Raw genomic sequence first — 55,274 nt, 5'->3', positions numbered from 1 at the left:
CAGGACGGCATGAAACTGCTTGGCTATATCGATTGCCACCCAGGTTTGTGGGCGCGCAGTATTGATCTGGTCAACCATCTCGGCATCCTCCATCTGTTCAGGTCGCAACTGAAGGATGCGGAGCCTGACGATGGTTGACCACTATTCTGCAGGTACTACGGCAGCGAATTCATTTCGGTGGCGCTGGATCAATGGGCGTATGAGCACGGAGTGACGCTGGACTTCTCACGCCCCGGCAAACCCACGGATAACGCGTTCATCGAGTCGTTCAACGGGAGTCTGCGTGACGAATGTTTGAACGTGCACTGGTTTCTGTCGTTGGATGATGCGCGTGACAAAATCGAACGATGGCGACAGGATTACAACGAATTCAGGCCGCCCAGTTCGCTGGGCGACCTGACCCCGAGCGAGTTCCGACTCGCCCACCTTGAAGCCGGAAATCTCCAACTTCAACCGCTTGGTTAATTGGGAGGAGGTCATGAAGCCGGAAATCTCCAACTTCGACCGCTCGGTTAATCGGGAGGAGGTCACTTCTCTTTGAGCTTCCGGCGATCACAAGGAGTCGAACGAATGCACATACTCGCTGCACACTACAGATCTGAGTTTTTGGCTACGCCGCAGCTCGTGCGCGTCGATTATGCAAAGGGAGTGGAGGAGTTCGAAGCGACATTACTGTTGAAAGGGAGCACGCTTTTACTGAAGTATATTGTGCTAGGTACGAGCCTACGGCTCCAGTTGGGGCGCGTGAACAATCGTCTCTTCTACGCGCTCACGGTCTACGACGATGTGTTGAAACCCGCAACGCTCTGGTCAGTCGTTGAGAGTGAGTCCGAGGTCAACGCGCTGAAGGGCTTAGTCTCAGGTGAGCCTTGCCCTGTGTTTCTATTCAACGAGCTTGCTCTGAATGTTGCATGGTCCATGGGGAAGACCAATTTTCCCCCTGCGATACAAAACTGGATCAGCTGCGCAACACTTGGGACGATCGAGTACACGGCCATTGCTGAACATGTACATAACCTCTTAGAGCGGGGGTTCGAAGGCACAGCTTCACCAGATGAATTACTTTCTGCAGAGATCGAGATGCTCGAAGTGTGGCATCCGCTTTTCAATCACTTTATTACGAGTCACGGCTTCGATAACCTGATTGACCTATTTAATAGCAACGAGAGCGGTCAGCAGGAGCATCTGGCAGTGTGGCTGACGGACAATTTGCATCCGCGCAGCGTGCACCATAGTCCGCAGATCCCGAAGGGAAAAGGCACGCGGGAGCTGACGGATGTACTTCTCAGTCACGAGTACGGCGCACTACTGATTGAATCGAAAGCGCTCACTTTCTTCAACCGTGACATATTGCCTGATCGCACCAAGCTAGCTAAAGACGTATCACAGCATTTGGAAAAGGCAGTTCGCCAGCTGCGCGGAAGCATCCGACGTCTCAAGGAAGGTGTGCAGGTTACAACGCGAGCCGGCTCCGTAATCGACGTTGAGCGGTCGAAGCCAGCGCACGCCATTGTGCTGATTCCTGAGTTAGCGTTGGTCGAAAATCGGGAGAGTTATGGTCCGGCGTTCATTTCGAGCTTCATGCAGACCACGGGAGGTTTTATCCATATCTTGGATATTGCCGAGTTACTGCGCATAGTCCAAGCAGCCGAAATTATTTCACAAGCAAGCGAGAAGCTCACACCGCTGATGGCATTTGACTATTACTTGATGGAGCGGGCCAAAAAAACGCGGGATGCAGGAACGCTATGCATCGAAGTACTCTTGCGGATGCAGCCGTGAGTAGAAGTACTTCGTCCGTGTGATGCTTAATCGGCAGACAAAGATACTCTTGAATTGCTCCTGTTTCATAACCAGCTGACGGCAGGTTCCAGCATAAAGCAGATTTGAACTGCGGCTCGTCGCATTCGCAGCTTTGGCCGAGTCACGGAAAAATAGGCCCTGATCACGTAACCAGTAGCCAACCCATGAGTGAACAGCAAGGTGGTCGCGAGAAAATGTTCGACAAACTTAACGCTGGGAATTTGGTGACCGCTCTGAAAACCCGACGGACTTCTCAGTCGCCAAGTTGTGAGAAAAAGCATAGCGTTAGCAACGTTCTCTCCGACAGATTTTATTTTCCTTAATCAACGCGGGCTTCCGGTCCCGTCGCCTATTCCACCGTCACCGACTTGGCGAGGTTGCGCGGCTTGTCCACGTCGGTGCCCTTGCGGCAGGCGGTGTGGTAGGCCAGCAGTTGCAGCGGCAGCGTCATGGTCAGCGCGGCCAGGGCGCCGCCGGTCACCGGCACGGTCAGCAGCCGGTGGGCGCCGTCGAACTCGGCTTCGGTGCCCGCTTCGGCCAGCACGAACACCTTGCCGCCGCGTGCCTGCACTTCGCGCACGTTCGACGCCAGCTTGTCCAGCAGCGCGTCGTGGCTGACGCAGACGATCACCGGCATGTGCTCGTCCACCAGCGCCAGCGGGCCGTGCTTCAGTTCGCCGGCGGCGTAGCCCTCGGCGTGGATGTAGGCGATCTCCTTGAGCTTGAGCGCGCCTTCCAGGGCGATGGGGTAGAGGGTGTGGCGGCCGAGGAACAGCGTGTGGTCGTAATGCGCCAGTTCCTGCGCCCAGTGCTCGATGTCCTGCTCCAGCGCCAGCGTCTGGGCGATCTGCGCGGGCAGCGCGGCCAGTTGCCCGCCCAGGCGGTTCAGTTCGGGCTCGGCCAGGGTGGCGCGGGTGCGCGCCAGCGCCAGGGCGAACACGTGCAGCGCCACCAGCTGGGTGAGGAACGCCTTGGTCGAGGCGACGCCGACCTCGATTCCGGCCTGGGTGAGGAACAGCAGGTCGGCTTCGCGGGTGAGGGTGGCGTGGGCGACGTTGCAGATCGCCATCACCCGCACGTCGCCGCGCTCCTTGGCGGCGCGCACGGCGGCCAGCAGGTCGGCGGTCTCGCCCGACTGCGAGATAGCGACCACCAGCGTGCCGTCCTGCTCGCGGCCGTTGCGGTAGCGGTATTCGCTGGCGATGTCGACGCTGACCGGCAGGCCGGTCCATTCCTCGATCCAGTAACGGGCGACCAGGCCGGCGTGGTAGCTGGAGCCGCAGGCGACGATGCGCACGGCGGGCGCGCGGGCGAAAGCGTCGTCGGCGCCGTGGCCGAACAGCTCGGCGCGGCAGCCCAGCTCCAGCGCGCGCGCCAGGGTGTCGGTGACGGCGCCGGGTTGCTCGAAGATCTCCTTCTGCATGAAATGGCGGTACTGGCCCAGCTCGGCGGAATCGGCGGCCACGTCCACGGTGCGCGCCGGGCGCTCGACGCTGGCGCCGTCCTGGTCGACGATGCGGATCGCGTCGCGGGTCAGCTCGGCGATGTCGCCGTCCTCCAGGTGGATCATGCGCTGGGTCAGCGGCAGCAACGCGGCGATGTCGGAGGCGAAGAAGCGCTCGCCGAAGCCCAGCCCCAGCACCAGCGGGCTGCCGCGCCGGGCGCACACCACGCGCTCCGGATGGTCGCGGCAGACCACGCCGATGGCGAAGGCGCCTTGCAGCCGCGCCATGGCGGCGCGCACCGCCGTCGGCAGGTCGTCGGTGTCGCGCAGCGCGTGATGGATCAGGTGGGCGATGGTTTCGCTGTCGGTGTCGGAGGTGAAGCGATAACCCAGGCTGCTCAGTTCGTCGCGCAGCGCGCGATGGTTCTCGATGATGCCGTTGTGCACGATCAGCACGTTGTCGCCGCCCAGGTGCGGATGGGCGTTGGCCTCGTTGGGCTCGCCGTGGGTGGCCCAGCGGGTGTGCGCCACGCCACACCGCCCGCTCAGCGCCTCGGCGCGCTGCGCCAGTTCGGCGACGCGCCCGGCGACGCGCAACCGCGTCATGTCGCTGTTGTCCACCAGCGCCAGGCCGCTGGAATCGTATCCCCGGTACTCCAGGCGGGTCAGCCCGGCCAGCAGCATGGGCACTACATTCCGATCCGAAATTGCACCAACGATTCCACACATGAAAAGCCACTCCGATGTTGCTTCGCACAAAAATCTACGTGTGGAAACCTTGGGTTGTCGTTACAGAAAATCCCCTAAGGGTTGAGCTTCCGCCGAACGTGTTTGTAAGCAAATGACAAATTCTTCACATCCGACCAGTGGCGGCCAATCACCCCCGAAAGCATGGTCTAGATTGGAATTAACGTGAAGCGAGAGAGGAAATACGATGCACGTACTAGCCTTGGGGGTTGTGGGTGTCCGCCTCTATGCCAGAATATTGACGTCAGATTCGGATAAGCCTGATGAATTGGCCGACAATCTGGTGGACGAGATCAACTGCTACATGCCTCGGGCCACCCCCGCCGAGCAGCAGTTGCTGTTCCAGCTCGCGTGCGAGGTGCACGAGGTGTTCGGCGAGTCGTTCGAACGCGTCGACGAGCTGTCGTATCGCCTGCAGGCCGTCGATCTGGTCAACGACCTGCTGAGCAAGGCCCGCGAATTGCCCCAGCTGGGGTTGTGACGCGTCGCGGGCCGTGAACGGAGACCGGACCGGCGCCTAGGGTGAATCGGCCTTCGCACCTGCGGTTGAAGGTCGATTCGCCCTAGCCCGGGGGCGGTTCCGCCCCCTGGCGCAACAGGCGATCGACCGCGTGCCGCCGCTCGCGCTCGCGCAACTGGCGGCTGCGGTCGTCTTCGTTCAGCGCCTTGTACAGCGCCACGCACAAGCCCACCATCACCACCGCGAACGGCAGCGCGGCGACGATCGACAGTGTCTGCAACGCCTTCAGCCCACCGGTGAACAGCAGCACGATGGCCATGGCCGCCATCACCACGCCCCAGATCACCTTGGTCCGCGCCGGCGGGTTGTGATTGCCCCGCGCCGACAACATCCCCAGCACGAAGGTGGCCGAATCGGCCGAGGTCACGAAGAAGCACGCGATCAGCACCAGTGCCACCCCGCTGGCGAGATGCCGTAGCGGCAGCTGCTGCAACAGTGCGAACAGGGTTTCGGAGTAGTCGTGCGCCTGCACCGCCAGCAGGTCCACGCTGTGGAACATCTGCTGGTGCAGCGCGGTGCCGCCGAAGGCGGCGAACCAGATGAAGCTGAACAGGGTGGGCGCCAGCAGCACGCCCATCACGAATTCGCGGATGGTGCGACCCTTGGACACGCGTGCGATGAAGATGCCCACGAACGGCGCCCAGGTGATCCACCACGCCCAGTAGAACAGCGTCCAGTCCGCCACCCAGGTGCCCTGGCTGAACGGTGTCAGGCGCAGGCTCATGCCGGCCAGGTTGTGCAGGTAGCTGCCGAGGGTGGTGGTCATCGATTCGACGATGAACAGCGTCGGCCCGCAGGCGACGACGAAGGCCAGCAGCAGCAACGCCAGCGCGACGTTGGCGTTGGACAGCCACTTGATGCCGCGCTCCACGCCGGTCAGCGACGACAGCAGCGCGGCGCCGACCGCCACCAGGATGATGACCACGTGCAGCAGATCGCTGTCGGGCAGGCCGAACAGGTTGCGCAGGCCGCCGGCGATCTGCAGGGTGCCCAGCCCCAGCGAGGTGACCACGCCGCAGGCGGTGGCCAGCACCGCCAGCACGTCGATGGCGCGCCCCAGGCTGCCGCTCACCCGCTGGCCGAACAGGGGACGGAACGCCTCGCTGATCAGCACCGGCAGGTTGCGGTTGAAGCTGAAGTACGCAATCGCCAGCCCCATCACGCCGTAGATGGCCCACGGATGCAGCCCCCAGTGGAAGAAGGTGAAGCGCAACGCGTTGCGTGCGGCGTCGGGCGTCAGGGCTTCGCCCACCGGCGGCGTGGCGTAGTGCGCCAGCGGTTCGGCCGCGCCCCAGAACACCAGGCCGATGCCCATGCCGGCGGCGAACAGCATCGAGAACCACGACAGCCGCGAGAACTGCGGCTCGGCATCCTCGCCGCCCAGGCGGATGCTGCCGAAGCGGCCGAACGCCAGGTAGATGGCGAACAGCAGGAAGCCGAACACCGCCAGCAGGTAGAACCAGCCGAAGTGCGTGATGGTGAACCCCAGCATCGACTGGGTGGCCGCGCTCATCGCATCGGGCCATAACGCGCCCCAGGCGACGAACAATGCGGCGATCAGGACCGCGATCATGAAAACCATAAGCTATGCCTCGATGTCGGGAAACGGGCGATGCCGAAGCGGCCGCGCCAGGCGCGCGGACAGGAATCGGCGGGCGGCGGCGCAGGGCTGCGCCGCGAGGGGCCGGGCAACCGTCCGAAGACGGGCACGCCGTCGGGCATGGCCGCGCCGGGCGTGGCGGAGGATGGCGTCGGTCGCATGGATGGCGCTGCCATCCCGGCCCCTGTCACCGCTTTCCGGTGGTGGGAATCGTCCTAGGATACCGGCGATGAAGCCGGCATAAGCCGGTCAAGTGAAATATTTTTGGGCAAATGCATATGCGCCGGGCGCCTCGGCCAGTGCGTCGCGCCATGCCTGCCAGCAGCGGCCGGCCTGCTGCAACTGCGCATCGCTGGCGGCGTGGTGCAGGCCGCGCAACTGTCCGTCCCGATCGAGCTGCACCGCGTGGCAGGCGGGGTAATCGCGCACTCGCAAGGTCGGGTCGATGCCCATGAAGAACGCCAGGGTGGGGCGTTCGAAGCCGGCGGCCAGGTGGAGTGGCGCGCTGTCGGTGGCGACCACCAGCGCGGCGCCGGCCACCGTGGCCAGCAAGTGAGTCAGGTCGCACGACCAGGTGGCGATGTCGCGATAACCCGGCACCGGCAGCGGGCCAAAGCCCAGCACCGCGTGACCTTGCGCCAGCAGGGCGCGCGCGAGGTCGGCGGCCACGGTGTCGGGCATGCGCCGCAGCGGCGAGCTGGCGCCGGGGCACAGCAGCACGTAGCGCTGCGGCCAGTCGGCGGGGCGCTGGGGCAGGGCGATGTCGCGCAGCCAGCGGTTGGTCTTGTCGGCGGCCGGCATCGCGGCCGGGCCCAGGCCCAGGCTGTCGAGAAAGAAGTCCACCATCGGCAGCCGGTCGAACGCGGGGCGGTACATGAAGTCGGCCAGGTCGATCACTAGCCCGTCGTCCAGCGCGGACAGGGGTTGCGGCAGGTAGTGGACGGTCAGCCAGGGGGCGAGTGCATAGAGCTGCTCGACGTAGGCCGGCGCGTGCGGGGAGCGGTACAGGTGCAACGCGCAGTCCGGCCGGGCGCGATGCAGCCAGTGCAGCACCGACAGGCCGATCACCGAATCGCCCAGCGCCACGCCCATGCCGTTCACCAGGTGCAGCGCGCGCCCGGGATGATGATCCAGGCGGAACGGTGCGCGGTCGGCGTTGAGCGCGGGGCGCACCTGGCTCAACGGGACAAAGCGCGCGGGCGGTTCGTCCAGGAACGCCAGATCGTAGGGCAGCCACAGCGCGCCCGAGGCGTGGACCAGTGCTTGCCCGGTCAGCGCCGGCGGCAGGGGGGATGATGGCGGCATGGCGCGATTGTAGCCGCGTGCGCCGCGCCAACGACAACCCCGGCCGGAGCCGGGGTCGTCATCAGGGCGAATCGACTTTCAAACGCGGGTGCGAAGGTCGATTCGCCCTCGCACCTGGAAGGGTCGCGCAGATCAGTACTGCACGATGTCGTTGCCGCTGGCGCGGACGCGGTCGCCCTGGGCGAACGGCGGCTGTTGCTGGTAGCTGTAGGTGCGGCTGCTGCCGTCCTCGAAGGCGACGTCCACTTCATAGACGGTGGTCTTGCGCACCTGCTTCTCGATCTGGTGGCCGGCGACCGCGCCGCCGATGGCGCCGAGCACGGTGGCGACATCCTTGCCGCGCCCCTTGCCGACCTGGTGGCCCAGCACACCGCCGACCACGCCACCGGCGACGGCGCCGCCACCGCTGGCCTCGCCGGCCTGTTCCACCGCGCGCACCGCGACCACGCGGCCGCACTCATAGCAGACCTGTTTGGTCGGTTCGGGCGCCGGCTGCACCGGGGCCGATTCGGGGCGCGGCGTGACCTTGGGCTTCTTGGGCTTCGGCGTCGGGGTGGGCGTCGGCGTGGGCTGCGGTGTCGGCGTCGCGGTGGGTTCGGGCGTCGGGCTGGGCGTCGGCTCCAGCGTGGGGGTGAGGGTCACCGGCGCGGACGGCGCGACGCTGGCCGGGATGCTGGCGACCGGCATGGGGGCGTCGGGCTTGCCGATGAAACCCAGCCAGTGCGCGGTCGCGGCGGCGGCGGCGACGATGACGGCCACGGCGGCGGCCAGTACCAGCGGATGGGGTTTGTTCGAAGTCGGGGTGGTCATGTCGTTTCTCCTTGCTCTGTCTCTGTTATATCCGCCCCACTGGGCGTTATGGACGTTAACAATGTCACCCGGATGCGGATGACAGGCCAGTGATAGCCGGCACAACGACGGAGGCATTTTTCACGGGCGACACGAAACGGCCCGGCGCGAAGGCCGGGCCGGGCGGGGAAACGCACGGGAAGCCGCTCAGGGCTGCGCCACTGCCTCCAGGTTGGCCGGGTCGAGCACCACGCGGTTGTCCGCCCAGCGCCGCAGGCCGAGGATGCGCTGGCCCAGCTCGCTCAGCGTGGCACGCGGGTAACGGGTCTGCTCCCACTGGCGCGGATCGCCCGGGAAGGCGTAGCCCTGCGCCGGCTCGCGGCGATACCAGCTGCCGATGCGCCAGTCGCGCAGGGCGTGGTTGCCCTCGTTGGCCGGGGTGAACGAAATGTACTGCGCCAGGCGGGCGCGGTCGGTGGAGGTATTCGGCCGGATGCCGTGCGCCAGCAGGCTGTTGAAGATCAGCAGGTCGCCGGCCTGCATCGGGATGAACTGCACCGGCCAGGGCACGCTGTCCAGGTCGGGGCGCCACGGGTTGCGGTCGGCCGGGGCGCTGGCACGCCAGCTTTCCAGGTGTTCGAACAGTTCGGGGATGCACTGGAAGCCGCCGCCTTGCTCGCTGGTGTCCGACAGTGCGAGCACGCCCTGCACGTTGACCGGCAGCGGGGTGAGCGAGGTGTCGGCGTCCCAGTGGATGAAGCCGCCGAACTTGCGCGCGCCGTGGTTGGGGGTGTTGAGGTTGGCGCGGTCGATGGTCACCCACAGGTCTTCGCGGTCCCAGATGTCGACGAAGGCGTCGTAGACGCGCTGGGTCTGGCGGTTGTCCCACAGCGTCTGGTTCTGGTAGGTCTCGACCATGCCCGAGCCGTTCAGCTCGCGCATCTCGTTGTCGCGCAACTGCGGACGGTTCCAGGCGGCCGGGTCGTTCGGGTCCAGCTCCTGGAATTCCCAGAGGAAGGCGGCGGTGCGTGCCGCCTGTTCGGCGGGCACCGCGTGCTTGACCACCACGTAGCCGTAGCGCTGCCAGTGCGCGAAATCGGCCTCGCTGAGCACGCGCAGCGGCAGGTGTTTCTTCAGGGTGTGCAGCGGGGGCTGTTCCAGGTAGGCGACCGAGGGGTTGCCGGGGCGGTTGTCGCCGTAGCCGTATCGATTGTCCATCGTGTTGATCTCCAGGATGCCGTCATCAGCGCGGCAGTACGGCGATTGTGGACACCGCCCGCCCGGGCGATTTCACCGTCAGCGACCAGCATTGATACGATCGTGACGTGTTTTGTCGTGATTGAGGTCAGGATGCGCCCGCAATTCGAACATGTCGCCGTGCCGGCCGGGCAGTCGTGGGCGCTGTTGTGGCGCGAGCTGCCCGACCTGCCGTTCCTGTGGCACTACCATCCCGAGTTCGAGCTGACGCTTACCCTCAATGCGCGCGGTCAGCGCTACGTGGGCGACGACCTGGCCGACTTCGACGACGGTGACCTGGTGCTGGTCGGGCCGAACCTGCCGCACACCTGGTCGGCGCAGCAGCGGCTGGACGAAGCGCGGCCGATGCTGGCCATCGTGGTCTGGTTCAGTCGCGACTGGCTGGCCGGATTGATCCGCGCGCTGCCCGAACTGGCGCCGTTGTGGGCGCTGGCCACGGGGGCCGGTCGCGGCCTGTGCTTTTCGCCATCGACGGCGCGGGCGGTGCGCGCGTTGCTGCCGGGCCTGCACGACCGCGATGCGGCGCAGCGCCAGCCGCTGTTGCTGGAAGTGCTGCTCTTGCTGGCCGCCGACGCCGAGGCGCGGCCGCTGGCATCGTCCGGGCTGGGCGCGGTGGAGGCCGACCAGCAGCGCGAGCGCATCGGCAAGGTGCTCGACCATCTGCACGCGCACTTCCACGAGGAGATCGCGGTGGACGAGCTGGCGCGCCGTGCCGCGCTCTCCACCGGCGCCTTCCACCGCTTCTTCAAGCGCCACACCTTGCAGACCGTGCTGGGCTACGTCACGCAGTTGCGCATCGGCCACGCCTGCCAGCAATTGATCCAGACCGACAAGCCGGTCGGCGTGGTGGCCGAGCAGGCCGGCTGGCGCAACCTGGCGCACTTCAACCGCCAGTTCCGCGCCCACAAGGGCGTGACGCCCCGCGAATTCCGCGCGCGCTACCGAACCGGGTGAACGGCGCCGCCGCTGGGCACGGCCTCCGGGCCGGTCGCGGACGACCGATCGCGGCGCTGGCGACCGGTGTGGGGCGCTTGCATCGTGCTGCATGCCGGTGTCGGCGCCTGTAGCACAGCGCTGCTAGAATTCCTGCACTTTCCTTCCAGGACCCGACATGAATCCCCAACCGACCCCTCGCTGGATCGAACCCGCCATCGCCGCCGGCGTGGTCGTGGTGCTGCTGGCGCTGTCCTACCAGGTGTTGGCCCCGTTCATCGCCGCGCTGGTGTGGGCGGGCATCCTGGTCTACGCCACCTGGACGCCCTACCTGTGGCTGTCGCGCAAGCTGGGCGAGCGGCGCACTGTCGCCGCCATGTTGCTGGTGCTGCTGTTCGCGTTGCTGATCCTGGTGCCGCTGATCGTGGCGGGCGTGGAGCTGTCGCTCAACCTCGACGAAATCGTCGCCTGGGCGCGCAGCAAGCTCAACGGCGGATTGCCCGACCTGCCGACGTGGCTGGTGGGGCTGCCGTGGTTCGGGCCGAAGCTGGCGGAGTTCTGGGGCGAACTGAACGCGGGCGACCCGGAGACCCTGGCGCGCATCCACGAATGGATGAAGCCGCTGGGCGGCTTCCTGATCGTGTTCGGCAAGGCGGTGGGCAGCGGCCTGCTGCTGCTGGTGCTCAGCCTGTTCTTCTCGTTTTTCCTCTATGTCAGCGGGCATTCCTTCGTGAAATGGCTGATGGCCGCGCTGCGCCGCATCGGCGGCGAGCGGGCGCAGGCGTTGATGAAGCTGGCGGGCGGAACGGTGCGCGGCGTGGTGTACGGCTTCATCGGCACCGCGCTGGTGCAGGGGGCGCTGGCGTGGTTCGGCTACTGGCTGGCCGGCGTGCCGAACGCGGCGGCGTTCGGGCTGGTGTCGTGCTTCCTGTCGCTGATCCCCGGCGGTCCCAGCCTGCTGGGCCTGCCGGTCGCGGCCTGGCTCTATATGCAGGGCCATAGCGGCTGGGCGGTGTTCCTGGCGATCTGGATGGTGGCGGTGGTGGCGTCGGCCGACAACGTGGTCAAGCCGCTGGTGATTGGCAAGGAGAGCAACCTGCCGTTCGTGCTGATCCTGATCGGGGTGTTGGGCGGGGCGCTGGCGTGGGGCATGCTCGGGGTGTTCCTCGGCCCGACCTTGCTGGCGGTGAGCTTCACCCTGCTGCGCAACTGGGCGGCCACGCCCACGCTGGCCGAGGCCGAGGCGGCGATGACGCCGCCGGCCGATACCCTGGCCGAAGCGGTGGCGGTGGCCACCGGCCGACGCCGTACCGAGCACGCCGATCCCATCGTGCCGATCTACCCGCCCGAGCCGCAACGGCCGGTCGAGCCGCCCGCGGCGAACGATCCGTCGTCCGACGGCCCGCCGCTCAAAACAGACTGATCAGCCAGCCACCCAGGCCACCCGCGAAAATCGCATATCCCAGCGCCCTTTGCACCTTGTGCAGGGCGCTGCGGCCCGTTGTATTCCGTTGTTCCATGATGGCGCTCCCATACTTTGCTCACACCCATTATTGAGAATTGTTCTCGCCAATGGAAGTTGATTGTTTCTATGGGTGTTATAGCCTGCATGGTGCGTATGTGTGCATACCACTTCATGTCAAAAATCTAATATTTACCATCCGTCTTTTGGTTTTTACCTTTGGTCAACGCCAGTGTTGTAGCGGCTTTGGGTCGTCGTAGCATCGCCCGGCCGATTGGTCTGGAGTCGCGCTTTAGAAAAATACCAGTTGGACCAATAAGGTTTTTCGAACTTTGGAGGATGGATGAAATGAAACGCACGCAGTTCGCTCGTCGTCAGGGTCTCGCCGCCCTGATCGTCGGCCTCTGTCTGTCGGCCAGCGTCTTTGCCGCGCCGGCCTGGCAAGAGGGCAGCACCTACACCGCGGGCACCGTGGTCAGCTACAACGGCCACGACTACAAGGCCCTGGTGACCCACACCGCCTATACCGGCGCCAACTGGAACCCGGCCGGTACGCCGACCCTGTGGCAGGACCTGGGCGCCAGCAGCAGCACGCCGACTCCGACCCCGGTGGTGACCCCCACGCCGACGCCCGTCGTGACGCCGACCCCGACGCCGGTCGTCACCCCGACGCCCACTCCCGTGGTCACCCCGACCCCGACTCAGGTCGTGACCCCGACCCCGGCCGGCACCTGCTACCAGGCCTGGACCAGCGGCGGCGTCTACACCGGCGGCGCCCGCGTCACCTACAACGGCGTGAACTACGAGGCCAAGTGGTGGACGCAAGGCGACAACCCGGCGCAATCCGGTGACTGGGGTGTGTGGAAGAACCTGGGCAACTGCTCGGGCGGCACCACGCCGACCCCGACGCCGACGCCTGTCGTGACGCCGACTCCGACGCCCGTGGTCACCCCGACCCCGACGCCGATCGTGACGCCGACGCCGACTCCGGTCGTGACGCCCACCCCGACCCCGGTCGTCACCCCGACGCCGACCCCGGTCACGCCCACTCCGACGCCGGGCGGCGATACCCCCGCGCCGACCAAGGCGCAGGTCGGTTCGTACTTCACCCAGTGGGGCGTGTACGACAGCGCGTTCTTCGTGAAGCACGTCGACGACAGCGGTGCGGCGGCCAAGCTCACCTTCGTCAACTACGCCTTCGGCAACATCTACAAGAAGGCGGACGGCACCTACCAGTGCGATAGCGGCATCAACAAGCTGGAACCGGGCTCGACCAACGAGAACGATCCGCAGGCCGGCACCGGTGGCGACGCCTGGGCCGATTACCAGATGGATTACGCCGCCAAGGATTCGGTGGATGGCGTGGCCGACGTGTGGGAAAACTCCCTCAAGGGCAACTTCAACCAGCTGAAGAAGCTGAAGAAGAAGTACCCGAACCTGAAGGTGCTGATCTCGCTGGGCGGCTGGACCTGGTCCAAGTGGTTCTCCGCGGCGGCTGCCACGCCCGAGCTGCGTCAGAAGCTGGTGTCCTCGTGCATCGACGTCTACATCAAGGGCAACCTGAAGAAGTCGGATGGGGATCCCGCGGGCGGCACCGGCGCCGCGGCCGGCATCTTCGACGGCATCGACATCGACTGGGAATACCCGGGCGGCGGCGGCCAGCCGTACAACACCGCCTCGGCGGCCGACAAGCAGAACTTCTCGCTGCTGCTCAAGGAGTTCCGCACCCAGCTGAACGCCCTTGGTTCGCAGTACCTGCTGACCGTGGCCATCGGCGCCGGTAGCGACAAGATCGTCAACACCGATCCGGCCGAATACACCCGTTACCTGAACTGGGTGAACGTCATGACCTATGACTTCCACGGCAGCTGGGACGGCGCTGGTCCGACGAACTTCCACTCGCACCTGTACCCCGATCCGGCCGATCCGGCCACCGGCACCACCGCCGGGACGTACAACATCTCCAACGCGGTGGACAAGCTGCTGGCTGGCGGCATGCCGGCCAACAAGGTGGTGTTGGGTATCCCGTACTACGGGCGTGGCTGGGGCGGCGTGAAGGCCGGCCCGAACGGCGACGGCCTGTACCAGGCGTCCACCAGTGCGGCGGCCAAGGTCGGTACCAGCACCGAAGCCGGCTACGGCGACTACAAGGCGCTGGTGACGGCTCCGGGGACCAAGCGTTACCACCCGGTGACCAAGCAGCTGTACCAGTACGACGGCAGCAACTGGTGGAGCTACGACGACGCCACCACCATCCGCACCAAGATCCAGTACCTGAAGAGCAAGGGGCTCAACGGTCTGTTCAGCTGGTCGCTGGATGCGGACGACGCCAACGCCACCCTGACCAAGGCCATGAGCGAAGTCCAGCAGTAAGGGCGGCGGACAAGACCCCCGCTTCTGGCCTGGGTTTTGTCCACTGCTCCCAGTGTTGTACCCGGCGCGTCTTCGGGCGCGCCGGTGGGGCTCGCCGCAGGCGACGGTGGCGGGCTCCGACCCCGGCCTTCGGGTCGGATTCTCCTTCTATGGACGCGCCCACGCGCGATCCCTCGACGACGGGCCCCGTGCCCGTCTTTTTTTTGCCCGGCGCGGGCAACAAAAAACCGGCCCTGGGGCCGGTTTTTTGTCGATGCGATCGACCGATCAGGCGGTCAGTTGCAGCAGCTTCTCGAACGCTTCGTCGAACAGCTTCAGCCCTTCCTGTTGCAGCTGCTCGCCGACGCGGTTGAAGTCGAAGCCCAGCTTGCGCAACTGGCCCAGCACCAGCACCGCTTCCTCGATGCCGGTATCCAGCTTGCTCTGCGCCACGCCGTGGTCGCGGAAGGCGTCCAGCGTCGCATCCGGCACGGTGTTCACGGTGTCGGCGCCGATCAGCTCCTCGACGTACATGGTGTCGCGGTAGGCCGGGTTCTTGGTGCCGGTGGACGCCCACAGCAGGCGCTGCGGATGCGCGCCGGCGGCCTTCAGTGCCTTGAAGCGGGTGCCGTTGAACAGCTGCTTGTAGTGCTGGTACGCCACCTTGACGAAGGCGATGGCGGCCTTGCCGCGCAGCGCCAGCGCTTCCGGGGTGCCGAGAGCGTCCAGCTGCTTGTCCAGCAGCACGTCGACGCGGGACAGGAACACCGAGGCGACGGCGCGCACGTGGTCGATCGGCAGGCCGGCGGCGCGACGGGTTTCCAGGCCGCGGATATAGGCGGTGAGCACGTCGTCGGTGTGCTTCAGGCTGAACATCAGGGTGATGTTGACGTTGATGCCGTCGGCGATCAGTTGCTCGAAGGCGAGCACGCCGGCCTGGGTGGCGGGCACCTTGATCATGGCGTTGGGGCGGTTGACCTCGGCCCACAGGCGGTGGGCGGCGTCGATGGTGCCCTGGGTGTCGTTGGCCAGGAAGGGCGAGACTTCCAGGCTGACGTAGCCGTCGAGGCCTTCGCTGGCGCGGTATTGGGGCAGGTTGAGGTCGCAGGCGGCCTGGACGTCGGGGACGACCAGCAGTTCATAGCGGCGTTCGGCGGAGAGGTTCTGCTTCTTCAGTTCGGCCAGGTCGCCGGTGTAGAGCGGGTCGGAGGAGATGGCCTTGTAGAAGATGGCGGGGTTGGAGGTGACGCCGGCGATGGCGTCGTCGTCGAGGAGCTTTTGCAGTGCGCCGGACTGCAACAGGCCGCGGGACAGGTTGTCCAGCCAGATGCGTTGGCCCAGGGGTTTGATGGCGGCGATCTTGCTCATGACGAAACACCTCACTGATTGAAGTCGGTAAAAGAAAGCGTCGCCACAGGACGGCGACATCAGCGCGCATTATCCGCCATGGCCGGGCGTTTGGCATTTGCGGGAGCGCAAGGAGCCGCGTGCGGGGGATCACTGGTTGTTGCTAATCGACGTTCCGCAAGCCCCCGGCAAAGCCGGGTGCGTATCCGGTATGGCATGCGGGCACGGCTCCTTTTTTGTTTACCCCACTCCCCCCGCCCTCGCCGCCGCGAGGGAGCCTCGCGATGCTCGGAGGTGGCCGTTTCAAGGCTCGCCGATGATGGGCATCCTGGAGTGGGTGGTTGCGGGGGCCGGCAGCCATGACCACGGCCTGCCGGCGATGATTTTCAATCGACCAGCAGGCGATGCTCGGGAAAGCGCGCGGCGAATTCGCTGCCTTCGCCGGGCTTGGATTTCACCGCCAGCTGCGCCTGATGGCGTTGCAGGATGTGCTTGACGATGGCCAGCCCCAGCCCGGTGCCGCCGGTGGAGCGCGAGCGGCCGCGATCGACGCGATAGAAGCGCTCGGTCAGGCGCGGGATATGCTCGGGCGCGACGCCGATGCCGCTGTCGCGCACCGCGAACACCGGCAGCCCCTGTTCCAGGCGCCACGCCAGGCCGATGGTGCCGCCGGGCGGGGTGTAGCGGATGGCGTTGGAGACCAGATTGCCCAGCGCCGAATGCAGTTCGTCGTGGTTGCCGATCAACCGCGCCGGCGCGATCTCGTCGACCGAGATCTGGTGCCGCCCCTGCGACAGTCCCTCGGCCTCGGCCTGCAACAGCCGCATCAGCTGCGGCACGTCCACTTCCTCTTCCTTCAGCTGCTGGCCGTTCTCCAGGCGCGACAGCGTCAGCAGGTCGTCCACCAGCCGCTGCATGCGCTGGGTCTGTTCCACCATCAGTTGCAGTTGCTGCGCCCGGGTGCGTTCTTCCATCTCCGGCATGTCCATCATGGTTTCGGCGAAGCCGCCGACCACGGTCAGCGGCGTGCGCAACTCGTGCGAGACATTGGCGATGAAGTCGCGGTGCACCATCTGGACGCGGTCCAGCTGGGTGATGTCGCGCGACAGCAGCAGCTTGCGGGTGGAATCGAACGGCACCAGCTGCACCGACAGCACCTGCTCGGTGGGGCGGGTGGTGCGCAGGATCTGCGGGTGGGCGAAGTCCTGGGTGCGCAGGTATTCGCGCAGCGCCGGTTGGCGCACGATGTTGGTCACCACCTGCCAGACGTCCGAGCGGCGGTCGATGCCGAGATGGACGGTGGCGGCGTGGTTGCACCATTCGATGCGGTCGTGCTCGTCGAGGATGATCACCCCGTCGGGCAGCGCCTCGCCGGCGCTGGTGAAGCGCTCCAGCGTATTGGACAGCTTGTCCTGGTTCTTCTGCTGGGCGCGAATCTGCGCGTACAGCCGGTCGAACACCTCCTGCCACAGCAGGAAGCTGGTCGGCACGTTGTCGACGCGCGGCTGGCACACCCAGCGGAACAGCCGCCCCAGGTTGTAGAGGTGGAACCCCACCGACAGCGCCAGCAGTCCGCAGGCCAGGGTCAGCCCGAGGACATTGCCCCAGACCGCGCCGACGAACAGCGAGACCAGGGCCACGGTCAGGTAGTAGATGATCGAACGCAACCAGAGCATGCGGAGTTCCGACGCGAGAGGGTGGGGTTGGCTGGATGGCCCCGCGTCAGGCGCGGGCTGATGGCTCGGACGTGGTTCGACCGTCGTGGGTTCCACCTGGCCGGCGGGTCGCAGTGCGGACACATCCATCGGAAGCCCCATGGTGCCGGGATTCTATTACGGTTGTAGCGGCACGGCGGCCGGGTTCGCGCCGCGGCGCCGCTCGCCTCAATGTGCGGAGAGCCGGTAGCCGGTGCCGCGCACCGTCTGGATCAGCTTGTCGTAGCCGCTGGCTTCCAGCGCCGAGCGCAGGCGACGGATGTGCACGTCGACGGTGCGTTCCTCGACGAACACGTGGTCGCCCCACACCTGGTCGAGCAGTTGCGAGCGCGAGTGCACGCGCTCCGGGTGGGTCATGAAGAAGTGCAGCAGGCGGAACTCGGTGGGGCCCAGCTCGATGGCGGCGTTGTTGCCGGTGACGCGATGGGTGGCCGGGTCCAGGCGCAGGCCCTGCACCTCGACCAGGTCGTCGGTGATCTGCGGCGAGCGGCGGCGCAGCACGGCCTTGATGCGCGCCTGCAACTCGCGCGGCGAGAACGGCTTGGTGATGTAGTCGTCGGCGCCGGTCTCCAGCCCGACGATCTTGTCCTGTTCGTCCGACCGCGCGGTCAGCATGATCAGCGGGATCGCCCGGGTGCGTTCCTCGCCGCGCAGCTTGCGGGCGAAGTCGATGCCGGACATGCCGGGCAGCATCCAGTCGAGCAGGATCAGGTCGGGCAGGGCGTGGCGCACGATCTGCTGGGCCGATTCCACCGAGTCGGCTCGCATCACGTGGTGGCCGGCTTGCGACAGGTTGAAGGCGATCAGTTCCTGGATGGCGGGTTCGTCTTCGACGAGCAGGATATTGGCGGGCATGCGCTACCTCGGGGGCAGGGGCGTTGGGAATGTTGCGAGATTAAGGCTCGACTGTGAACGTAATATTACAAGTCCGCGTTGGCGTAGCCGGCGTCCACGCTGGGCGACAGGCGTAGCCGGTCGAATCTTGAAAGGCCGCCGCAGGCGCGGGGTAAGCGCAATGCGGCCGCCGCGCCGTGCGATGGGCCTGTCCGCCGGCGCCCGCCATTGGTCGGCTGCGCGGCGCACCACCGAAAAGCGCGGATGCGTCGGCGCGGACTGAACAGCCGCCGCCCAAGGCGCTATCATGGCGGCTTGCCGCAGACCTTTCCGCAAGGTGTCCCATGGCCGGGCTGAATCCCGACTCCGCAGTCCCCACCGATATCGTGCTGCATCGCCTCAGCGCCACCCTCGAACTGGCGTTCGACGATGGCGCCCGCTTCAACCTGCCCGCCGAATACCTGCGCGTCTATTCGCCGTCCGCCGAAGTGCGCGGTCATGGCATCGGGCCGGGCGTGTTGCAGGTGGGCAAGCGCGGCGTGAACATCACGGCGATCACCCCGGTCGGTCATTACGCCGTGAAGCTGGTGTTCGACGACGGCCACGATTCCGGCCTGTATTCCTGGGAATACCTGCACCAGCTGGGCCGCGAGCACGCGCAACGCTGGGCCGAGTACCTCGAACGCCTCGCCGCCGAGGGCGGTTCGCGCGATCCGGCATGAGGCCCGCGATGGACGCCTTGGCCCACCGATCCCCGATTGCCCCGGCTGGCGCCGCCCGCAACGCGCCGGCCCGCCTTCCTTCAATGGCTGTCTCGCCCATCGCGGCGGCAAGCCTCCCCGTCACGCCCTAAAGAGAGCGCCATGTCCGACTCCACCACCCATTTCGGCTTCAAGACCGTCAACGAGACCGAGAAGGCGCAGAAGGTCGCCGAGGTCTTCCATTCGGTGGCGCAGAAATACGACGTGATGAACGACCTGATGAGTGCCGGGCTGCACCGCGCCTGGAAGTTCTTCACCATCGAAACCAGCGGCGCCAAGGCCGGCGACCGGGTGCTGGACATCGCCGGTGGTACCGGCGACCTGTCCAAGGCGTTCTGCAAAAAGGTGGGCAAGACCGGGCAGGTATGGCTCACCGACATCAACAGCTCGATGCTGGGCGTGGGTCGCGATCGCCTGCTCGACGCCGGCTTCGCGGTGCCGACGGCGCAGTGCGACGCCGAGAAGCTGCCGTTCCCCGACAACTACTTCGACATCGTCACGGTGGCGTTCGGCCTGCGCAACATGACCCACAAGGACGCCGCGCTGGCCGAGATGTACCGCGTGCTGCGTCCCGGTGGGCGACTGCTGGTGCTGGAGTTCTCCAAGGTGTGGGCACCGCTCAAGCCCGCCTACGACCTGTATTCGTTCAAGCTGCTGCCGTTCATGGGCAAGCTGGTGGCGCAGGACGCCGATTCCTACCAGTACCTGGCCGAGTCGATCCGCATGCACCCGGACCAGGAAACACTGAAGGCGATGATGCAGGACGTGGGCTTCGGCCGCGTCGAGTACCACAACATGTCCGCCGGCATCGTCGCGCTGCACAAGGGGTTCAAGTTTTGATCCTGTCCCGGCTGCTGAACCGCCTGCTGGCGCATGACGCCGCGGCGTCCGCCGAGCTGGCGCGCCATGCCGGGCGCACCGTGCGGCTGGAGTTTCCCGTCATCGCCGACACGCTGGCGATCACCGCCGACGGCCGCTTCGCCGATCCCGATCGCGGCCCGGCCGATCGCGGCCCGGCCGAAGCGACGCTGCGCCTGCCGCTGGCGTTCTTCGTCGCCTTCGCCTTCGATCGCACCGCCGCGCAGCAACGGCTGGCGCTGGAAGGCGATGCGGAACTCGCTGCCGGGGTGGGGCGCGTGCTGGGCGGCATCCGCTGGGATCTGGCCGACGAGCTGTCGCAACTGGTGGGCGATGTCGCCGCGCACCGCGTGGTGTGGCTGGCGGGCAAGGTGGGCGGTGTGCCGGGCGCCATCGGCTCGCGCATGGCGCTGCACCTGATCGAATACTGGCGCGACGAGGCGTCGCTGCTTGCCGACAAGGACGCCGTGGCGCGCTTCTGCGGCGACGTCGATACCCTGCGCGACGACGTGGCGCGCCTGGACAAGCGCCTGCAACAACTGCTCAAGAAATCCGCCTGATGCGTCTGTTACGTCTGTTCAAGATCGCGCGCGTGGTCGTGCGTTACGGCCTCGACGAATTCCTGCTGGGCCACGAGCGCGTGCATGGCCTGCGCCCGCTGATCAACGGCCTGTTCTTCTGGCGCCGCCTGGACGCGCCGCGCGCGGTGCGGCTGCGGCTGGCGCTGGAAAGCCTGGGACCGATCTTCGTCAAGTTCGGCCAGGTGCTGTCCACCCGCCGCGACCTGCTGCCCGAGGACATCGCTGACGAGCTGGCGCACTTGCAGGACCGGGTGCCGCCGTTCCCCGGCGAGGTGGCGGTGGCGGTGATCGAGGCCAGCCTGCGTCAGCCGCTGGAGTCGCTGTTCGCCGAGTTCGACCGCACGCCGGTGGCGTCGGCGTCCATCGCCCAGGTGCACCGCGCGCGGCTGTTCAACGGCCAGGCGGTGGCGGTGAAGGTGCTGCGTCCCGGCATCGCGCCGGTGATCGAAAGCGACCTGGCGCTGATGCGGGTGATGGCGGCGCTGGTGGAAAAGCTGTTCGTCGACGGCAAGCGCCTGCGCCCGCGCGAGGTGGTGGCCGAGTTCGACAAATACCTGCACGACGAACTCGACCTGATGATCGAGGCCGGCAACGCGGCGCAGCTGCGGCGCAACTTCCTCGGTTCCGACCAGTTGATCGTGCCCGAGGTGTATTACGACTGGACCAGCCGCGAGGTGCTGACGCTGGAATGGATGGACGGCATCCCGGTCGGCCGCGTCGACGAACTGCTCGCCGCCGGCATGGATCTGAAGAAACTGTCGCGCTTCGGCGTGGAGATCTTCTTCACCCAGGTGTTCCGCCACGGCTTCTTCCACGCCGACATGCACCCCGGCAACATCTTCGTCGCCGCCGACAATCGCTATATCGCGCTGGATTTCGGCATCGTCGGCACCTTGTCGGACAGCGACAAGCAATACCTGGCGATCAACTTCCTGGCGTTCTTCAACCGCGACTACCGTCGCGTCGCCACCGCGCACATCGAATCGGGCTGGGTGCCCAAGGACACGCGGGTGGAGGAACTGGAGTCGGCGGTGCGCACCGTATGCGAGCCGATCTTCAACAAGCCGATCTCGCAGATCTCGTTCGGCCAGGTGCTGCTGCGCCTGTTCGAGACCAGCCGCCGCTTCAACGTGGAGATCCAGCCGCAACTGGTGCTGCTGCAAAAGACGCTGCTCAACATCGAGGGCCTGGGGCGCCAGCTCGACCCGGATCTGGACCTGTGGCAGACCGCCAAGCCGTTCCTGGAGCGCTGGATGAACGAGCAGATCGGCTGGCGCGGGCTACTGGCCAACCTGAAGCACGAGGCGCCGCAATGGGCCGCCGTACTGCCCAGCCTGCCGCGCCGCCTGTCCGAACTGGCCAGCGTCGATCACGTCGGGCTGCTGGTCGAGGGTTACCAGGGGCTGATGGGTGAACAGCGCAAGCGCAACTGGCTGCTGGGCGCCATCGCCGCGCTGCTGGCGGCGCTGCTGGTGACGTTGTGGTGGCAAGCCTGAACCCCACACCTTGAACCACCGAGGACAGTGAGGACGGTGAGATCCACAGAGGAAAAACAGGAACTCACGGGTACGGTTTTCTCCGTGCGACTCCGTGTTCTCACCGTCCTCTGTGGTTCAAGATTTGGGGTTCAACCCCCCTCACCACTCGATCTCGCCGCCACCCACCCGCCACACCTTGCCGCCGACGCGCACGTGGCGGGCGTCGTCCACGTGCAGGTGCAGCACCGACAGCCGCGTCACCAGGCGATGGATGGTGTGACCCTGCTCCAGCTTGAGCGACAGCGGCGGCTTGCCGCCCTGGTTCAGCATCCAGCCGCCGATGGCGGCCGCGGCGGTGCCGGAGCCGAATTCCTCGTACAGGTTGAACTGATCCGAATTGAACACGCGCAGCGTGGCCAGATCGCCGTCCCGGCACCACACCGCGGCGGCGGACACCTGGCCGGGCGCCTGCGCGTACTGCGCCAGCAGCGCCGGGTCGGGCGTCGCCTGCAACACGCTCTGCCGGCTGCGCGTCTCCACCAGCAGGATGTCCATCCCGGCGTTGATGAAGCGCGGAACACCGGCGACGTCCTGCGCTTGCAGACCCAGCCCGGCGGCCAGCGTGGCGACGTCGACGCCGCTGGGGCGCGCGGCGGCGGGGCGCGAGTGGAACCACCACAGATCGTCGTGAGGCCAGACGCGGGTGTCGCCATGGGTGCCGTAGAACAACTGCGGCCCGCGCTCGCCGGTCAGTTGGGCATAGCTGGCGGCGGCGGCCAGCATGGCCTGGCCGGAGAACGGCTGCTCGTATTGCGGGGTGTAGACACGCAGGCGGCGATGCGCGACGTCGAGGAACACCGTCTCGGGCGCCTGGAGCTGGTAGGCCAGCGCCTGCATGGTGCGCGCATCAGGAAACTCGGGGGTTTCGCAGACCACGACGCCACCGCCGCCGGTGCGGCGCTCGCCGAAGACATTCAGGTGATGGAAGCGCAAGAGCAGGGCCATGGGTATTCAGCACGCTGTATTTGAGCGACCAAGGGGGGGCTTTGTTGATACAATGCCGCGGATTTGTCCACAAAACGCCTCCATAGTCCCACCGCCATGTCCGTACTAGAACCGATTGCTGAGAAAGACCTGCCGCTTAAGCGCGACCTTGATCTGTTGGCCCGGGTGTTGGCCGACACCATCCGTGAACAGACCGGACCGGCGATTGCGGAGCGCATCGATGCAATCCGCGATCTGGCATTCCGTTATGTCCAGGGCGACGATGCCGAAGCCGGCCGCGCGTTGTCGCGCTCGCTGTCCTCGCTCGACCCGGAAAGCACCGTGGCCCTGGTCCGCGCGTTCAGCTATTTCTCGCACCTGTCGAACATCGCCGAGGATCTGCACCACAACCGCCGCCGTCGCGCGCACCGCATGCAGGGCTCGACGCCGCAGCGTGGCAGCATCGCGGCCGCGATCGATTCGCTGGTTCAGCGTAATGTGAAGCCTCACGACATTCTGGGGCTATTGGGTGAAACACTCATCGCGCCGGTGCTGACCGCCCACCCCACCGAGGTGAAGCGCAAGACCATCCTCGACTGTCACCGCGCCGTGGCGGAGCTGCTGTCGCAGCGCGACCGCTACGCCATGACGCCGGAAGAAGAGGTCGCCAACCAGGAGGCGCTGGAGCGCGTGCTGCTCACGCTGTGGCAGACCCGCGAGATCCGTACCTTCAAGCTGAAGGTGCAGGACGAGATCGAGAACGGCTCGACCTACTTCCGCAACACCTTCCTGCATGAACTGCCGCGCCTCTACCTGGATCTGGAAGAGCGCCTGTCGAAGCTGACCGATCAGCCGGTCAGCCTGCCCAACTTCATCCACGTCGGCAGCTGGATCGGCGGCGACCGCGACGGCAACCCGTTCGTGACCGCCGAGGTGCTGCGCTACGCCATCTCGCGTCAGTCGGGCCTGGCGCTCGACTACTACTACCAGCAGCTGGGCAAGCTGGAGAACGAACTGTCGATGTCCACCCGCCTGGTGCAGGTGGACCAGCGCCTGCAGAAGCTGGCCGACGAAGCCCAGGTGAACGCGGAGCGCCGCTCCGAGGAACCGTACCGCATCGCGGTCGGCTATATCCGCGCCCGCGTGTTCGCCACCGCCACCCAGATCGGCACCTTCCACCATGCGCTGCACGACGTGGCGCACGCGCCGGCGTACAACAGCGCCCACGAACTGGCGTACGACCTGGAGACCGTGTTCGATTCGCTGCTGGCCCATGGCGGCGCCAAGCTGGTGAACGGCCGCCTGCGCCGCCTGCGCCGCGCGGTGTCGGTGTTCGGCTTCCATCTGGCGCCGGTGGACATGCGTCAGCATGCCGGCACCCACGAACGCGTGATCGCCGAGCTGTTCGAGAAGGCCGGGCTGGAGGATTACCTGGCGCTGGACGAAGCGTCCCGCCGCGTGGTGCTGCTGCGCGAGCTGGCCAGCCCGCGCCCGCTGATCTGCCCGTACATCGACTACAGCGCCGACGTGCAGAAGGAAATCGACATCCTGCGCGCCGCCGAGGAAATGCAGGCGCGCTACGGCGAGGCCGTGCTGCCCAACTACATCATCTCCAACTGCGAGTCGGTATCCGACATGCTGGAGGTGGCGGTGCTGTTGAACGAAGTGGGCCTGGTGCAGCTGGCGCCCACGGTGCGCGCCAAGATCAACATCATCCCGCTGTTCGAAACCATCGGCGACCTGCGCGGTTGCGGCCAGATCATGACCGATCTGTTCTCGCTGCCGCAGTGGCGCCAGATGCTGTCCTGCCGCGATCTGGTGCAGGAAGTGATGCTGGGCTATTCCGACTCCAACAAGGATGGCGGTTACCTCACGTCGAACTGGGAGCTGTACAAGGCCGAGCTGAATCTGGTCGAAGTATTCAAGCAGGCCGGCTTCAAGATGCGCCTGTTCCACGGCCGCGGCGGCACGGTCGGCCGCGGTGGCGGCCCGGCCTACGACGCGGTGCTGGCGCAGCCGGCCGGTTCGGTCAACGGTCAGATCCGCATCACCGAGCAGGGCGAGGTGATCGCCGCCAAGTACGCCGACCGCGAAGTCGGCCGGCGCAACCTGGAGATCCTGATCGCCGCCACGCTGGAAGCCAGCTTCCCCGAGCCGCCGCCAGAGGATTTCGATCCCACCGATCGCCGCCGCCTGATGGAAGGATTGTCGCTGCGCGCCTACCAGGCGTATCGCGATCTGGTCTACGCCACGCCGGACTTCATCACGTACTTCCGCGAAGCCACGCTGATCAACGAGATTCCGAACCTGAACATCGGTTCGCGTCCGGCCGCGCGCAAGAACACCAACTCGATCGCCGACCTGCGCGCCATTCCCTGGGTGTTCAGCTGGTCGCAGTGTCGCCTGTCGCTGCCCGGTTGGTACGGCTTCGGCACGGCCATCGCCGAATACCTGAAGGACAAGGGCGACGAGGGCCTGGCCACGCTGCGCGAGCACTACCGTACCTGGCCGTTCTTCCAGGTGACCATCTCCAACATGGAGATGGTGCTGGCCAAGTCCGACATCGCCATCGCCGCGCGTTATTCCGAGCTGGTGAACGACCAGGACATCGCCAAGCGCATCTTCGAGCGCATCAAGGGCGAATGGCAGCGTTGCGTCGATGCGGTGCTGGCCATCACCGAGCACGAGGAACTGCTGGGCGACAACCCGATGCTGGCGCGCAGCCTGGACAACCGCCTGCCGTATCTCGACCCGCTGAACCACTTGCAGGTGGAGCTGCTCAAGCGCCTGCGCGGTGGCGAGGAAAGCGAGGAACTGCGCCACGCGGTGCATCTCACCATCAACGGTATCGCCGCCGGCCTGCGCAACAGCGGCTGAGTGCCGCCAACAAAACCTTCCTGGCGGCGTCGCGCACAACTTGCCGTACTACACGTACTGCCTGCGTTTCGCGCTTCTTGCCAGGACCGCTACGCTGGGTTTTGTTGACCGCTCTGCGCGCGGCCTTCCGCTGCAAGAAAAAGCCCGGCCAAGTGCCGGGCTTTTTCTTGTGTGGTGGGATGGCCGGCACGGCGCGGGCATGGCTATCATGCAGCCCATGCCCGTCCTGCTCCGTCGCCTGTCGTTGTTGGTCCTGCTCTGCCTGCCCCTGTCGGGCAACGCGGCGAGCAAGGGGCGCGTGCCGACCCATTTCGGCGACCGCATGGAAGCCGCGCTCACCTGCCGTTCCGAGTTTTCCACCGCCCATTGGCGCGACTACTTCCGCACCTATCTCGGCACACCGCTGCGCACCTGGGGCGAGGCGGAATGGTTCGACGCCCAGAACGCGGTGCTGGCGGGCAACGCCGCCCGGGAAGTCTTCGTCAATCTGCCGGAAAGTGGGGCGCTGATGGTCGGCGCGCTGATTCCATCGCCGGTGGCGGATGTGCGACGCAATATCGAGCAGCGGCTGTCCATCCGTTTCGAACCACTGCCCGGTCCTTATCCGCGTTATCTCTCCAAATTCGGCAGCGTGCTGGTCGGCCTGCCCAATCGCCAGACCAAGTGGTACTGCGCGCGCTGGCATCTCGGCAATCGCCCTTAGGGCGAATCGACCTTCAAACGTGGCAGCGAAGGACGAAGGCCGGAGGTATGGCTGCGTTGTCCTTGCTCGTGGGCATCACTCCATCGCTCGGCACGCCTTGCCCTGCATCCCGGCCTTCATCCTTCCCTAAGGGTTGGCTCGCGGCCCGGCGTCTGGCCATCCAGCCCACGAACCTGCGCATCCCTCGCTGAGGGTCGATTGTCGTAGGCGCCGATCCCATCCGGCTGGCTAATACCACCGCGCCATTAAATTTGTCAGTTTGGCGCTTGCATTCAATTCGTCCGCGAAAAAATCCCAATATTCCTTTTTTCTAATGGAGTAGGCGTTTGTTGGAAAAGCGAAAGTATCGCTAGCAGGCACCGGGATAGCCGTTTGCTTTCTCTTACTGCATTTCGTCGGCGACAGGCGTGCGTTGCAAGTAGTCTTTGACTGCAAAACTACGAAATGCAGCGCACCATTTCTACATCAGATAACGTTTATATTGCATCGCAACATGGTGCATACATCGCTGCATGTGGCGTTTTGCTTATGCCCAAACCCTGTGCTGGTGCAACGCAAAGAGGTGTGGTTTGGTGCATTTCGTAGTCGAATTACAAATTGACGTTTGACCGACGAACGGCGGAAAAAGAGGGGTGCAAGGTCCGGGTTGACATCCAAAAGGTCATGAGTGGTAATGAAGCCTGTCTACGCCGACTACACGCCCAGGTAGTCAGGCGCCGGGAAATGAAGCCAGTGATGCTGTCAGAAAACTGACTGGTGGATCCCCGGCAAGACCAGTGGATGCGCGTGAATAACGCCAATCAAGAGGATGGAGACTATAAGATGTCGCAAATGAATCGCTTCTTCGTACTGGCCGCAATTCCTGCGGCGCTGGTGGCGGTGCAGGCCTATGCCGCCAACCCGGCCTGGCAGGAAGGTACTACTTATAATGCGGGGGCTCTGGTCAGCTACAACGGCCACGATTATCAAGCCCTGGTGACCCACACCGCCTATGTCGGTGCCAACTGGAACCCTGCCTCCACGCCGACGCTGTGGAAGGACCTGGGTGTTTCCACCGGCACCACTCCGACGCCGACTCCCACCCCGACCCCTGTGGTCACTCCGACGCCGACCCCGGTCGTGACGCCGACCCCGACGCCCGTGGTCACCCCGACCCCGTCCGTCACGCCCACCCCGACCGCTACCTGCTACGCCGCGTGGAACGCCTCGTCCGCCTACACCGGCGGCACCCGCGTGACCTACAACGGCGTGAACTACGAAGCCAAGTGGTGGACGCAAGGTGACAACCCCGCACAATCCGGCGAATGGGGCGTGTGGAAGAGCCTGGGCAACTGTGGCGGTGCCACGCCGACGCCGGTCGTCACTCCCACCCCGACCCCGGTTGTCACCCCGACGCCGACCCCGGTTGTCACCCCGACGCCGACTCCCGTTGTGACCCCGACCCCGACGCCGGTCGTGACGCCGACGCCGACCCCGGTCGTCACCCCGACGCCGACTCCGGTCGTGACGCCGACTCCGACGCCGGTGGTCACTCCGACCCCGACTCCGGTGGTGCCGACCCCGACGCCGGTCGCCGGCAAGATCGTCGGTTCGTACTTCGCCCAGTGGGGTGTGTACGGTCGTGGCTATGAAGTCGCCGACATCGTGTCCAGCGGTTCTGCCAGCCAGCTCACGTTCCTGAACTACGCCTTCGGCAACCTGTACGTGAAGAACGGCGGTTACGAGTGCGACATCCTGACCCGTACCGAAACCGGTAACGGCGACGGTGGCGATGCCTGGGCCGACTTCGGCCGTACCCCGAGCCGTCGTGTCGACCCGAGCGACGCGATCAAGTGGGACGACAAGATGGCCGGTAACTTCCGCGAGCTGAAGGCGCTCAAGGCCAAGTTCCCGAACATCAAGAACATGATCTCGCTGGGTGGCTGGACCTGGTCCAAGTGGTTCTCGAATGCCGCCGCCACCGACGCGCTGCGCAAGCAACTGGTGAAGAGCTGCATCGACATCTACATCAAGGGCAACCTGCCGGTGGTGGATGGTCGTGGTGGCGCCGGTGCCGCAGCCGACGTGTTCGACGGTATCGACATCGACTGGGAATTCCCGGGCGTGCAGGGCGTGGGCTACAACACCGTGTCGGCCAACGATGGCGAGAACTACCGCCTGTTGCTGGCCGAGTTCCGCAAGCAGCTCGACGAGCTGGGTGCGACCACGGGCAAGCACTACGCGCTGACCATCGCACTGGGCGTGGGCAAGGACAAGCTCGACAAGATCAACGTCGGCTCGTACGCCCCGTACCTCGACTGGATCAACATGATGACCTACGACTTCAACGGCGCGTGGGATCTGACCCAGACGAACTTCCAGTCGCATCTGTACCGCGATCCGGCCGCACCGAACGACAAGTGCAGCGGCAAGGCTGGCGATACCTGCTTCGGTGACCGTAGCCTGGTGTCGTTCTACAACACCGACGACGCGCTGACCCAACTGCTGTCGCAAGGTGCGCCTGCCAACAAGCTGGTGCTGGGCCTGCCGTTCTACGGACGTGGCTGGACTGGCGTGCCGAACGTCAACAACGGCCTGTACCAGAAGCCGACCGGCGCCGCCAAGGGGACGTACGAAGCGGGCATCGAGGACTACAAGGTGCTGAAGAACGCCGCCGGCACGGTGTATGTCCACCCGGTGACCAAGCAGTCGTACAAGTACGACGGCACCAACTGGTGGAGCTACGACACCCCGGCCGTGATCCAGACCAAGGTCGACTACGCCAAGTCGAAGGGCCTGGGCGGTGTGTTCAGCTGGGAGCTGGATGGCGATACCGCCGACGGCGAACTGGCCAAGGCCATGGGCAAGATGCGCCAGTAAGATCAAGCAACAATAACGGCAGTACTCGATTAACCCTCCCGCTCGCGGGAGGGTTTTTTATTGTCGGCGCGTGGTGTGGCAACACCGCGAATGCCCCAAGGCCCTCCCGGATCGGGAGGGTTTTTTGTTGGGGTCGATCCATAAAAATAATGAATTGCTGATTCTCCAATTCGCCAGGTGCTGGGGTTGGAGCGTGCGCTTTCTTTTGTAATTTTTGCAGCGGGTTTGACGGCGATGAAAGGCCGTATTGCGGCGATTGAAGGGCGGGAGAATTAGAGAAAGATTGTTGATTTTATTGGGTGGGCGGCCGATGATAATTGTGGGTTGTCACACGATTGGCAACCCTCAAAAATTAAAAGATCGGATGGATGGATGGAGATGAAACCCAATGGCGCTGCCACGCGATTGTACGCTGCCGCATGCCTGTCCTGCGCATGCCATCTCCCCGTGCTCGGCGCGTCTTTCCCCTGCGCCGCATCGTACCACTGAGCACGGGTCTTCCCGTCGGGCCTTGAGCCGCCGCAGCCTGCGGCCGGCCATGGCGGCCCGGCGCGTGCCGCGTGGGCGCCCGTTCCGCGCCACTCCCTCCCTTTCGGTCTGTGCAAATCGGCGTCCGTATGAAATTGGCCAACTGGTATTCCTGGATTGTCGGGTCAATACCAGACCGTTCGTTTCGGATGAATGGAAGGCCAATTCGCCCCGGCCGTATTCCGCGCCGATCCATTCGTTATTGGCCAATGCCGACATTGTGGTTGCCAATTGGTTGACGCCCGTCGCCGGTGATTGGAAGTCGTCGGGCGCCATGCCGCGGCGGCTGGCCGTCGATTCCATTGGCGCGCCGATTGTGCGCATTTCTTTCGGTTGAACTGGATTTCGGCGGCTTGCGCTGCCGGATAGCGGGCGGTTTCGTACCGTCCGACTTGCCTTATCCGCAGCCCACGCGGCGGATTTCTGCAAAGCGCATCGATGGCCACCCGCCACCCGGAAGTACGTGGCGGGGCACCAGGTCATCACTGATAGAGGATGGAGTGAGAATGTTCAACAAAGCCAAAGGACGCGCGCGTCATGCCGTCCTGATCACCCTGCTGTCGCTGTCGGCCGGCGTCTTCGCCGCGCCGGCATGGCAGGAAGGCAGCACCTACACCGCGGGCACCGTGGTCAGCTACAACGGCCATGACTACAAGGCCCTGGTGACCCACACCGCCTACGCCGGCGCCAACTGGAACCCGGCCGGCACCCCGACCCTGTGGCAGGACCTGGGCGCCAGCACCGGCACCCCGACGCCCACGCCGACCCCGACGGTAACCCCGACGCCGACGCCCGTCGTGACGCCGACGCCGACTCCGGTCGTGACCCCGACCCCGAGCGTCACCCCGACGCCGTCGACCTCCACCTGCTATCAGGCCTGGACCAGCACCGGTGTCTACACCGGCGGCACGCGCGTGACCTACAACGGCGTGAACTACGAGGCCAAGTGGTGGACGCAGGGCGACAACCCGGCGCAATCCGGTGACTGGGGCGTGTGGAAGAACCTGGGCAACTGCTCGGGCGGCACCACCCCGACGCCGACGCCGGTGACGCCCACCCCGACGCCGGTGACCCCGACGCCGACCCCGGTCACCCCGACCCCGACACCCGTGACGCCGACCCCGACGCCGGTGACGCCCACCCCGACGCCGGTCACCCCGACGCCGACCCCGACTCCGGGCGTTGCCCGTCAGGCCGGTTCGTACTTCGCGCAGTGGGGCGTGTACGGCCGTGGCTACGAAGTGGCCGACATCGTGTCCTCCGGCGCCGCCGCCAAGCTCACCTTCATCAACTACGCCTTCGGCAACCTCTACCAGAAGAATGGCGGTTACGAGTGCGCGACCGGCATCGACAAGCTGGAGCAGGGCGCGACCAACCCGAACGCGCCGGATGCCGGCACCGGTGGCGACGCCTGGGCCGACTACGGTCGCACCCCGTCCCGCCTGGTCGATCCGAGCAAGCCGTACACCTGGGATTCGCCGGTGGCCGGTAACTTCGGCGAACTGAAGGCGCTGAAGGCCAAGTACCCGAACCTGAAGGTGCTGATCTCGCTGGGCGGCTGGACCTGGTCCAAGTGGTTCTCGGCCGCGGCCAAGACCGACGCGCTGCGCAAGCAACTGGTGAGCTCGTGCATCGACACCTTCATCAAGGGCAACCTGGCCAGCTACAGCGGCCGCGGCGGTCCTGGCACCGGTGCCGGCATCTTCGACGGTATCGACATCGACTGGGAATTCCCGGCCGTGATCGGTCAGCCGTACAACACCGTGGCGCCCGAGGACAAGCAGAACTTCACGTTGCTGCTGGCCGAGTTCCGCAAGCAACTCGATGCGCTGGGTAGCGGCCACAAGCTGCTGACCGTGGCCATCGGCGCGGGCAAGGACAAGATCGACCAGACCGAACCGGCCAAGTACAGCCAGTACCTCGACTGGATCAACGTCATGACCTACGACTTCCACGGTGGCTGGGATGCGCAAGGTCCGACCAACTTCCAATCGCACCTGTACCCGGATCCGGCTGATCCCTCGATCGGTGTGGCGCGCAGCTACAACATCGACGACGCGATCACCGCGCTGGTCGGCGCCGGCGCACCCGCCAACAAGCTGATCGTCGGTATCCCGTACTACGGTCGTGGCTGGACCGGCGTGGCCAACGTCAACAACGGTCTGTACCAGGCCGCCACCGCCCCGGGCCGCGGCACGTACGAAGCCGGTATCGAGGACTACAAGGTGCTGAAGAACGCCGCCGGCACGGTGTACGTCCACCCGGTGACCAAGCAGTCGTACAAGTACGACGGCACCAACTGGTGGAGCTACGACACCCCGGCCGTGATCCAGACCAAGATCGACTACGTGAAGTCGAAGGGCCTGGGCGGGATGTTCAGCTGGTCGCTCGACGGTGACCTGAACGGTGAACTGACCGGCGTGATGAGCGCCGTGAAGTAAGCCGGAACACCGGCAGTGTCCGCCCCGGCAACGGGGCGGGTTTCCGGCGCGGCGCGCTTTCCCTGTGAGGGCGCGCCGCCCGGTTGCCCGACCGCGGCAGCAGACCGCAGCGGGCCAGCCTGCGCCAGCAGGATGGGGACATGTCCGACGGCACCGCCGTCGACAGACCGCACAGACGCCATCAAGGCGTCATTCAACGAGATGGAGTGAGCACAAATGAACCGCAATGCACGCAATCTTCGATTGCTCGCGGCGGGCCTGGTGGCGCTATTGACCGCCGCGGGCCTGTACGCCGCACCCTGGGCCGAAGGCAGTACCTATACGGCCGGCACCGTCGTGCAATACAACGGCAAGGACTACAAGGCGCTGGTCACCCACACCGCCTATGTCGGCACCAACTGGAACCCGGCCGCCACGCCGACGCTGTGGCAGGTGGTGACGTCCTCGCCGACGCCGACCCCGACGCCCGTGGTGACCCCGACGCCGACTCCGGTGGTCACGCCGACCCCGACCGTCACCCCGACCCCGGTGGTGACCCCGACCCCGACGCCTGTCGTCACCCCCACCCCGACCCCCGTGGTCACCCCGACCCCGACGCCGGTGGTGACCCCGACGCCCACCCCGGTGACCCCGACCCCGCCCGCCGGCACCTGCCCGACCTGGGCGCCGGGCCTGTCGATCACCGCCGGCTCTTCGCTGCTGTACAACGGCAAGAGCTACAAGGCGCTGGTCACCCACACCGCGCAGGCCGGCTGGGATCCCGCCAGCGTCGGCGCGCTGTTCCAGCCCGACACCGCCTGCGGCGGCACCACGCCGACCCCGACCCCGGGCGGCCCCACCCCGACCCCCGCGCCGACCACGCCGTTCTGCGCGCCGGAATGGGTCGCCACCAAGATCTACCCGAAGGGCAAGGTCGTCGGCTACAAGGGCGCTGCCTATGAAGCGCTGGTCGATACCTACGCCATTCCGCCGGACAGCACCGTCTACACCAACCAATGGAAGCTGGTGGGCGTGCCCAACGGCGACCTGTGCCCGGTCTCGGTGCCGAACAACATCAACTACGGCACCGCGCAGCCGGTCACCGGCAACGCCAACTCGGGCGTGGTCAAGCCGGCGGGCGCCATCAGCGCCACCCGCATTTCCAATACCGCGTCCACCGCGGCGGCCGGCACGCGCGGCGGCATCAACCCCGCCACCGATCCGGGCGGCAACCATCCGGGCTTCGACGCCGATACCGGCGGTCGCGTCGCCAAGCTGCCCCCCGGCACGCTGACGCTGCAACACAACGTCTACACCGCCACCGCCGGCCAGGAGCGCGTGGCGTACCTGGGCGACTGGGCGATCTACGGCCGCCGCTTCGACTTCAGCAAGCTGCCGGTGAAGAACCTGGACCGCCTGGTGTACGGCTTTGCCGGCATCTGCTTCCCCGCCGCGAAGAACACCCAGGATCCGGGCTTCCCGACCACGGCACCGGCCGCGGTCAACCGCACCTGCGGTCTGGGCACCACCAAGCTGCCGGACGGCGCGATGGCGATGGCCGACTACGAGGCCGCGTTCCTGCGCAACCAGCCGGGCGGCCAGACCGCCAAGATCTCGGGCATCGAAGGCATGTACGAGATCGGCAAGGACGACGTCGGCGGCGTGTTCGGCGTGCTGTACAACCTGCGCAAGGCCAACCCGAACCTGAAGCTGGATCTGTCGGTGGGCGGCTGGACGCTGTCCGAGGGCTTCCCGTGGATGGCTTCCGATCCGACCCGGCGCAAGGTGTTCGTCGATTCCATCGTCGCGTTCCTGGAGCGCTACGACTTCGACGGCATCGACATCGACTGGGAATACCCCGCCAGCGATGGCGCGGTGCCCGGCATGGCGCGCCCCGACGATCCGCAGAACTACCTGCAACTGCTGAAGGACCTGCGCGCGGCGATGGACTGGCTCACCGTGAAGACCGGCAAGAAGTACCGCCTGTCGTCGGCGATCCCGGCCACCCAGGGCAAGATCGACAAGCTGGCCTGGACCGAGATCAACAAGTACCTCGACCGGCTGTACGTGATGACCTACGACCTGACCGGGGCGTGGGAACGCAACATCAGCCATCACACCCCGCTCTACAACAACCCGAACGCCAATGGGTCGTCCACCGGGTCGTCGGCGAGCTGGATGATCGAGTACCTGAATCGCCAGTACGGGGTGCCGTTCAACAAGATGATGATCGGCGTGGCCAACTACCACCGTTCCAAGGCGATCCTGCCGGGCGACATCACCGAGTACACCAACGGCCTGAAGGGTGACACCACCTTCGGCGACCCGAACTGGACCGGTACCTCGTTCATCACCGGCATCGCCGGCGTGGGCAGCTGGGAAGCGGGCGTGGTCGAAGGCTACGACCTGTACCAGAACTACCTCGACCGCGAGATCAAGCCGCGCAACGGGTATCACCTGTACACCGACAAGCTGTCCAACGCCGACTTCGCGGTGAACCCCATCGGGCCGAGCGGCTGGTCGTACATCTCGCTGGAAACGCCGCGCACCGCGGGCCTGAAGGCGCAGTACGCCAAGGACAAGGGCCTGGCCGGGGTGTTCTTCTGGCAGATCGAACAGGACAACGGCTACAACCTCAACGCCGTCAACCACGTGCTGGGCAACACCCTGGTCAGCGACGTGGCCGACGGCAAGCCGCAAGACCAGATCGCCACCTGCGGCGAGAACGTCACCGCGGCCGAGTGCAAGGAGCTGATCAAGTCGATCAAGTAAGGCGTTTTTGAGGCTGACCGCCCCGCTCCCGATTCCGGGGCGGGGCGCCGGCTTTTGGTCGGGTGCGCGCCGGTGCGCGCCACCCATTGCAGTACCCATAAGGAGGATGGAGAGTGAAATACCCCAACAGACTGATGACCCGCATCCTGGCCAGCGCCGTGTTCGCGCTGGGCGTGATGGCCGCGCACGCCGCGCCGGCCTGGCAGGAAGGCAATACCTACGCCGCGGGCACGGTGGTCAGCTACAACGGCCACGACTACAAATCCCTGGTGACCCACACCGCCTACGCCGGCGCCAACTGGAATCCGGCGGCCACCCCGACGTTATGGCAGGACCTGGGCGTCAGCAGCACCACGCCGACGCCGACCCCGGTCACGCCGACCCCGACGCCGGTGACCCCCACCCCGACCCCGGTCGTCACCCCGACGCCCACTCCGGTGGTGACCCCGACCCCCAGCGTCACCCCGACGCCGACCACCAGCTGCTACCAGACCTGGGCCAGCGGCTCGGTCTATACCGGCGGCCAGCGTGTGACCTACAACGGCGTGAACTACGAAGCCAAGTGGTGGACGCAGGGCGACAACCCGGCGCAATCCGGTGACTGGGGCGTGTGGAAGAACATCGGCAACTGTGGCAGCACCACGCCGACGCCGGTGACCCCGACGCCGACGCCCGTCACGCCGACTCCGACGCCGGTGACCCCGACGCCGACCCCGGTCACGCCGACCCCGACGCCGGTGACGCCCACGCCGACGCCGGTGACCCCGACGCCGACCCCCGGCAGCGACGGCCTGCCCAAGCACGTGCTGGTCGGTTATCTGCACGCCAGCTTCGCCAATGGCTCGGGCTACATCCGCATGGCCGACGTGTCCGACGCCTGGGACGTGATCAACCTGTCGTTCGCCGAGCCGACCTCGTCGACCAGCGGCCAGGTGGCATTCAAGATGTGTCCGTCCACCGAGTGCCCGAACGTCGAATCCGAAGCCGAGTTCATCGCCGCCATCAAGGCCAAGCAGGCCAAGGGCAAGAAGGTACTGATCTCGATCGGTGGCGCCAACGGCCAGGTGCGTCTGGAAAGCCCCGCCGCCGCGACCGCCTTCGTCAATTCGGTGTCGGCCATCATCGACAAATACGGCCTGGACGGCCTGGACGTGGACTTCGAAGGCCACTCGCTGCAACTGAACGCGGGTGACAACGACGTCGCCAATCCGACCTCGCCGGTGATCGTCAACCTGATCAGCGCGCTGAAGCAACTGAAGGCCAAGTACGGCAGCAAGTTCGTGCTGACCATGGCCCCGGAAACCTTCTTCGTGCAGCTGGGCTACAGCTTCTACGGCGGCACCTGCGCCGGTTGCGACACCCGCGCCGGCGCCTACCTGCCGGTGATCTACGCCATGCGCAACGATCTGACGCTGCTCCACGTGCAGGACTACAACTCCGGCCCGATCACTGGCCTGGACAACCAGTACCACACGATGGGCAACGCCGACTTCCACGTGGCGATGACCGACATGCTGCTGAAGGGCTTCAAGGTTGCGGGCACCAGCTTCCAGTTCCCGGCGCTGCGCCCGGAACAGGTGGCGATCGGCCTGCCGGCCAACGGCAACGCGGGTGGCGGCTTCACCAGCGTCGCCGATGTGCAGACGGCGCTGAACTGCCTGATGAAGGGAACCAGCTGCGGCAGCTACAAGCCGTCGGCCAGCTACCCCAACATGCGCGGTCTGATGACGTGGTCGGTCAACTGGGACAAGTTCAACAACTTTGAATTCTCGACCCAGCATCGCGCGTACTTCAATGCCATGCCTTGAGCTGAGGAACTAGGGCGAATCGCCCTGGCACCCGCCCGGCGCAAGCCGGGCCTATAACAAGCCGCCACCGGCAACGTGGCCACCGGTCCCTCGGTCGGCCGTGGTCACGTTGCCGGATGCGCGGTCCCGGCACCAACGAGTGCCGTACCCCCATCCAGGGACAATGGAGAGTGTGCAATGCAACCAAGACATCAAGCACGCCGTAGCGTGCTCGGCGGGCTGCTGCTCGCGTTCGCCATGCTGGCGGCGCATGCCGCGCCGGCCTGGCAGGAAGGCAACACCTACACCGCCGGCACCGTGGTCAGCTACAACGGCCACGACTACAAGGCGCTGGTGACGCATACCGCGTACGCCGGCACCAACTGGAATCCCGCCGCCAGCCCGACGCTTTGGCAGGACCTGGGCGCCGGCAGCGGCGCCACACCGGCGCCGACCCCCACGCCCACCGCTGTAACGACCCCGGCGCCCACGCCGGCCACCCCCACGCCGGCAACGGGTAGCTGCTACGCGGCCTGGGGCGCGGCGGCGGTGTACAACGGCGGCGCACGTGTGACCTACAACGGCGTCAACTACGAAGCCAAGTGGTGGACTCAGGGCGAGAACCCGGCGCAATCGGGCGCTTGGGGCGTGTGGAAGACGTTGGGCAACTGCGGTACGACCACGCCGCAACCCACCCCGACTCCGACTCCACGGCCGACGCCCACGCCGACGGTCCAGCCCACGCCGCAGCCGACTCCAACCCCGACCCCGCAACCGACCCCGACGCCGGCACCCGGCTGCGCCGACTGGTCCGCTGTCGGCCGCTACGGCGAAGGCGCGGTGGTGCGCTATCAGGGACAGAACTACCGCGCGCTGGTGCCGCACGCGCTCGGGCCCGGCATCAACTGGACACCCGCCAACACCCCGGCACTGTGGCAGGCCGGCGGCAGTTGCCCCGGCACGGCCACTCCGCCGGCGAAGTTCGCCGCGCCGCCGGCGACCTGGCAGGAGCACTGGTTCGAGCACCAGCAGAACATGGCGCTGATCGCGTACAACGACACCGTCGCCATCTACTTCGACGCCGACGTCAACCGCGACGCCGGCAAGTGGATGCTGCCCTACCTGACCCGCATGTGGCAGTACGCCCAGCAGACCTATGGCCCGACCACCCTGGCCACCGACCGGCTTTACTCGCTGCACCACGAAAGCAAGTACTGGGGCGGGCACCCGTCCACCGTGTACGACGCCTCGCACGACTACCGCAATGTCAGTGACGTCGGCGGCGGCAACTGGATCAACCCGCAGTACGAAGTGGTCACCCACGAGACCGGGCACGTGGTCGAGTCGATCGCCAGCGGCAAGCACGGCTCGCCTGCCTTCCCGCTGTGGGGCGACAGCAAGTGGATGGAGTTCTACATCTACGACGCCTATGTCGGGCTGGGCATGAGCCAGCAGGCCACCGAGGTCTACAACCGCTGGATGGCCGGCAGCGACAGCTTCCCGCGCGCCGGCACCTACTGGTTCCGCGACTGGTTCTATCCGCTGTGGCGCGACCATGGTCGCGCCCAGGTGATGACGAAGTACTTCCAGTTGCTGGGCCAGTACTTCCCCAACAACGGCCGCGACTACACCCGCAACCTGAACTGGGGCGAATACATCCACTTCATGAGCGGCGCCGCCGGCAAGGACTTGAAGCCGCTGGCGACCCAGGCCTTCGGCTGGCCGGCCGACTGGGAAACCCAGTTCCAGCAGGCCAAGCGGGATTTCCCGAACATCCGCTATTGATCGGGGAGGGCGCCAGCCGGCGCCCGTCCTGGTCGGAATGCGCCGCTGCGGCGGCGACATAGCCATGACGCGCACGACGCGTCGATCACTAGGAGGAGAAGAAGATGTTGAAACAACCCACGCGCGCGACGCGACTGCTGCTGGCGCTGGTCCTGGCCGGCGGCGTGATGGCCGCGCATGCCGCGCCGGCCTGGCAGGAAGGCAATACCTATAACGCCGGTACCGTGGTCAGCTACAACGGCCACGATTACAAGGCCCTGGTGACCCACACCGCCTATGCCGGCGCCAACTGGAACCCGGCGGCCACCCCGACGCTGTGGCAGGACCTGGGCGTCACCAGCGGCACGCCGACGCCGACCCCGACGCCGGTCACACCCACCCCGACCCCCGTTGTCACGCCGACGCCGACCGCGGTGGTGACGCCCACGCCGACGCCGGTCGTCACCCCGACCCCGACGCCCTCGACCTGCTATCAGGCCTGGACCAGCGGCGGCGTCTACACCGGCGGGGCCCGCGTCACCTACAACGGCGTGAATTACGAGGCCCGCTGGTGGACCCAGGGCGACAACCCGGCGCAATCCGGCGAGTGGGGCGTGTGGAAGAACATCGGCAACTGTGGCGGCGTCACGCCGACTCCGACGCCGGTTACCCCGACGCCGACCCCGGTTACCCCGACTCCGACCCCGGTCACCCCGACCCCGACGCCCACCACGCCGACCCCCACGCCGTCGTCGTCGATCCGCTTCGCGCCGTACATCGACGTGAGCGGTAGCATGGATCTGTCGGGCTGGGCGCAGGCCACCGGCGGACGTTACGTGTCGCTGGCGTTCTTCAACTCGGCGGGCGGCTGCAATGGCGGCTGGCCGACCGGCGAAGCCGGGCTGCTCAGCCAGGCCAATTCGCTCAAGGCGTTCGGCGGCAACGTGATCGTGTCGTCGGGCGGCTGGAACGCCAACGACCTGGCGCGCAGCTGCACCGACGCCTCGGCGCTGGCGACCACCTACGAAAACGTGCTGGACCGCTTCGGCACCAACCGTCTGGACCTCGACCCCGAAAACGCCCCGGGCAACAACAACCTGGAGGTGGCGGTGGTCGATCGCCGCAACGCCGCGCTGAAGATTCTCCAGGATCGCGCCAAGGCCAAGGGCAAGACCGTGTTCGTGTCGTACACCCTGGGCGTGAACCCGGACGGCGGCTTCAACAGCGAGAACCTGTACGTGCTGCAATCGGCCAAGAATGCCGGCGTCGAAGTCAGCCTGGTCAACCCGATGATCATGGATTACTACGACGGCGTTTCCGGCAACCAGATGGGCGCCCGCTCGATCCTGGCGTTGCAGAAGGTGCATGCCCAGATCAAGAACCTGTGGCCCGGCAAGACCGACGCCCAGTACTGGGGCATGCTGTCGGCCACCGCGATGATCGGCCAGAACGACACCCCCGTCGAAGTGTTCACCCTGGCGGATGCGCGCCAGGTGCGCGACTTCGCCAAGCAGCAGGGGATGGGGATGCTGACCTTCTGGTCGTTGGGCCGCGACAACGGCAACTGCCCGGGCAACACCGCCGCCAACTGGCAGTGCAGCGGCATCGTGCAGAACCAGTGGGACTTCAGCCGGATCTTCGGCGAGTTCTGATCTTCGACAACGCCCGAAACAACCCCGCCGCGGCGGGGTTGTTTCGGCGTCGAAAAGGACATATCGGTGCATGACTGCATGCTTCATCAGCATTTGCTGACAACGACTGGTATGCGTATGTCCTGCCGAAAAGCCCACCGGATACCGTCGATTTGCTGATAATCGGCGGTTTTCGCTGGTTGAGCGGGTTGTCTTGGCAAGTATCTGTTTTTTCTAATTTTCCGGCGCTGTGCAGGCGGTTGACATGCCTTACAGTGCGGCGTAAACAGAGAGCGCACGGCGGTGGCGCCAAGCCAACCAGCCGACAAGACGAAAAACCATGGATGGAGGAATCCAATGAACGCACGTTTCACCCCCCGGGTGAGCCGGCTGCTGGCCGCGCTCGTCGTCGCTTGCGGTGTCATGGTGGCGCATGCCGCGCCGGCCTGGCAGGAAGGCAATACCTACAGCGCCGGCACCGTGGTGACCTACAACGGCCACGACTACCAGGCCCTGGTGACCCACACCGCCTACACTGGCGCCAACTGGAATCCCGCGTCCACGCCCACGCTGTGGAAAGACCTGGGCGTGACCAGCGGCACCCCGACGCCGACCCCGACCGTCACGCCCACTCCGACGCCGGTCACCCCCACGCCCACCCCGGTGGTGACCCCGACCCCGGTCGTGACCCCGACGCCGACCCCCGTCGTCACGCCGACCCCGGCACCGACCGCCTGCTATCAGGCCTGGGCCGCCGGCTCGGTCTATAACGGCGGCGCCCGTGTGACCTACAACGGCGTGAACTACGAAGCCAAGTGGTGGACGCAAGGCGACAATCCGGCTCAATCCGGTGACTGGGGCGTGTGGAAGAACCTAGGCAATTGCGGCAGCACCACGCCGACCCCGGTGGTCACGCCGACTCCGACGCCTGTGGTGACGCCGACCCCGACCCCGGTCGTGACCCCCACGCCGACCCCGGTGGTCACGCCGACTCCGACGCCGGTCGTCACTCCGACCCCGACGCCGGTGGTGACCCCCACCCCGACCCCGCCGGGCAACGACGGCCTGCCCAAGCACGCGCTGATCGGCTACTGGCACAACTTCACCAACCCGTCGGGCCCGACCATCCGCATCCGCGACGTGTCGGACGACTGGGACGTGATCATGCTGTCGTTCGGTGAAGACGCCGGCAACGGCAACGTCACCTTCACCCTGGATGCCAATGCCGGGACCGAGGCCGAGTTCATCGCCGACATCGCGGCCAAGCGCGCCAAGGGCAAGAAGGTGGTGCTGTCGCTGGGCGGCCAGGAAGGCCGCATGACGCTGAACACCACCGAGAACGTCAACAACTTCGTCAACAGCCTGTACGGCCTGATCACCAAGTACGGCCTGGACGGTATCGACCTCGACCTGGAAAGCGGCGCGGGCGTGGTGCTCGGCACCCCGATCATCAACAACCTGATCACCGCGATGAAGCAGCTGAAGGCCAAGGTCGGCCCGAGCTTCTACCTGTCGATGGCACCGGAACACCCGTATGTGCAGGGCGGCTACGTGGCTTACTCGGGCATCTGGGGCGCCTACCTGCCGATCATCGACGGTCTGCGTGACGACCTGACCATGATCCACGTCCAGTACTACAACAACGGTGGCCTGTGGACGCCGTATGGTCAGCTGAACGAAGGCACGGTGGATGGTCTGGTCGGCGGCAGCCTGATGCTGATCGAAGGCTTCAAGACTGTCGGCGGCGCTGGCTGGGAGTTCAAGGGCCTGCGTCCGGATCAGGTGGCGTTCGGCGTGCCGAGCGGCCGCAGTTCGGCCAACACCGGCTTCGTGACCACCGACGTGATCACCAAGTCGATGAACTGCCTGACCAAGCTGGTCGATTGCGGCACCGTCAAGCCGAAGCAGGCCTATCCGACCACCCGTGGCGTGATGACCTGGTCGATCAACTGGGACAAGCACGATGGCTACAACTTCTCGGTACCGGTGAAGAACCATCTGAAGACGCTGCCGTAAGCGGGATCGCGGCAATGAAAAACCGGGGCTTCGGCCCCGGTTTTCTTTTGGATGTCATGCCTTCGAAGAAGGTCAGTTGCTGCTCGGTCCACCGCGCATCTGGATGCGTGTCATGACGTTGTCGGGCTTTTCGTCATTGGGCACATTGAGATTGCGGTATTGCGGCGGCGCATTGGCGACGGTGGTGTCGGCGGTGGATAGATCGTCGTCGGCGAAAGCCGGCGTCACGCTCAGCGCAAGCAGGCTGGCAAGCAAGCCGATCGTAGCTGTACGTACCATGATGATCTCCTAGTGGTCCGGGAAAGGACTCCGGTAAGAGGAATTATGAGCGGCGTTGGTTCCAGGATGGACGGCAGCGCCGATCAATGGAAACGCCGCGCGACCGTGTATCGAAACGGGCTGTCAATTGCTCGGCAATTGACCTATTTCAAGGAAATTTGCCGAGCTAGGGTTCGCCCCGATGGCGTCGCGGCGGGGGATGCCTAGCATGCGTGGATGGAATCCACTTCGTTTCTCTCCGCCTTCGTCCTGCTGCTGCTGGTGACCGATCCCTTCGGCAGCCTGCCGATCTTCGTCTCCCAGATGCGCAACGTCGCGCCGCAACGGCGCTCCATCGTGGTGATCCGCGAGATCACCGTGGCGTTCTGCGTGCTGTTCGCCTTCATGCTGTTCGGGCGGCAATTTCTCCAGGTGATGCACCTGTCCGAAACCTCGCTGGGCATCGCCGGTGGGGTGATCCTGTTCCTGATCGCGCTGCGCATGGTGTTCCCGGCCCCCCACGGCAATGGCGCCGACCACCCGGCGGACGAACCGTTCGTAGTCCCGCTGGCGATTCCGCTCATCGCCGGGCCGTCGGCGCTGGCCACGGTGCTGCTGCTGGTGTCGCGCGAGCCGGCGCGGCTGTGGGAATGGGTGGCGGCGCTGGCCCTGACCATGGTGGTCTGCGCGCTGACGCTGGCGTTCGCCGAGAAGATCAGCCACTGGCTGGGAGAGCGGGTGACCACGGCATTCGAGCGGCTGATGGGTCTGGTGCTGACCGCGATCGCGGTACAGATGCTGCTCGACGGCATCCGCGAGTACATCTCCAGCCTGGTTTGAACGCGCGGCGGCCTGGCCGGCCGGTGCCGCTTGATCGCGAGCAGAGGGCGTGCCAAGGTTTGGCTCTACAATCCTCGCCATTTTCCCCATGCGAACCAGGAGCCAACGATGAACCAAGACGAAATGAAGCGCGCCGCGGCCGAAGCCGCCATTGCCCACATCCCCGAAGATTGCATCGTCGGCGTCGGCACCGGCTCGACCGCCAACTACTTCATCGATGCGCTGGCCAGGATCAAGGGCCGGATCGCGGGGGCCGTATCGTCGTCGGAGGCCTCGGTGGCGCGCCTGAAGGGCCACGGCATCGCCGTGCTCGATCTCAACAGTGTCGATACGCTGCCGGTGTACGTGGATGGCGCGGACGAGATCAACCATCAATTGCAGATGATCAAGGGCGGCGGCGCCGCGCTGACGCGCGAGAAGATCGTTGCCGCCGTGGCCGAGCGCTTCGTCTGCATCGCCGACGAGAGCAAGTACGTGTCGGTGCTGGGCCAGTTCCCGCTGCCGGTGGAAGTGATCCCGATGGCGCGCTCGCACGTGGCGCGCGAGCTGGTGAAGCTGGGCGGGCATCCGGCCTACCGCGAAGGCGTGGTCACCGACAACGGCAACGTGATCCTCGATGTGCATGGCCTGCAGATCACCGAGGCCACCAAGCTGGAAACCGAGATCAACCAGATCGTCGGCGTGGTGACCAATGGCATCTTCGCCCGTCGCCGGGCCGACGTGCTGCTGCTGGGTACGCGCGACGGCGTGAAGACCTACCGCTGAGCGGCGCCACAGGGGGCGCGTGGGTGCTCGCCAAGTCCGGTGGGCACCCCTAAACTAGCTCCATCGGCCGGAATCGCTACGGTTCCCACTATCAACTGGCCGACCGCCCATGCTCCCACTGTTTCAAGCGCGCGGCATGGATTTGAAACATTTACGTAACACGGACCTGCTACCTTGCCATGATCAGTAAGCCGGAGAAACGACGCATGTCCGAACATATTTCCAAGCAGTTCGATGCCGAGCTCGAAGCGATCCGCTCGAGCGTCCTGGGCATGGCTGGCTTGGTCGAAGAACAGGTTCGGCTGGCGATGCAGGCGCTCGCCACGGGCGACATGGCCATCATCGAAAAGGTGTTGGAGCAGGAAGAGCGTGTCGACCAGATGCACCTGAACCTGGACGACATGTGCATCCACATGATTGCCCGCCGCCAGCCCGCCGCCAGCGACCTGCGCATGGTGATGACGGTGATCAAGTCGGTCGAGGACCTGGAGCGCATCGGCGACAAGGCCTCGCGCATCTGCCAGCGTGCCAAGAACATCTACGAAGCCGGCAAGCTGCAAGTGCCGCGCTTCGCCGAACTGAACCACATCGCCCAGCAGGCGCTGGACATGCTGTCGCGCGCGCTGGATGCGTTCGCCCGCCTCGACGCGGTGCCGGCGACCGAGGTCAAGCGCGCCGACCAGGTGCTCGACGCCGAGTACCGCGGCCTGCAACGCCAGCTGATCACGGTGATGATGGAAGACCCGCGGTCGATCTCGCTGACGCTGGACATCCTGTGGATCGCCAAGGCCATCGAACGCATCGGCGACCTGGCGGTGAACGTCGCCGAGCAGGTGGTCTATCTGGTCAAGGGCCAGGATGTGCGCCACAAGAGTGTCGAGGAAATGGACCGCGTGGTGACGACGCCGCAAGGCGAGTAAGCGGATTCACGCTGGTACCGGAAAAGGCGGCTTCGGCCGCCTTTTTCATTGCGGGCGATACCCTGCCGTTTGCACAAGCCAGGGGCCGCACGCTAAGGTAGGCGCCATCTTCGCCGACGGACCCCGCCATGCCGGATCACCCCCTGATCGCCGCAGTCGATCTCGGTTCCAACAGCTTTCGTTTGCAGGTGATCCGCGTGGTCAACGGCAACCCCCGCCCGGTGACCACCCTGAAGGAAACGGTACGTCTGGGCGCCGGCCTGGACGGGCAGGGCGTGTTGACCGCATCCGCGCAGGACGAGGCCCTGGCGGCACTGCGGCGCTTCGCCTCGACATTGGCCGGCCTGCCGCCCGATGCGGTGCGGGCGGTGGCGACCAATACCTTCCGGGTGGCGCGCAACGCGCCCGATTTCCTGCCGCGCGCCGAAGCCGCGCTGGGTTTTCCCATCGAAGTCATCGGCGGGCGGGAAGAGGCCCGCTTGATCTACCTGGGGGCCGCGCACAGCCTGCCCTCGTCGCGCGAACGGCGGTTGGTGGTGGACATCGGCGGCGGCTCCACCGAACTGATCGTCGGTCGCCAGTTCACCCCACTTTGCACCGAGAGCGTGCCCTTGGGCAGCGTGTCGTGGAGTCTGCGCTATTTCGACGATGGCAGCCTGACCGAAGCGTGCTTGCGCGAGGCGGAGCTGGCCGCGCGGGCGGCCTTCCAGCCGTTCGAAGTGGCATTCGGGGCGCGACACTGGCAGGCGGCGGTCGGCACTTCGGGCACGGCACGGGCGTTGCTGGACGTGCTGGAGGCCAATGGTTACTCGCAAGGGGGCATCTGTCGCGAGGGCCTGGCCCGGCTGCGCGAGGCGTTGCTGAGCGCGGGCCACATCGACAACGTGAAGCTGGCCGGCATCCGCGAGGATCGGCGCCCGGTGATGGGCGGTGGTTTTGCCATCATGGCGGCCGCGTTCGCGGCATTCGGCATCGAGCGCATGGAGATCACCTTCGGCGCCTTGCGCGATGGCGTGATGTACGACCTGATGGCGCGTCGCCGCGCGGTCGACATCCGTGACCGGACCGTGGCGTCGTTCGCCCGTCGCCATCGCGTCGACGGTGAGCAGGCCGAGCGGGTGGCGCTGTGGGCGGGGCGCCTATTCGAACAACTGGCGCCCGACGAGCCGGGCCTGCGGCGCAGCCTGAGCGACGTGGCGTTGCTGCACGAAGTAGGCTTGAGCATTGCCCAGGCCGATTTCCACAAGCATTCCGCCTACCTGCTGCGCCACGCCGATCTGCCCGGTTTTTCCCAGCCCGAGCAGGAACGCCTGGCGATGCTGGCACTGGCGCAACGCGGGCAACTGGTCGCGCCGGGCGAGCACGACGCGCAATGGGCCGCCTTGCTGGCGTTGCGGCTGGCGGTACTGCTGCACCGCGCCCGCAGCGCATCCCCGCGTCTGCCCAGGCTGGTTCTGTCCCGCCAGGGCATGGGCTATTGCCTGACCATTTCCAACCGCTGGCTGGCGGCGCAGCCGGTGATCCAATTCGCGTTGAACGAGGAAGCCAGCGCATGGCAAAAGGCCGGAAGACCGCTGCACATCCACCCCGTCTGAGACACCATCCACGCGCCGACAAGGCCGGCAGCCCGCCGGGTACGCTGCGCTACGTGGGGCCCGACAACCCGGCGGACACCCTGGCGACGCTGATCGAGTTCGGCCCGGAAGAGGGTGAGTTCTTCGAGACGCGCTTTACCTCGCTGGAGGAAGGCCGGCAGTTCACGCCGCAGCACAAGACCTTCTGGCTGAACCTGCACGGCCTGGGCAATCTGGATCTGCTCAAGTACATCGGCCGGCGCTTCAACCTGCACCCGCTGGTGATGGAGGACATCCTCAACACCGAGCAGCGGCCGAAGGTGGAGGTCTACCCGGGCTACCTGTTCATCATCGCGCGGCTGGTCCACCTGGAAGAAGGGGGCGACCTGGGCAGCGAGCAGATCGCCATCGTGCTCGGCCACAGCTTCGTGCTGACCTTCCAGGAAAAGCCCACCGGCACCTTCAACAGCATCCGCGAAAGCCTGAAGAACGCCCAATCGCAGATCCGCAAGCTGGGGGCGGATTACCTGGTGTATTCGCTGCTGGACAAGCTGGTGGACCGCTACTTCGGCGTGGTGGAAAAGCTCGGCGAACGGATCGAGGAGGTCGACGACGACATCGCCACCGGCCCGGTGCCGGCGCACATGAGCGAGATCCAGAGCCTGCGTCGCGCGCTGCTGTACCTGAAGCGCGGGCTGTGGCCGACGCGCGAGGTGGTCAACGTGATGCAGCGCGACGACCCGGATTTCTTCCACGCGGAAACGCAGCTCTACCTGCGCGATGTCTACGACCACACCGTGCAGCTGATCGAAAGCACCGAGGCGCTGCGCGATCTGGTCGGCAGCCTGCAGGACACCTATCTCGCGTTGCAATCCAACCGGATGAACCTGCAGATGCGCATGCTGACGGCGGTGACCACGATCTTCATGCCGCTGTCGCTGGTGGCGGGGATCTACGGCATGAACTTCGACAACATGCCGGAGTTGCACTGGCGGTGGGGGTACTTCCTGGCGCTGGGGGCGATGGGTGCGCTAGCGGCCGGGTTGATTGGTTACTTCAAGTTGCGACGCTGGTTTTGAGGTCAGCTGCGGCGCATGCGCGCGGCGCTCATCCCCGCTGCGGCGCTCGTAGAGCACCAGGCCATCCTCGGTGATGAACGGGGGTTCGAGGGCTTCCACCTTGCGGCGTTCCTCGCCCCGGTTGACGAAAAACAGCACCTCATCTTCGGGCAGGGGCAAGCTGGACATGAAAGTCTCCTGCTAGAGTTTGTCAACAAATGCTAGCGCAGAGCCGACGAAGAGCGCGAAAGTTTCTACCGAACGGTTACCAGAACCACGCCAGCGCAAACACGCCCAGCATCGCCAGCGCGACCGCCACCTTGGCGATGGCGCCCAGGATCAGGCCGATCCAGGTGGCAACCCCGACCTTGCCGGCCTGCTCCAGGTCGCGGCGGGCGTAGTACTCGCCCAGCGCCGCGCCGACAAAAGGGCCGAGCAGCAGGCCGGGCAGGCCCGCGAAGATGCCGAGCAGCGAACCGAGGATCGATCCCCACAGCGCTTCCTTGCTGGCTCCGTATTTCTTGGCACCCAGCGCGCCGGCCACGTAGTCGAGCACGACCGACAACAGCAACAGGAAACCCAGGATCAGGAAGGGCAGCCAGCCGACCCGCTGGAAGCCGTCGGCCCAGGCGGCGACCAGCATCCCGCCGAAGATCAGGGGCGTGCCGGGCAGCATGGGCAGCAGGGTGCCCAGAAAGCCCACCAGCACCAGAATGGCGGCCAGCAGGTACCAGCCGGTTTGGGGCGTCATCAATTCAGTCATGGCGGATCCGTTGAGCGGGCATGACCGAATGAGCCGGATGACGCGGTGAAGTTCCGGGGGGTCAGCGCGAGCGCGAACTCCACCACAGCATGTGCGCGCCGATCAGGATCATCGGCAGCGACAGCCATTGCCCCATCGACAGGTTCATCGCCAGCAGGCCGAGGAAGTCGTCGGGCTCGCGGGCGAATTCGGCGATGAAGCGGAACAGGCCGTAGCCCAGCAGGAACAGCGCCGAGACCTGGCCGGTCTTGCGCGGCTTGGCGGAATACCACCACAGGATGCTGAACAGCACCACGCCTTCCAGCGCGAACTGGTACAACTGGGAGGGATGGCGCGGCAGCATGCCGTACTGGAACAGCCACTCCTGCCATTGCGGATTGGTCGCCGCCAGGCTGGCATCGGCCGAGCGTGCTTGCGGGAAGCCCATCGCCCACGGTGCGTCGATGCTGGTGACCCGGCCCCACAATTCGCCGTTGATGAAGTTGCCCAGGCGACCGAAGGCCAGCCCCAGCGGCACCAGCGGGGCGACCAGATCCGACACCTGGAAGAAGCTACGTCCGGTCTTGCGACCGAACAGCCACAGCGCGACCAGCACACCGAGGAAGCCCCCGTGGAAGGCCATGCCGCCTTCCCACACCTTGATGATGTCGATCGGGTGATGCAGGTAGAAATCGGGCTTGTAGAACAGCACGTAGCCGAGGCGGCCGCCGACGATCACGCCGAGCACGCCATAGAAGAGCAGGTCGTCCAGATCCTGCACCTGCCAGCCCGCGGGATTGCCGCGCTTGATGCGCCAGCGCCCCAGGCCCAGGAACAGCAGAAAGCCCAGCAGATACATCAATCCATACCAATGCACCGACACGGGGCCAAGCGAAAAGGCGATGGGGTCGAATTGCGGATGGACGAGCATGGGAGGGGGCTTTCCGATAAAATCGCCGCATTATACCTGCTTCGCAAGCAACCCTTGGCTATCAGCTGGCGATCCTCCCCGGCCACTGGCGCCCAGCCCGGCGCCGCCGGAAAATGGGCTATCGCATCAAGTGCTTGCACAGGTATATATGAAGATCCCGCGTCGTGGCGGCCCCGTGGCCGGCGCGCCGTGGCGAGACTTTGAACCGGCTTCTCCCAAGGATTTGTTGTCATGCCCGCCTATCGTTCCCGCACTTCCACCCATGGCCGCAACATGGCCGGCGCACGTGCCCTGTGGCGTGCCACCGGCATGAAGGAAGGCGATTTCGGCAAGCCGATCATCGCCATCGCCAACTCGTTCACCCAGTTCGTACCGGGTCACGTCCACCTGCACAACCTGGGGCAACTGGTCGCCCGCGAGATCGAGAAGGCTGGCGGCATCGCCAAGGAATTCAACACCATCGCGGTGGACGACGGCATTGCCATGGGCCATGGCGGCATGCTGTACAGCCTGCCATCGCGCGACCTGATCGCCGACTCGGTGGAATACATGGTCAATGCCCACTGTGCCGACGCGCTGGTGTGCATCTCCAACTGCGACAAGATCACCCCGGGGATGCTGATGGCCGCGCTGCGGCTCAACATTCCGGTGATCTTCGTCTCCGGCGGCCCGATGGAGGCCGGCAAGGTCAACTGGCGTGGCGAGGAACGCCATCTCGATCTGGTGGATGCCATGGTCGAGGCCGCCAATCCGAACGTCTCGGACGAGGAAGTGGCCGAGGTGGAGCGCAGCGCCTGTCCCACTTGCGGCTCGTGCTCCGGCATGTTCACCGCCAACTCGATGAACTGCCTGACCGAGGCGCTGGGCCTGTCGCTGCCGGGCAATGGCTCGCTGGTGGCTACCCACGCCGACCGCAAGCAACTGTTCCTGCAGGCCGGTCGCACCATCGTCGAGCTGGCCCGCCGTTACTACGAGCAGAACGACGAATCCGCGTTGCCGCGTTCCATCGCGACCTTCGAAGCATTCGAGAACGCCATCGCGCTCGATATCGCCATGGGCGGTTCGACCAATACCGTGCTGCACCTGCTGGCTGCGGCCAACGAAGCGGGCGTCGATTTCAAGATGACCGACATCGACCGCATGAGCCGCAAGGTGCCGTGTCTGGCCAAGGTGGCGCCGGCCACCGCCAAGTACCACATGGAAGACGTGCACCGCGCCGGTGGCGTGATCGCCATCCTGGCCGAATTGTCCCGCGCCGGACTGCTCCATCGCGACAACCCGACGGTTCACAGCGCCACGCTCGGTGAGGCGCTGGACAAGTGGGACATCATGCAGCACCAGCCGGACAGCGTGGCACACCATTTCTATCGCGCAGCGCCCGGTGGCATCCCCACCACCATCGCCTTCTCGCAATCGATGCGCTACCCGGATCTGGACCAGGACCGCGCCGAGGGCTGCATTCGCGACAAGGCCCATGCCTACAGCCAGGACGGCGGCTTGGCCGTGCTGTACGGCAATATCGCCGAGCGCGGCTGCATCGTGAAGACGGCCGGTGTCGACGAAAGCATCCTCAAGTTCACCGGTCGTGCCCGCATCTTCGAAAGTCAGGACGCGGCGGTGGAAAGCATCCTGGCCGACCAGATCGTCGCGGGCGACCTGGTACTGATCCGCTACGAAGGCCCGAAGGGGGGGCCCGGCATGCAGGAGATGCTGTATCCCACCAGCTATTTGAAGTCCAAGGGCCTGGGCAAGGCCTGCGCGCTGCTGACCGACGGCCGCTTCTCCGGTGGCACGTCGGGCCTGTCCATCGGCCACGTCTCGCCCGAGGCGGCGGAAGGCGGCGCCATCGGTCTGGTGGAAGAGGGCGATATCATCCAGATCGACATCCCCAACCGCACCATCGAATTGCAGGTGAGCAGCGAAGTACTGGCCGAGCGCCGCCGCAAGATGGAAGCCAAGGTCGGCGACGCCTGGAAGCCGCTCAACCGCGAGCGCTATGTGTCTCCGGCGTTGCGCGCTTATGCCGCGATGACCACCAGTTCCGACACCGGCGCAGTGCGCGATGTGTCGCAGGTGGAGCGCAAGTAATTAAATAGATTGGTGCGCTTGTCATTGAACTGAAACGGGACGGCATTGCCGTCCCGTTTTGCTTGTCCGGAAGGAGTTCTCAAATGAAGTCGAACAGCGCCGGCATCCGCCAGGCCATCCGCGCCGTCGTGGCCCGCATTCCCCGTGGTTGCGTCTGCACCTACGGCACCGTCGCGCGGCTGGCTGGTTATCCGCGACATGCCCGCTTGGTGGGGCGCTGCCTGGACGACACACTGCCGTGGCAGCGAGTGGTAAACCATCAGGGACGGATCAGTCCGCGTGGGTTGGATGGGAATGATGATTTGCAGCGTTTTTTGCTGGAAGCGGAGGGGGTGGTGTTTGGCGAGAAGGGCCGAATCGACTTGGCGCGATATGGGTGGGATGGTTCGCCGTAATTGGAAGATGCCAAGTCAAAAAAAGCCCCTGCATATGCAGGGGCTTTTAGCTGAAACCGAGAAACTGCTTTAGTTCAGGTTATAGGACAGCGGAAACGAAGTCTCCAGCGTAGAGCCGCCATCGTGATCAGGAGCGCTGACCTTGACGACCAACGTGCCGGTGCTGGCTGCGCAGCCGGAACTCGGCGGTGCCAAAGCCAGCGTGAATACCGTCAGCCCAGGAATCCTGGCATTCAGCGCCGGAGCGGCGCTAAGGACGGTGTGGCTGCCACCGAAGGCAATTGTGACGCCGTCCGAATTTGCTGCCTTGCTGATCTGGACCTGGGTGTCTGCGGGTAATACGTTGCCCTTGAAGTCCGGAATGTAGAGGCCGATCGTCTGAGGGCCGCCCGAGCACGACAGGTTGATCCCTGCCAGATTGGCATAGGGAGCCATTGCAGCAACCGGTACCGGGGTCGCCGGGTGGTCGGAGGAAAAGATGAAAGTAGCCTGCTGGAACACATTCAAGCTCTTGACGCTCGAGCAACCTGCAAAACTGGAAGCGCACAGCGAACCGTTGAACTTGCCGTCCGGCCCGTTGTAAGTACCGTCGTTGTTGAAGTCGACCAGTTGATCCACGCCTTGGGTGAACATGCCGTCTTCGTCCACATCGATGAAGGCTTCGCCTTGATCGCTGGAATGGCCATTGATGTCGACGAGTTCGTTTGCCTGATCGGCGACGATGTTGTTGTTCTTATCGACGAAGCTTTCTTCACCGATGGCGTAGGCCACGATGTGAACTCGACCATTGGCCGGGCGCGGGTTTTGACTGCTCAGCGTAATCGAGCACTGGCTATTGGTGGTGGTGCAACTGCCTTGAGTGCCATTGCCGATCCGGCCGCCATCGGTAATGAAGTTGATGGCAGTGCCGTCCGGGATCGGATTGTTGAAGTGGTCGGCGAGGCGGATGGTGATCGCGCTGGTCGCGCCGTCATAGCCCCAGGCATTGATGTTGTAGCGCTCCGCAGACAGGGACATGCTGTCCTGATCGGGGAAGCCGGTACTAATCGAAAGCAGTGAGGACTGAGAGGACAGTGCACCAGAAGTCGCGATGACACGCACCGGCGTGGGCTGGTTGCCTGCCTCGACGGTCGCGGAAACCAAGCCGTTACTGTCGGTGATCGCGGTAACCTGGCCTTGACCGTTGGCGTTGGCGAGCTTGACCCCACCCACCTGAACATCGAGGGTGAAGACAATGGGTTGGCCAGCGATGCCCTGATTGTTGTTATCCACCAGCTTGAACTGAACTTGCGCAGTCTCAGGGCGGCTCGCCGAGCCATAGCCCTTCAGGGTGATGATGCCGTTGGCAGGGGTCAGAGCCTGGAATTGCAAGGAGCTCGCTGCGGGGGGCGCCACGCTGATCGATACCGACTTGCTGACCCCGGCAGTGGTGGCGGTGATGGTGTCTTGGCCCGAGCAGCCTTTATCGGTGTAGGACACCCGCGCAACGCCACTGCTGTCGGTCAGCGCGGAGCCATCGACCACTGCCTTGGGGGTTGAGCCGCCTGCGCACACCGAGGTGAACGAAACCACTTGATTGGCTACGGGTGTCCCGTCGGTCAGAAGGATGGAGGCGGTGACGGCAGTCGTCGCATAGGCGCCGATTGCAGCGTTGCCGACGGTAAGTGAACTGATCTGCAGGGCAGACGCGCCGATCTCGTAAACCATGGAACCGCTGGCTGTGACCTTGGTATCGCCCACGGAGTAGGTCGCGGTGGCGACCAGGGTGCCGACCTGACTGCTCGCAGCAATGCTGGCTACCGACAAAGTCGTGCTTGCCTTGCCACTGGCATCCGAGATACGACTTTTGGGTTGGGCCAAGGCCAGTGAGTCGTCGGTCGAGAAGGCCACCACCGCGCCAGGGACGGGATTGTTTTCCGCGTCGAGGACGGTGGCTGTGATAGTGGCTGGAGCGCTAAGGCTCAAGGCGGCTTGGCTGGGGGAGATCACCACGCGAGCTTGCTGAGCGGATGCTGGAGGCTGGGTCGGGCCGGGGCCCCCGCTATCTCCTTCGGCCGAACCGTTACATCCGGCTAAAAGAGCGAGAACGCCGACAGTTGCAACGCTGCTTATCCAGCGTCGCCAAGTTATATATTTGTGCGCCATACAATGAATCCTATGCGTCAGATTTAATGCGAATATTTCTTACAAAAGTTATCGAGCGAGGCGCTCGACATTAAACCTGAGTGCGCAAGGAAACACCACATCGGTGTTGAGGATGTGTGGAAGGAAAGACGCAAACGCAAAAAAGCCGAATGCTATTGCATTCGGCTTTCGAAATCTTGGTGGCCAGTCGCGGAATCGAACCACGGACACGCGGATTTTCAATCCGCTGCTCTACCAACTGAGCTAACTGGCCGCTGAAGAGAGGCGCATTAAACACTGCCGGGATTGGGGTGTCAACGACTTTCTGCAAAAACATGCTGGCGGGCTTGAACGCGCAGGCTTGGTGCGCGAAGCGCCATGGCGAGCGTCGTCTATGGTTTGCTCCCAAGGTGGCGCCACCTTCAAGCCGGGTGGGCTCGTGGTGGTTGCAATATGGAGTATTGGAGGCTGGTTGCTGGGGGCGTCTTATTGGGGTGCCATGAAAAGTGGCGTGGCGGCCGATGTGTCGTCAGCGGTAGGTACGAGGCTTGTACATTGTTTGGCGATGGTTGCGCCCCACGCCTGGGTCGCTGAGGAGCTTCTCAACGTATGAATCGATGGCTTTTGAGATCGACGAAATACTGAATTTCCTTTCAGATCAGGCGAGTGTCCATTTTCTTGGGGTTTGGGCTGCAAAAGCGTTTGACACACTGAAGGGCCTTACCCATAATGCCGGTCTCTTGCAGGAGGGGTTCCCGAGCGGTCAAAGGGATCAGACTGTAAATCTGACGGCACTGCCTTCGAAGGTTCGAATCCTTCCCCCTCCACCAAATGCTGCTTCGCGGTGTGAAGTCTGCGTTACTGCTAGTGGAGCTGATCCTGCGGGTGTAGCTCAATGGTAGAGCAGAAGCCTTCCAAGCTTATGACGAGGGTTCGATTCCCTTCACCCGCTCCAAGACGCGCCGATGTAGCTCAGGGGTAGAGCACTCCCTTGGTAAGGGAGAGGTCATGGGTTCAATTCCCATCATCGGCTCCATTTTTACGCTGGCATATTTCAGGTTCTCGAGAAGGAAATATCATGGCAAAGGAAAAGTTCACGCGGACGAAGCCGCACGTAAACGTTGGCACGATTGGCCACGTTGACCACGGCAAGACCACGCTGACCGCTGCGATCACCACCATCCTGTCGAAGAAGTTCGGCGGCGAAGCCAAGGGCTACGACCAGATCGACAGCGCGCCGGAAGAAAAGGCCCGCGGTATCACCATCAACACCGCGCACGTCGAATACGAAACCGAAACCCGCCACTACGCGCACGTCGATTGCCCGGGCCACGCCGACTATGTGAAGAACATGATTACCGGCGCCGCGCAAATGGACGGCGCCATCCTGGTGTGCTCGGCCGCTGACGGCCCCATGCCGCAAACTCGCGAACACATCCTGCTGGCCCGCCA

Annotated in this window: 41 protein-coding genes, 4 tRNA genes and 1 pseudogene; 31 read left to right on the top strand and 15 right to left on the bottom strand. The window is 65.3% G+C overall.

What is annotated here, in order from left to right; translation table 11 throughout:
* Positions 1 to 159 precede the first annotated feature (159 nt).
* Both C556_RS22310 and C556_RS0112540 read left to right on the top strand, forming a co-directional pair.
* Positions 160 to 465: pseudogene (locus tag C556_RS22310) on the top strand (integrase core domain-containing protein); the annotation flags it as partial.
* A 105-nt stretch (positions 466 to 570) separates the two neighbouring features.
* On the top strand, positions 571 to 1,782 hold the full coding sequence (locus C556_RS0112540; protein WP_018748604.1) for a hypothetical protein: 1,212 nt from the start codon (positions 571 to 573) through the stop codon (positions 1,780 to 1,782).
* A gap of 370 nt (positions 1,783 to 2,152) precedes the next feature.
* On the opposite strand, the gene glmS is transcribed toward C556_RS0112540, so the two are convergent.
* Positions 2,153 to 3,976 (bottom strand): glutamine--fructose-6-phosphate transaminase (isomerizing), encoded by a 1,824-nt coding sequence (gene glmS / locus C556_RS0112535; protein WP_026263055.1) that lies wholly within the window; start codon positions 3,974 to 3,976, stop codon positions 2,153 to 2,155.
* 286 nt (positions 3,977 to 4,262) lie between these two features.
* On the opposite strand from glmS, the gene C556_RS0112530 reads away from it, so the two are divergent.
* Entirely contained in the window at positions 4,263 to 4,475 is a 213-nt protein-coding gene (locus C556_RS0112530; RefSeq protein ID WP_018748602.1) for a hypothetical protein, read from the top strand.
* Between the two features lie 82 nt (positions 4,476 to 4,557).
* On the opposite strand, the gene C556_RS0112525 is transcribed toward C556_RS0112530, so the two are convergent.
* From C556_RS0112525 to C556_RS0112505, 4 genes are all read right to left on the bottom strand, one after another.
* Complete coding sequence (locus tag C556_RS0112525; RefSeq protein WP_018748601.1) at positions 4,558 to 6,096, bottom strand: glycine betaine uptake BCCT transporter; 1,539 nt, start codon at positions 6,094 to 6,096, stop codon at positions 4,558 to 4,560.
* 267 nt (positions 6,097 to 6,363) lie between these two features.
* Positions 6,364 to 7,419, bottom strand: coding sequence for a glycosyltransferase family 9 protein (locus C556_RS20275; protein ID WP_018748599.1), 1,056 nt, complete (start codon positions 7,417 to 7,419; stop codon positions 6,364 to 6,366).
* 132 nt (positions 7,420 to 7,551) lie between these two features.
* Positions 7,552 to 8,229, bottom strand: coding sequence for a glycine zipper 2TM domain-containing protein (locus tag C556_RS23020; RefSeq protein ID WP_018748598.1), 678 nt, complete (start codon positions 8,227 to 8,229; stop codon positions 7,552 to 7,554).
* Positions 8,230 to 8,415: 186 nt separating this feature from the next.
* On the bottom strand, positions 8,416 to 9,426 hold the full coding sequence (locus C556_RS0112505) for a phytanoyl-CoA dioxygenase family protein (protein WP_018748597.1): 1,011 nt from the start codon (positions 9,424 to 9,426) through the stop codon (positions 8,416 to 8,418).
* 132 nt (positions 9,427 to 9,558) lie between these two features.
* On the opposite strand from C556_RS0112505, the gene C556_RS0112500 reads away from it, so the two are divergent.
* The 3 genes from C556_RS0112500 (at position 9,559) to C556_RS0112490 (ending at position 14,233) form a co-directional block, all read left to right on the top strand.
* Positions 9,559 to 10,419, top strand: a complete 861-nt coding sequence (locus tag C556_RS0112500) for a helix-turn-helix domain-containing protein (protein ID WP_018748596.1) — start codon at positions 9,559 to 9,561, stop codon at positions 10,417 to 10,419.
* Positions 10,420 to 10,576: 157 nt separating this feature from the next.
* Positions 10,577 to 11,821 carry an AI-2E family transporter gene (locus tag C556_RS20270; RefSeq protein WP_018748595.1) on the top strand — a complete coding sequence of 415 codons (1,245 nt, stop codon included), beginning with the start codon at positions 10,577 to 10,579 and terminating at the stop codon, positions 11,819 to 11,821.
* A gap of 387 nt (positions 11,822 to 12,208) precedes the next feature.
* Positions 12,209 to 14,233, top strand: coding sequence for a glycosyl hydrolase family 18 protein (locus C556_RS0112490; protein ID WP_018748594.1), 2,025 nt, complete (start codon positions 12,209 to 12,211; stop codon positions 14,231 to 14,233).
* Between the two features lie 267 nt (positions 14,234 to 14,500).
* On the opposite strand, the gene tal is transcribed toward C556_RS0112490, so the two are convergent.
* The 3 genes from tal to phoB all read right to left on the bottom strand — a co-directional run bounded on the left by tal (position 14,501) and on the right by phoB (position 18,129).
* Positions 14,501 to 15,580, bottom strand: coding sequence for a transaldolase (gene tal, locus C556_RS0112485; RefSeq protein WP_018748593.1), 1,080 nt, complete (start codon positions 15,578 to 15,580; stop codon positions 14,501 to 14,503).
* Positions 15,581 to 15,945: 365 nt separating this feature from the next.
* Entirely contained in the window at positions 15,946 to 17,235 is a 1,290-nt protein-coding gene (gene phoR, locus C556_RS0112480) for a phosphate regulon sensor histidine kinase PhoR (protein ID WP_018748592.1), read from the bottom strand.
* A 207-nt stretch (positions 17,236 to 17,442) separates the two neighbouring features.
* A complete protein-coding gene (phoB, locus tag C556_RS0112475; RefSeq protein WP_018748591.1) occupies positions 17,443 to 18,129 on the bottom strand; it encodes a phosphate regulon transcriptional regulator PhoB in 687 nt (228 codons plus the stop codon).
* A 323-nt stretch (positions 18,130 to 18,452) separates the two neighbouring features.
* Between phoB and C556_RS0112470 the strand changes: the two genes are divergently transcribed.
* The 4 genes from C556_RS0112470 to ubiB all read left to right on the top strand — a co-directional run bounded on the left by C556_RS0112470 (position 18,453) and on the right by ubiB (position 21,804).
* Positions 18,453 to 18,830 carry a gamma-butyrobetaine hydroxylase family protein gene (locus tag C556_RS0112470; protein WP_018748590.1) on the top strand — a complete coding sequence of 126 codons (378 nt, stop codon included), beginning with the start codon at positions 18,453 to 18,455 and terminating at the stop codon, positions 18,828 to 18,830.
* A gap of 141 nt (positions 18,831 to 18,971) precedes the next feature.
* A complete protein-coding gene (gene ubiE, locus C556_RS0112465) occupies positions 18,972 to 19,709 on the top strand; it encodes a bifunctional demethylmenaquinone methyltransferase/2-methoxy-6-polyprenyl-1,4-benzoquinol methylase UbiE (RefSeq protein WP_018748589.1) in 738 nt (245 codons plus the stop codon).
* Positions 19,706 to 20,287, top strand: a complete 582-nt coding sequence (locus tag C556_RS0112460) for a ubiquinone biosynthesis accessory factor UbiJ (protein ID WP_018748588.1) — start codon at positions 19,706 to 19,708, stop codon at positions 20,285 to 20,287. The genes ubiE and C556_RS0112460 overlap by 4 nt, the downstream gene beginning before the upstream one ends.
* Complete coding sequence (gene ubiB, locus C556_RS0112455; RefSeq protein WP_018748587.1) at positions 20,287 to 21,804, top strand: ubiquinone biosynthesis regulatory protein kinase UbiB; 1,518 nt, start codon at positions 20,287 to 20,289, stop codon at positions 21,802 to 21,804. Before C556_RS0112460 ends, ubiB begins: the two co-directional genes overlap by 1 nt.
* 141 nt (positions 21,805 to 21,945) lie before the next feature.
* On the opposite strand, the gene C556_RS0112450 is transcribed toward ubiB, so the two are convergent.
* Positions 21,946 to 22,791 (bottom strand): PhzF family phenazine biosynthesis protein, encoded by an 846-nt coding sequence (locus C556_RS0112450; RefSeq protein ID WP_018748586.1) that lies wholly within the window; start codon positions 22,789 to 22,791, stop codon positions 21,946 to 21,948.
* Between the two features lie 96 nt (positions 22,792 to 22,887).
* Here C556_RS0112450 and ppc point away from each other — a divergent pair, with 96 nt between their 5' ends.
* The 10 genes from ppc (at position 22,888) to C556_RS22300 (ending at position 42,127) form a co-directional block, all read left to right on the top strand.
* Positions 22,888 to 25,647: a phosphoenolpyruvate carboxylase gene (gene ppc, locus C556_RS0112445; RefSeq protein WP_026263053.1), complete on the top strand. Its 2,760-nt coding sequence runs from the start codon at positions 22,888 to 22,890 to the stop codon at positions 25,645 to 25,647.
* A 40-nt stretch (positions 25,648 to 25,687) separates the two neighbouring features.
* Complete coding sequence (locus C556_RS0112440; RefSeq protein ID WP_169338617.1) at positions 25,688 to 26,350, top strand: hypothetical protein; 663 nt, start codon at positions 25,688 to 25,690, stop codon at positions 26,348 to 26,350.
* An 831-nt stretch (positions 26,351 to 27,181) separates the two neighbouring features.
* Positions 27,182 to 29,209, top strand: coding sequence for a glycosyl hydrolase family 18 protein (locus C556_RS21715; protein ID WP_211214724.1), 2,028 nt, complete (start codon positions 27,182 to 27,184; stop codon positions 29,207 to 29,209).
* Positions 29,210 to 29,720: 511 nt separating this feature from the next.
* A complete protein-coding gene (locus C556_RS23015; protein WP_157236145.1) occupies positions 29,721 to 30,074 on the top strand; it encodes a hypothetical protein in 354 nt (117 codons plus the stop codon).
* 169 nt (positions 30,075 to 30,243) lie between these two features.
* The gene (locus tag C556_RS0112420) at positions 30,244 to 32,178 is read left to right on the top strand and encodes a glycosyl hydrolase family 18 protein (protein ID WP_018748580.1); all 1,935 of its coding nucleotides are present in this window, start codon (positions 30,244 to 30,246) and stop codon (positions 32,176 to 32,178) included.
* A 216-nt stretch (positions 32,179 to 32,394) separates the two neighbouring features.
* Entirely contained in the window at positions 32,395 to 34,929 is a 2,535-nt protein-coding gene (locus C556_RS0112415) for a glycosyl hydrolase family 18 protein (protein WP_018748579.1), read from the top strand.
* Positions 34,930 to 35,063: 134 nt separating this feature from the next.
* Complete coding sequence (locus tag C556_RS0112410) at positions 35,064 to 36,737, top strand: chitinase (RefSeq protein WP_018748578.1); 1,674 nt, start codon at positions 35,064 to 35,066, stop codon at positions 36,735 to 36,737.
* A 177-nt stretch (positions 36,738 to 36,914) separates the two neighbouring features.
* Complete coding sequence (locus C556_RS21710; RefSeq protein WP_083930572.1) at positions 36,915 to 38,501, top strand: carbohydrate-binding protein; 1,587 nt, start codon at positions 36,915 to 36,917, stop codon at positions 38,499 to 38,501.
* Between the two features lie 104 nt (positions 38,502 to 38,605).
* Positions 38,606 to 40,132: a carbohydrate-binding protein gene (locus tag C556_RS22305; RefSeq protein WP_018748576.1), complete on the top strand. Its 1,527-nt coding sequence runs from the start codon at positions 38,606 to 38,608 to the stop codon at positions 40,130 to 40,132.
* A 336-nt stretch (positions 40,133 to 40,468) separates the two neighbouring features.
* On the top strand, positions 40,469 to 42,127 hold the full coding sequence (locus C556_RS22300) for a chitinase (protein WP_018748575.1): 1,659 nt from the start codon (positions 40,469 to 40,471) through the stop codon (positions 42,125 to 42,127).
* A 72-nt stretch (positions 42,128 to 42,199) separates the two neighbouring features.
* Here the strand turns inward: C556_RS22300 and C556_RS0112390 are convergent, their stop codons facing one another.
* A complete protein-coding gene (locus C556_RS0112390; RefSeq protein ID WP_157236143.1) occupies positions 42,200 to 42,406 on the bottom strand; it encodes a hypothetical protein in 207 nt (68 codons plus the stop codon).
* A gap of 216 nt (positions 42,407 to 42,622) precedes the next feature.
* Between C556_RS0112390 and C556_RS0112385 the strand changes: the two genes are divergently transcribed.
* From C556_RS0112385 to corA, 5 genes are all read left to right on the top strand, one after another.
* Entirely contained in the window at positions 42,623 to 43,225 is a 603-nt protein-coding gene (locus C556_RS0112385; protein WP_018748573.1) for a MarC family protein, read from the top strand.
* A gap of 108 nt (positions 43,226 to 43,333) precedes the next feature.
* Positions 43,334 to 43,990, top strand: a complete 657-nt coding sequence (rpiA, locus tag C556_RS0112380; RefSeq protein WP_018748572.1) for a ribose-5-phosphate isomerase RpiA — start codon at positions 43,334 to 43,336, stop codon at positions 43,988 to 43,990.
* Between the two features lie 206 nt (positions 43,991 to 44,196).
* Complete coding sequence (gene phoU / locus C556_RS0112375; RefSeq protein WP_018748571.1) at positions 44,197 to 44,910, top strand: phosphate signaling complex protein PhoU; 714 nt, start codon at positions 44,197 to 44,199, stop codon at positions 44,908 to 44,910.
* Between the two features lie 128 nt (positions 44,911 to 45,038).
* Positions 45,039 to 46,505 (top strand): Ppx/GppA phosphatase family protein, encoded by a 1,467-nt coding sequence (locus C556_RS0112370; RefSeq protein ID WP_018748570.1) that lies wholly within the window; start codon positions 45,039 to 45,041, stop codon positions 46,503 to 46,505.
* Positions 46,463 to 47,563, top strand: coding sequence for a magnesium/cobalt transporter CorA (gene corA, locus C556_RS0112365; protein WP_157236141.1), 1,101 nt, complete (start codon positions 46,463 to 46,465; stop codon positions 47,561 to 47,563). The genes C556_RS0112370 and corA overlap by 43 nt, the downstream gene beginning before the upstream one ends.
* On the opposite strand, the gene C556_RS23010 is transcribed toward corA, so the two are convergent.
* The 3 genes from C556_RS23010 to lgt all read right to left on the bottom strand — a co-directional run bounded on the left by C556_RS23010 (position 47,516) and on the right by lgt (position 49,215).
* A complete protein-coding gene (locus C556_RS23010; protein ID WP_157236139.1) occupies positions 47,516 to 47,731 on the bottom strand; it encodes a hypothetical protein in 216 nt (71 codons plus the stop codon). The two genes, corA and C556_RS23010, sit on opposite strands and share 48 nt — an antisense overlap.
* 76 nt (positions 47,732 to 47,807) lie before the next feature.
* Positions 47,808 to 48,305: a DUF456 domain-containing protein gene (locus C556_RS0112355; protein WP_018748567.1), complete on the bottom strand. Its 498-nt coding sequence runs from the start codon at positions 48,303 to 48,305 to the stop codon at positions 47,808 to 47,810.
* 61 nt (positions 48,306 to 48,366) lie between these two features.
* The gene (lgt, locus tag C556_RS0112350; RefSeq protein WP_018748566.1) at positions 48,367 to 49,215 is read right to left on the bottom strand and encodes a prolipoprotein diacylglyceryl transferase; all 849 of its coding nucleotides are present in this window, start codon (positions 49,213 to 49,215) and stop codon (positions 48,367 to 48,369) included.
* A gap of 231 nt (positions 49,216 to 49,446) precedes the next feature.
* Between lgt and ilvD the strand changes: the two genes are divergently transcribed.
* Both ilvD and C556_RS0112340 read left to right on the top strand, forming a co-directional pair.
* Positions 49,447 to 51,303, top strand: a complete 1,857-nt coding sequence (gene ilvD, locus C556_RS0112345) for a dihydroxy-acid dehydratase (RefSeq protein ID WP_018748565.1) — start codon at positions 49,447 to 49,449, stop codon at positions 51,301 to 51,303.
* A gap of 83 nt (positions 51,304 to 51,386) precedes the next feature.
* Entirely contained in the window at positions 51,387 to 51,698 is a 312-nt protein-coding gene (locus C556_RS0112340; protein WP_018748564.1) for an MGMT family protein, read from the top strand.
* A gap of 69 nt (positions 51,699 to 51,767) precedes the next feature.
* On the opposite strand, the gene C556_RS0112335 is transcribed toward C556_RS0112340, so the two are convergent.
* The gene (locus C556_RS0112335) at positions 51,768 to 53,690 is read right to left on the bottom strand and encodes an Ig-like domain-containing protein (protein ID WP_018748563.1); all 1,923 of its coding nucleotides are present in this window, start codon (positions 53,688 to 53,690) and stop codon (positions 51,768 to 51,770) included.
* 330 nt (positions 53,691 to 54,020) lie between these two features.
* A tRNA-Phe gene (locus C556_RS0112330) sits at positions 54,021 to 54,096 on the bottom strand.
* A gap of 471 nt (positions 54,097 to 54,567) precedes the next feature.
* Between C556_RS0112330 and C556_RS0112325 the strand changes: the two genes are divergently transcribed.
* The 4 genes from C556_RS0112325 to C556_RS20240 form a co-directional block, all read left to right on the top strand.
* Positions 54,568 to 54,652, top strand: a tRNA-Tyr gene (locus C556_RS0112325).
* Positions 54,653 to 54,703: 51 nt separating this feature from the next.
* Positions 54,704 to 54,777 (top strand) — tRNA-Gly (locus C556_RS0112320).
* Between the two features lie 6 nt (positions 54,778 to 54,783).
* Positions 54,784 to 54,858, top strand: a tRNA-Thr gene (locus C556_RS0112315).
* Between the two features lie 42 nt (positions 54,859 to 54,900).
* Positions 54,901 to 55,274 (top strand): GTP-binding protein (locus C556_RS20240; RefSeq protein WP_018748562.1); only part of this gene is annotated, 374 nt, incomplete at its 3' end.

Source organism: Chitiniphilus shinanonensis DSM 23277 (genome assembly GCF_000374805.1).
Lineage (GTDB): Bacteria > Pseudomonadota > Gammaproteobacteria > Burkholderiales > Chitinibacteraceae > Chitiniphilus > Chitiniphilus shinanonensis.
Note: the sequence above shows the minus strand (reverse complement) of the source record. Positions and strands in the feature narration are given on the sequence as shown.

Coding starts and splice junctions, on each gene's coding strand:
- C556_RS0112355 (WP_018748567.1), bottom strand. CDS start 48,305: ATGACTGAATTGATGACGCCCCAAACCGGCTGGTACCTGCTGGCCGCC.
- phoU (WP_018748571.1), top strand. CDS start 44,197: ATGTCCGAACATATTTCCAAGCAGTTCGATGCCGAGCTCGAAGCGATC.
- corA (WP_157236141.1), top strand. CDS start 46,463: ATGGCAAAAGGCCGGAAGACCGCTGCACATCCACCCCGTCTGAGACAC.
- C556_RS23020 (WP_018748598.1), bottom strand. CDS start 8,229: ATGACCACCCCGACTTCGAACAAACCCCATCCGCTGGTACTGGCCGCC.
- C556_RS0112420 (WP_018748580.1), top strand. CDS start 30,244: ATGTTCAACAAAGCCAAAGGACGCGCGCGTCATGCCGTCCTGATCACC.
- C556_RS21710 (WP_083930572.1), top strand. CDS start 36,915: ATGCAACCAAGACATCAAGCACGCCGTAGCGTGCTCGGCGGGCTGCTG.
- ilvD (WP_018748565.1), top strand. CDS start 49,447: ATGCCCGCCTATCGTTCCCGCACTTCCACCCATGGCCGCAACATGGCC.
- C556_RS20275 (WP_018748599.1), bottom strand. CDS start 7,419: ATGCCGCCATCATCCCCCCTGCCGCCGGCGCTGACCGGGCAAGCACTG.
- C556_RS0112500 (WP_018748596.1), top strand. CDS start 9,559: ATGCGCCCGCAATTCGAACATGTCGCCGTGCCGGCCGGGCAGTCGTGG.
- lgt (WP_018748566.1), bottom strand. CDS start 49,215: ATGCTCGTCCATCCGCAATTCGACCCCATCGCCTTTTCGCTTGGCCCC.
- C556_RS23010 (WP_157236139.1), bottom strand. CDS start 47,731: ATGTCCAGCTTGCCCCTGCCCGAAGATGAGGTGCTGTTTTTCGTCAAC.
- C556_RS0112490 (WP_018748594.1), top strand. CDS start 12,209: ATGAAACGCACGCAGTTCGCTCGTCGTCAGGGTCTCGCCGCCCTGATC.
- tal (WP_018748593.1), bottom strand. CDS start 15,580: ATGAGCAAGATCGCCGCCATCAAACCCCTGGGCCAACGCATCTGGCTG.
- ubiE (WP_018748589.1), top strand. CDS start 18,972: ATGTCCGACTCCACCACCCATTTCGGCTTCAAGACCGTCAACGAGACC.
- glmS (WP_026263055.1), bottom strand. CDS start 3,976: ATGTGTGGAATCGTTGGTGCAATTTCGGATCGGAATGTAGTGCCCATG.
- C556_RS0112505 (WP_018748597.1), bottom strand. CDS start 9,426: ATGGACAATCGATACGGCTACGGCGACAACCGCCCCGGCAACCCCTCG.
- C556_RS0112370 (WP_018748570.1), top strand. CDS start 45,039: ATGCCGGATCACCCCCTGATCGCCGCAGTCGATCTCGGTTCCAACAGC.
- ubiB (WP_018748587.1), top strand. CDS start 20,287: ATGCGTCTGTTACGTCTGTTCAAGATCGCGCGCGTGGTCGTGCGTTAC.
- C556_RS0112340 (WP_018748564.1), top strand. CDS start 51,387: ATGAAGTCGAACAGCGCCGGCATCCGCCAGGCCATCCGCGCCGTCGTG.
- C556_RS20270 (WP_018748595.1), top strand. CDS start 10,577: ATGAATCCCCAACCGACCCCTCGCTGGATCGAACCCGCCATCGCCGCC.
- C556_RS0112415 (WP_018748579.1), top strand. CDS start 32,395: ATGAACCGCAATGCACGCAATCTTCGATTGCTCGCGGCGGGCCTGGTG.
- C556_RS0112450 (WP_018748586.1), bottom strand. CDS start 22,791: ATGGCCCTGCTCTTGCGCTTCCATCACCTGAATGTCTTCGGCGAGCGC.
- phoB (WP_018748591.1), bottom strand. CDS start 18,129: ATGCCCGCCAATATCCTGCTCGTCGAAGACGAACCCGCCATCCAGGAA.
- C556_RS22305 (WP_018748576.1), top strand. CDS start 38,606: ATGTTGAAACAACCCACGCGCGCGACGCGACTGCTGCTGGCGCTGGTC.
- C556_RS0112470 (WP_018748590.1), top strand. CDS start 18,453: ATGGCCGGGCTGAATCCCGACTCCGCAGTCCCCACCGATATCGTGCTG.
- rpiA (WP_018748572.1), top strand. CDS start 43,334: ATGAACCAAGACGAAATGAAGCGCGCCGCGGCCGAAGCCGCCATTGCC.
- C556_RS0112390 (WP_157236143.1), bottom strand. CDS start 42,406: ATGGTACGTACAGCTACGATCGGCTTGCTTGCCAGCCTGCTTGCGCTG.
- C556_RS21715 (WP_211214724.1), top strand. CDS start 27,182: ATGAATCGCTTCTTCGTACTGGCCGCAATTCCTGCGGCGCTGGTGGCG.
- C556_RS0112525 (WP_018748601.1), bottom strand. CDS start 6,096: ATGGTTTTCATGATCGCGGTCCTGATCGCCGCATTGTTCGTCGCCTGG.
- C556_RS0112385 (WP_018748573.1), top strand. CDS start 42,623: ATGGAATCCACTTCGTTTCTCTCCGCCTTCGTCCTGCTGCTGCTGGTG.
- C556_RS22300 (WP_018748575.1), top strand. CDS start 40,469: ATGAACGCACGTTTCACCCCCCGGGTGAGCCGGCTGCTGGCCGCGCTC.
- ppc (WP_026263053.1), top strand. CDS start 22,888: ATGTCCGTACTAGAACCGATTGCTGAGAAAGACCTGCCGCTTAAGCGC.
- C556_RS0112540 (WP_018748604.1), top strand. CDS start 571: ATGCACATACTCGCTGCACACTACAGATCTGAGTTTTTGGCTACGCCG.
- C556_RS0112410 (WP_018748578.1), top strand. CDS start 35,064: ATGACCCGCATCCTGGCCAGCGCCGTGTTCGCGCTGGGCGTGATGGCC.
- phoR (WP_018748592.1), bottom strand. CDS start 17,235: ATGCTCTGGTTGCGTTCGATCATCTACTACCTGACCGTGGCCCTGGTC.